At 68.8% G+C, this 56,774-nt stretch carries 52 protein-coding genes, 1 pseudogene and 2 riboswitches (2 of these 55 only partly in view); of the genes and pseudogenes, 28 read left to right on the top strand and 25 right to left on the bottom strand.

The features are described from left to right. The 3 genes from ABH926_RS30785 to ABH926_RS30775 all read right to left on the bottom strand — a co-directional run. Positions 1 to 152, bottom strand: partial view of an NEW3 domain-containing protein gene (locus ABH926_RS30785; protein WP_370369381.1) — the start only. Its footprint begins 2,941 nt before the window's first position; 152 of the gene's 3,093 nt are visible here — the first part of the coding sequence; its start codon is at positions 150 to 152; the stop codon falls past the left edge of the window. Between the two features lie 118 nt (positions 153 to 270). Continuing rightward, positions 271 to 1,311, bottom strand: a complete 1,041-nt coding sequence (locus tag ABH926_RS30780) for an enolase C-terminal domain-like protein (RefSeq protein ID WP_370369379.1) — start codon at positions 1,309 to 1,311, stop codon at positions 271 to 273. Between the two features lie 57 nt (positions 1,312 to 1,368). Continuing rightward, complete coding sequence (locus ABH926_RS30775) at positions 1,369 to 2,124, bottom strand: FadR/GntR family transcriptional regulator (protein ID WP_370369378.1); 756 nt, start codon at positions 2,122 to 2,124, stop codon at positions 1,369 to 1,371. 217 nt (positions 2,125 to 2,341) lie between these two features. On the opposite strand from ABH926_RS30775, the gene ABH926_RS30770 reads away from it, so the two are divergent. The 6 genes from ABH926_RS30770 to ABH926_RS30745 all read left to right on the top strand — a co-directional run bounded on the left by ABH926_RS30770 (position 2,342) and on the right by ABH926_RS30745 (position 9,396). Next, positions 2,342 to 3,667 (top strand): extracellular solute-binding protein, encoded by a 1,326-nt coding sequence (locus ABH926_RS30770; RefSeq protein WP_370369376.1) that lies wholly within the window; start codon positions 2,342 to 2,344, stop codon positions 3,665 to 3,667. 202 nt (positions 3,668 to 3,869) lie between these two features. Then, entirely contained in the window at positions 3,870 to 4,670 is an 801-nt protein-coding gene (locus ABH926_RS30765; protein ID WP_370369375.1) for a carbohydrate ABC transporter permease, read from the top strand. Positions 4,671 to 4,795: 125 nt separating this feature from the next. Continuing rightward, positions 4,796 to 5,608, top strand: a complete 813-nt coding sequence (locus tag ABH926_RS30760) for a carbohydrate ABC transporter permease (RefSeq protein WP_370369457.1) — start codon at positions 4,796 to 4,798, stop codon at positions 5,606 to 5,608. Between the two features lie 42 nt (positions 5,609 to 5,650). Continuing rightward, positions 5,651 to 6,868 (top strand): Gfo/Idh/MocA family protein, encoded by a 1,218-nt coding sequence (locus ABH926_RS30755; RefSeq protein WP_370369374.1) that lies wholly within the window; start codon positions 5,651 to 5,653, stop codon positions 6,866 to 6,868. Positions 6,869 to 7,422: 554 nt separating this feature from the next. Beyond that, complete coding sequence (locus tag ABH926_RS30750) at positions 7,423 to 8,460, top strand: hypothetical protein (protein WP_370369373.1); 1,038 nt, start codon at positions 7,423 to 7,425, stop codon at positions 8,458 to 8,460. Positions 8,461 to 8,658: 198 nt separating this feature from the next. Continuing rightward, positions 8,659 to 9,396, top strand: a complete 738-nt coding sequence (locus ABH926_RS30745) for a hypothetical protein (protein ID WP_370369372.1) — start codon at positions 8,659 to 8,661, stop codon at positions 9,394 to 9,396. Positions 9,397 to 9,670: 274 nt separating this feature from the next. On the opposite strand, the gene ABH926_RS30740 is transcribed toward ABH926_RS30745, so the two are convergent. Next, positions 9,671 to 11,251: an FAD-dependent oxidoreductase gene (locus ABH926_RS30740; protein ID WP_370369371.1), complete on the bottom strand. Its 1,581-nt coding sequence runs from the start codon at positions 11,249 to 11,251 to the stop codon at positions 9,671 to 9,673. A 112-nt stretch (positions 11,252 to 11,363) separates the two neighbouring features. Between ABH926_RS30740 and ABH926_RS30735 the strand changes: the two genes are divergently transcribed. Together ABH926_RS30735 and ABH926_RS30730 are read left to right on the top strand one after the other, a co-directional pair. Next, positions 11,364 to 11,861: a MarR family winged helix-turn-helix transcriptional regulator gene (locus ABH926_RS30735; RefSeq protein WP_370369370.1), complete on the top strand. Its 498-nt coding sequence runs from the start codon at positions 11,364 to 11,366 to the stop codon at positions 11,859 to 11,861. 49 nt (positions 11,862 to 11,910) lie between these two features. Next, complete coding sequence (locus ABH926_RS30730; RefSeq protein ID WP_370369369.1) at positions 11,911 to 13,296, top strand: mycothione reductase; 1,386 nt, start codon at positions 11,911 to 11,913, stop codon at positions 13,294 to 13,296. Between the two features lie 36 nt (positions 13,297 to 13,332). Here the strand turns inward: ABH926_RS30730 and ABH926_RS30725 are convergent, their stop codons facing one another. Next, on the bottom strand, positions 13,333 to 13,782 hold the full coding sequence (locus tag ABH926_RS30725) for a hypothetical protein (RefSeq protein ID WP_370369368.1): 450 nt from the start codon (positions 13,780 to 13,782) through the stop codon (positions 13,333 to 13,335). Between the two features lie 425 nt (positions 13,783 to 14,207). Between ABH926_RS30725 and ABH926_RS30720 the strand changes: the two genes are divergently transcribed. Both ABH926_RS30720 and ABH926_RS30715 read left to right on the top strand, forming a co-directional pair. Beyond that, complete coding sequence (locus ABH926_RS30720; protein WP_370369367.1) at positions 14,208 to 14,792, top strand: hemerythrin domain-containing protein; 585 nt, start codon at positions 14,208 to 14,210, stop codon at positions 14,790 to 14,792. 60 nt (positions 14,793 to 14,852) lie between these two features. Beyond that, entirely contained in the window at positions 14,853 to 15,521 is a 669-nt protein-coding gene (locus ABH926_RS30715) for a DUF1345 domain-containing protein (protein ID WP_370369366.1), read from the top strand. A gap of 23 nt (positions 15,522 to 15,544) precedes the next feature. Here the strand turns inward: ABH926_RS30715 and ABH926_RS30710 are convergent, their stop codons facing one another. The 6 genes and pseudogenes from ABH926_RS30710 to ABH926_RS30685 form a co-directional block, all read right to left on the bottom strand. Then, positions 15,545 to 15,742, bottom strand: a complete 198-nt coding sequence (locus ABH926_RS30710) for a hypothetical protein (RefSeq protein WP_370369365.1) — start codon at positions 15,740 to 15,742, stop codon at positions 15,545 to 15,547. A gap of 359 nt (positions 15,743 to 16,101) precedes the next feature. Further along, positions 16,102 to 16,827: a GAF and ANTAR domain-containing protein gene (locus ABH926_RS30705; protein WP_370369364.1), complete on the bottom strand. Its 726-nt coding sequence runs from the start codon at positions 16,825 to 16,827 to the stop codon at positions 16,102 to 16,104. Positions 16,828 to 16,897: 70 nt separating this feature from the next. Then, positions 16,898 to 17,593 (bottom strand): ANTAR domain-containing protein, encoded by a 696-nt coding sequence (locus tag ABH926_RS30700; RefSeq protein WP_370369363.1) that lies wholly within the window; start codon positions 17,591 to 17,593, stop codon positions 16,898 to 16,900. Between the two features lie 285 nt (positions 17,594 to 17,878). Next, a pseudogene (locus ABH926_RS30695) lies at positions 17,879 to 18,052 on the bottom strand (MgtC/SapB family protein); the annotation flags it as partial. 85 nt (positions 18,053 to 18,137) lie between these two features. Next, positions 18,138 to 19,775 carry an NRAMP family divalent metal transporter gene (locus tag ABH926_RS30690; RefSeq protein ID WP_370369362.1) on the bottom strand — a complete coding sequence of 546 codons (1,638 nt, stop codon included), beginning with the start codon at positions 19,773 to 19,775 and terminating at the stop codon, positions 18,138 to 18,140. Positions 19,776 to 20,052: 277 nt separating this feature from the next. Beyond that, positions 20,053 to 20,242, bottom strand: a riboswitch (M-box (ykoK) riboswitch). Positions 20,243 to 20,327: 85 nt separating this feature from the next. Continuing rightward, complete coding sequence (locus tag ABH926_RS30685) at positions 20,328 to 21,695, bottom strand: DUF3533 domain-containing protein (RefSeq protein ID WP_370369361.1); 1,368 nt, start codon at positions 21,693 to 21,695, stop codon at positions 20,328 to 20,330. Between the two features lie 573 nt (positions 21,696 to 22,268). On the opposite strand from ABH926_RS30685, the gene ABH926_RS30680 reads away from it, so the two are divergent. The 5 genes from ABH926_RS30680 to ABH926_RS30660 all read left to right on the top strand — a co-directional run bounded on the left by ABH926_RS30680 (position 22,269) and on the right by ABH926_RS30660 (position 27,439). Then, positions 22,269 to 22,832: a hypothetical protein gene (locus ABH926_RS30680; protein WP_370369360.1), complete on the top strand. Its 564-nt coding sequence runs from the start codon at positions 22,269 to 22,271 to the stop codon at positions 22,830 to 22,832. A 537-nt stretch (positions 22,833 to 23,369) separates the two neighbouring features. After that, positions 23,370 to 23,464: riboswitch (glycine riboswitch) on the top strand. Between the two features lie 147 nt (positions 23,465 to 23,611). Next, entirely contained in the window at positions 23,612 to 23,986 is a 375-nt protein-coding gene (gene gcvH / locus ABH926_RS30675) for a glycine cleavage system protein GcvH (protein WP_370369359.1), read from the top strand. Positions 23,987 to 23,989: 3 nt separating this feature from the next. After that, on the top strand, positions 23,990 to 25,285 hold the full coding sequence (gene glyA, locus ABH926_RS30670; protein WP_370369358.1) for a serine hydroxymethyltransferase: 1,296 nt from the start codon (positions 23,990 to 23,992) through the stop codon (positions 25,283 to 25,285). A gap of 270 nt (positions 25,286 to 25,555) precedes the next feature. Further along, positions 25,556 to 26,533 (top strand): RNA polymerase sigma factor, encoded by a 978-nt coding sequence (locus ABH926_RS30665; protein ID WP_370369356.1) that lies wholly within the window; start codon positions 25,556 to 25,558, stop codon positions 26,531 to 26,533. A 48-nt stretch (positions 26,534 to 26,581) separates the two neighbouring features. Beyond that, entirely contained in the window at positions 26,582 to 27,439 is an 858-nt protein-coding gene (locus ABH926_RS30660) for a GNAT family N-acetyltransferase (protein WP_370369355.1), read from the top strand. 138 nt (positions 27,440 to 27,577) lie between these two features. On the opposite strand, the gene ABH926_RS30655 is transcribed toward ABH926_RS30660, so the two are convergent. Then, on the bottom strand, positions 27,578 to 27,784 hold the full coding sequence (locus ABH926_RS30655; protein ID WP_370369354.1) for a hypothetical protein: 207 nt from the start codon (positions 27,782 to 27,784) through the stop codon (positions 27,578 to 27,580). A gap of 155 nt (positions 27,785 to 27,939) precedes the next feature. Next, positions 27,940 to 28,992 carry a LuxR C-terminal-related transcriptional regulator gene (locus tag ABH926_RS30650; protein ID WP_370369353.1) on the bottom strand — a complete coding sequence of 351 codons (1,053 nt, stop codon included), beginning with the start codon at positions 28,990 to 28,992 and terminating at the stop codon, positions 27,940 to 27,942. Between the two features lie 572 nt (positions 28,993 to 29,564). Between ABH926_RS30650 and ABH926_RS30645 the strand changes: the two genes are divergently transcribed. Beyond that, positions 29,565 to 30,224 (top strand): hypothetical protein, encoded by a 660-nt coding sequence (locus tag ABH926_RS30645; protein WP_370369352.1) that lies wholly within the window; start codon positions 29,565 to 29,567, stop codon positions 30,222 to 30,224. Here the strand turns inward: ABH926_RS30645 and ABH926_RS30640 are convergent. The 3 genes from ABH926_RS30640 to ABH926_RS30630 are packed head-to-tail and all read right to left on the bottom strand — an operon-like array spanning position 30,207 to position 34,881. Beyond that, positions 30,207 to 32,183: a glycosyltransferase gene (locus ABH926_RS30640; protein ID WP_370369351.1), complete on the bottom strand. Its 1,977-nt coding sequence runs from the start codon at positions 32,181 to 32,183 to the stop codon at positions 30,207 to 30,209. The genes ABH926_RS30645 and ABH926_RS30640 overlap by 18 nt on opposite strands. Further along, complete coding sequence (locus tag ABH926_RS30635) at positions 32,183 to 33,613, bottom strand: biotin/lipoyl-binding protein (protein ID WP_370369350.1); 1,431 nt, start codon at positions 33,611 to 33,613, stop codon at positions 32,183 to 32,185. Before ABH926_RS30635 ends, ABH926_RS30640 begins: the two co-directional genes overlap by 1 nt. A gap of 26 nt (positions 33,614 to 33,639) precedes the next feature. After that, positions 33,640 to 34,881 (bottom strand): NAD-dependent epimerase/dehydratase family protein, encoded by a 1,242-nt coding sequence (locus ABH926_RS30630; protein ID WP_370369349.1) that lies wholly within the window; start codon positions 34,879 to 34,881, stop codon positions 33,640 to 33,642. 424 nt (positions 34,882 to 35,305) lie between these two features. Here ABH926_RS30630 and ABH926_RS30625 point away from each other — a divergent pair, with 424 nt between their 5' ends. From ABH926_RS30625 to ABH926_RS30595, 7 genes are all read left to right on the top strand, one after another. Beyond that, complete coding sequence (locus ABH926_RS30625) at positions 35,306 to 35,998, top strand: phosphoadenylyl-sulfate reductase (protein ID WP_370369348.1); 693 nt, start codon at positions 35,306 to 35,308, stop codon at positions 35,996 to 35,998. A gap of 53 nt (positions 35,999 to 36,051) precedes the next feature. Continuing rightward, positions 36,052 to 36,969, top strand: a complete 918-nt coding sequence (gene cysD, locus ABH926_RS30620) for a sulfate adenylyltransferase subunit CysD (protein ID WP_370369347.1) — start codon at positions 36,052 to 36,054, stop codon at positions 36,967 to 36,969. Then, positions 36,969 to 38,306, top strand: coding sequence for a sulfate adenylyltransferase subunit 1 (locus tag ABH926_RS30615; protein ID WP_370369346.1), 1,338 nt, complete (start codon positions 36,969 to 36,971; stop codon positions 38,304 to 38,306). Before cysD ends, ABH926_RS30615 begins: the two co-directional genes overlap by 1 nt. After that, positions 38,303 to 39,391: an ABC transporter substrate-binding protein gene (locus ABH926_RS30610; RefSeq protein WP_370369345.1), complete on the top strand. Its 1,089-nt coding sequence runs from the start codon at positions 38,303 to 38,305 to the stop codon at positions 39,389 to 39,391. Before ABH926_RS30615 ends, ABH926_RS30610 begins: the two co-directional genes overlap by 4 nt. Positions 39,392 to 39,406: 15 nt before the next feature. Further along, on the top strand, positions 39,407 to 40,258 hold the full coding sequence (locus tag ABH926_RS30605) for an ABC transporter ATP-binding protein (protein WP_370369344.1): 852 nt from the start codon (positions 39,407 to 39,409) through the stop codon (positions 40,256 to 40,258). Further along, positions 40,251 to 41,129, top strand: a complete 879-nt coding sequence (locus ABH926_RS30600; protein ID WP_370369343.1) for an ABC transporter permease — start codon at positions 40,251 to 40,253, stop codon at positions 41,127 to 41,129. The genes ABH926_RS30605 and ABH926_RS30600 overlap by 8 nt, the downstream gene beginning before the upstream one ends. Positions 41,130 to 41,212: 83 nt before the next feature. Continuing rightward, entirely contained in the window at positions 41,213 to 41,854 is a 642-nt protein-coding gene (locus ABH926_RS30595) for a hypothetical protein (protein WP_370369342.1), read from the top strand. 102 nt (positions 41,855 to 41,956) lie between these two features. Here the strand turns inward: ABH926_RS30595 and ABH926_RS30590 are convergent, their stop codons facing one another. Beyond that, positions 41,957 to 42,577 carry a carbonic anhydrase gene (locus tag ABH926_RS30590; RefSeq protein WP_370369341.1) on the bottom strand — a complete coding sequence of 207 codons (621 nt, stop codon included), beginning with the start codon at positions 42,575 to 42,577 and terminating at the stop codon, positions 41,957 to 41,959. Positions 42,578 to 42,591: 14 nt separating this feature from the next. Beyond that, on the bottom strand, positions 42,592 to 43,389 hold the full coding sequence (locus ABH926_RS30585) for an alpha/beta fold hydrolase (protein ID WP_370369340.1): 798 nt from the start codon (positions 43,387 to 43,389) through the stop codon (positions 42,592 to 42,594). 38 nt (positions 43,390 to 43,427) lie between these two features. Here ABH926_RS30585 and ABH926_RS30580 point away from each other — a divergent pair, with 38 nt between their 5' ends. After that, positions 43,428 to 43,985, top strand: coding sequence for a TetR/AcrR family transcriptional regulator (locus ABH926_RS30580; protein WP_370369456.1), 558 nt, complete (start codon positions 43,428 to 43,430; stop codon positions 43,983 to 43,985). 146 nt (positions 43,986 to 44,131) lie between these two features. After that, positions 44,132 to 45,049: a phytoene/squalene synthase family protein gene (locus tag ABH926_RS30575; RefSeq protein WP_370369339.1), complete on the top strand. Its 918-nt coding sequence runs from the start codon at positions 44,132 to 44,134 to the stop codon at positions 45,047 to 45,049. A gap of 277 nt (positions 45,050 to 45,326) precedes the next feature. Here ABH926_RS30575 and ABH926_RS30570 read toward each other — a convergent pair whose 3' ends face one another. Next, complete coding sequence (locus ABH926_RS30570; RefSeq protein WP_370369338.1) at positions 45,327 to 46,601, bottom strand: S8 family serine peptidase; 1,275 nt, start codon at positions 46,599 to 46,601, stop codon at positions 45,327 to 45,329. A 16-nt stretch (positions 46,602 to 46,617) separates the two neighbouring features. After that, on the bottom strand, positions 46,618 to 48,891 hold the full coding sequence (locus ABH926_RS30565) for a hypothetical protein (protein ID WP_370369337.1): 2,274 nt from the start codon (positions 48,889 to 48,891) through the stop codon (positions 46,618 to 46,620). Between ABH926_RS30565 and ABH926_RS30560 the strand changes: the two genes are divergently transcribed. Beyond that, positions 48,885 to 49,022, top strand: a complete 138-nt coding sequence (locus ABH926_RS30560) for a hypothetical protein (protein WP_370357269.1) — start codon at positions 48,885 to 48,887, stop codon at positions 49,020 to 49,022. The genes ABH926_RS30565 and ABH926_RS30560 overlap by 7 nt on opposite strands. Positions 49,023 to 49,088: 66 nt before the next feature. Here the strand turns inward: ABH926_RS30560 and ABH926_RS30555 are convergent, their stop codons facing one another. After that, positions 49,089 to 50,924 carry a sensor histidine kinase gene (locus ABH926_RS30555; protein ID WP_370369336.1) on the bottom strand — a complete coding sequence of 612 codons (1,836 nt, stop codon included), beginning with the start codon at positions 50,922 to 50,924 and terminating at the stop codon, positions 49,089 to 49,091. Next, positions 50,924 to 51,616, bottom strand: coding sequence for a response regulator (locus ABH926_RS30550; protein WP_370369335.1), 693 nt, complete (start codon positions 51,614 to 51,616; stop codon positions 50,924 to 50,926). Before ABH926_RS30550 ends, ABH926_RS30555 begins: the two co-directional genes overlap by 1 nt. 388 nt (positions 51,617 to 52,004) lie before the next feature. Between ABH926_RS30550 and ABH926_RS30545 the strand changes: the two genes are divergently transcribed. Next, on the top strand, positions 52,005 to 52,442 hold the full coding sequence (locus ABH926_RS30545) for a hypothetical protein (protein WP_370369334.1): 438 nt from the start codon (positions 52,005 to 52,007) through the stop codon (positions 52,440 to 52,442). Between the two features lie 223 nt (positions 52,443 to 52,665). Here ABH926_RS30545 and ABH926_RS30540 read toward each other — a convergent pair whose 3' ends face one another. The 3 genes from ABH926_RS30540 to ABH926_RS30530 all read right to left on the bottom strand — a co-directional run bounded on the left by ABH926_RS30540 (position 52,666) and on the right by ABH926_RS30530 (position 56,230). Beyond that, a complete protein-coding gene (locus tag ABH926_RS30540; protein ID WP_370369333.1) occupies positions 52,666 to 53,079 on the bottom strand; it encodes a hypothetical protein in 414 nt (137 codons plus the stop codon). 500 nt (positions 53,080 to 53,579) lie between these two features. Beyond that, entirely contained in the window at positions 53,580 to 55,049 is a 1,470-nt protein-coding gene (locus ABH926_RS30535; RefSeq protein WP_370369332.1) for a cytosine permease, read from the bottom strand. Continuing rightward, entirely contained in the window at positions 55,046 to 56,230 is a 1,185-nt protein-coding gene (locus ABH926_RS30530; protein WP_370369331.1) for a serine hydrolase domain-containing protein, read from the bottom strand. Before ABH926_RS30530 ends, ABH926_RS30535 begins: the two co-directional genes overlap by 4 nt. Positions 56,231 to 56,411: 181 nt before the next feature. Here ABH926_RS30530 and ABH926_RS30525 point away from each other — a divergent pair, with 181 nt between their 5' ends. Continuing rightward, positions 56,412 to 56,774, top strand: partial view of a LysR family transcriptional regulator gene (locus ABH926_RS30525; protein WP_370369330.1) — the 5' end (the start) only. 558 nt of this gene lie beyond the right edge of the window; the window shows 363 of its 921 coding nt (coding positions 1-363); it begins with the start codon at positions 56,412 to 56,414; its stop codon lies beyond the right edge, outside the window.

The following is a 56,774-nucleotide window of genomic DNA, read 5'->3' as shown; positions in this document are numbered from 1 at the left end:
CGGCCGTTCGCGGTGTCGATCAGGTGGGTTATCGTGCCGGTCGAGTTCAGCGCGATATCCAGTGATCCGGCGTGCAGGGTGAACGAACAGGAAGCGGCGCGCGCCGACGTGATCGACGCCGTTCCACAGGCCAGGACGATCGCTGAGGCCACGGCTATGTGTCTTGGCCACCGCCATCGCCATCGTGTGGTTCTCATAGTGCTCTCCTTACTCTCGCGGCCGGTATCTCCGGCGGCGAAGACTGGATTGCGCGGTGAGCGAGCCAGATCGTCAGCCGACGGTCTCCCAGCCGATGCCGGGTGCGCTCGGAGCCCTCACTAGTCCGTCCGGGCCGACCAGCGGTTCGCGGACGACGGGGTTCGTATAGACGAGGGACTCGTAATAGGTGGTGTTCGGTATGGCCATGCACAGGTGGGCCGATGCCAGGCCCGAGCCGTGGACTTCGGCGCGGAGTTGGAAGCTGTCGGCGAGGTGGGCTATGCGCATGGCGCCGGTGAAGCCGCCCTTGAACTTGTCGCTGGTGCGGACGTGGGTGGCGGTGCCGGCGGCGATGAAGTCGGCGACGTTCCAGTGCGCGCCGTCGGAGGTCTCCGCGACCAGCAGCGGGATGTCGACGCGTTCGGCGAGTCTGCGGTAGGCGGTGATGCTGAACTCGCGCATCGGCTCCTCGTACCAGAGGTATCCGGCTTCTGACAGGGCCCGGCCGAGGTAGACGGCGTCGGCGAGGTCGAAGCCGGCCGAGCCGTCGTACATCAGCGGTACGGCTTCGCCGACGTGGGCCCGCAGCTTCTGGCACAGGTCGGCGTCGCGGCGGACGTCGCCCCAGGCGTGCAGCTTGATCGCCGGGTAGCCGAGGGCCAGGCACTGGTCGGCGACGTCCAGGAATTCCTCGACCGAGTCGAAGGTGACGGTGCTGGCGCAGGCCGGGATCGCGTCGCGGAAGGAGCCGAGCAGCTGGTGTACCGGCAGTCCGGCGTGTTTGCCGGCCAGGTCCCACAGCGCGGTGTCGACCAGCCCGAAGGCGTAGACCGGGAACTCCTCGATGCGGTCGAGCTCCCACATCCGCTGCCACAGCAGTTCCCGGGCCAGCGGGTCGCGGCCGACCAGGTCGGCGCGGATCCGGCGCTCGACCAGGTCCGCGACGATGACGCCGCGCGGCGTGCGGGATTCCCCGACCAGGCCGGCATCGGTGTGGATGCGCAGCACACCGCCGATCCCCGCCGGCTCCGATCCCGGTAGTCCGGCCCGCCATCGGAAGGGCGGCATCGCGGGGGTGTCGACGAGTTCGACGGTGACATCAGTGATCTGCATGAACGTGGCCTTTCGGAATCGCATACTGACGAGCCGGGACGGCGTCAGCGCTCGGCGTCAGCGCTCGGCGTCCTCGATGAGGCGCCGCTGGATCGCGGTCTGGATCTGGTGGGCGGTGACGTCGATGTGCTCGGCCATCAGCTGCCGCGCCAGCTCGTCCTCACCTGAGGCGATCGCCTCGGCGATCGCGATGTGCTGCTCCGCGGCGACCTCCAGCGAACCCGCGGCGGTGTCGGCCAGACCGATGGTGGAGACCTGCTGCTGCACGCGGCGGATCGTGGCGACGGCGCCGGAGAAGAACATGTTGGCCGACGCCTGCGCCACGCGTTCGTGGAAGTCGTTGTCGGCGGCGATGAAGGCCCGCAGGACACCGGTCGCCGCGGCATCCGCCGTCGACGCGGCGGCCTGCCGGATCGCCTTCACGAGCCCCGGCGTCGCACGTTGTGCTGCCAGAGTGGCCGCGCCGGTCTCCACGTGGCGCCGGAACTCCAGCAACTCGTCGACTTGCCGCAGATCGGCTGGCAGGAACTGCGCGAACGCGTCCTGGAACAGCCCGCCGCGGGGTTCGGTGACGAACATGCCGCGCCCCTTCTGGACGGAGAGCCGGCCCACCGCCGACAGGACCTTCACGGCCTCCCGGACCACGGTCCGGCTCAGCCCGAGGGTCTCGGCCAGCGCCTTCTCGGTGGGCAGCCGGGAGCCGGGGCCGAGCTGCTCGCGGACGATGTACTCCAGGATCTGCTCGGCAGCGAGCTCGTAGCCGGGGCGGTAGTTCGCGGCCGGCTCTGCGGCGTGCGGGTCGGGGCCGTTCAAGGTTCACCTCGTCGGGTCGAATGTTTCGCATCAATCTTTCCTGCTGTTGGTTGTTATAGCAGAGCTAAGGTCTTGACGCGAGACCCTCGCTGGGTCAAACTCAAGCTCACTCCGGTGAGGCCGTTATCGCCAGCCTCCCGTTGAGCTCGGATTGATGCGAAACATTCACGAGTCCATCGCCGGCCCCCGGGGCGGCGCCCCTCAAAGGATCACCATCATGTTCAGATGCTCGCGTCGAATCGCGTATCTCGCCGTGGCGGCCGCGACCGCCCTCGGACTGACCGCCGGGTGTGCCGCCGGGGGGAGCTCGTCCGGGTCCTCCGGCGGTGCCTCGTCCGGGAAGGGCGAGGTGACGCTGACGTTCCTCACGTTCGAGACGCCGAACCTGACCGCCGCGTACTGGGACGCGGCGATCGCGCGGACCAGCGCCGAGGTCCCGGGTGTGAAGATCAAGAAGCTGGTGTCGCCGACGGCCGACCGGGCCTCGTACGCCAAGCAGCTGCTGGCCTCGGGCCAGCTGCCGGACATCATGATCGGGATAGCCCCGACCGACTTCGTGAAGGCCGGGGCACTGGCCCCGTTCCCGGCCGACCAGCTCGGCGCGTTCCTGTACCCGAACGCCGGCACGATCGACGGCAAGACCTACCAGCTGCCCTGGGCCACCCAGGCCCAGCCGATGGTGTACTACAACAAAGACGACTTCACCAAGGCCGGCATCGCCGCTGCCCCGACGACGTGGTCGGACTTCCTGGCCGACTGCGCCAAGCTCAAGGCCGTCGGCATCACCCCGATCGAGATCGGCGGCGGCGGCACCGACACCTGGGCCGACGAGTACCCCCTGGTGGCCGCGGTCAGCGCCGACCTGTATCCGTCGGACCCGGCCTTCCTGGCGGATCTGGCCTCGGGCAAGGCGTCTTTCACCGATCCGCGCTTCGTCGCCGCCGCGCAGAAGGTCGCCACCCTGGCCGCTGACGGCTACCTGGACAAGGCGGGCCTGAGTCGCAGCTACGCCAACACCGAGCAGGCCTTCCGCGACAACAAGGCTGCTATGTATCCGATGGGCACCTGGTTCCCGGCATCGGCGGACACCAAGGCTCCGTCCTTCGGACTCGGGGTGTTCGCCTGGCCCACCGAAAGCGGGCAGACAGTGCTGCCGATCACCACCGGCGGCGGTGCGATCGTCAGCAGCAAGGCCCCGTCCGTCGCGCTGGCCCAGAAGTGGGCGCTGGCGTTCAACACCGACAAGGCCAACCTGGATGCCGAGGCCAAGGCCGACGGTGAGTTCATGGCGGTCAAGGGCTACACGCCGCCCTCCGACCTGGGTGCCAACTACCTGGCCAGCTACCAGCTGTTCCAGAAGGCCGCGGCGGACAACCAGACTGTCGATGCCTTCAGTACCGAGACCGGGACCGGGGCCCTGCCTTCCGGCGTCGTCTCCGACATGCAGAAGGCCATCGCCGACCTGATCAACGGCAGCAAGAGCCCCACGCAGTTCGCCCAGGCCCTGCAGGACTCCTACAAGAAGAACAGCAACGGCGGCTGACATCCGGCCGACACCCTGAGCCGGTGTGGCGCTGCGTGAGGGTGCGCCACACCACCTTGCGGAACACCGTTCGCCAAATGAGTAAGGAAGACCCGTGTTAAGAGCAGTCGGGATCACGTCGAGGGGGAAGCGGCTACGGACCGGAGCGTTCTGGTTCAGCTTCGCCGGCCCCGGAGTCCTCCTCTACCTCGTATTCGTAGCCGTGCCGGCTGTCATCGCGCTCCTGCAAAGCTTCACCAACAAGAACGTGTTCAACCCGCCGACCCGGTGGATCGGGCTGGCCAACTATCGGAGTCTGTTCGGCGACCCGGCGTTCCAGCACGCGCTGACCAACACCTTGACGCTCGCCGTGCTGACCATCGTCATCCCCAACGCGCTCGGTCTGGTCCTGGCGCTGATGATCGACCGGTCCGGCCGCTTCTACCGGGCGCTGCGCAGTGTGTTCTTCGTACCGGTCATCCTGTCCGGCGTCGTGGTCAGCGTCATCTGGCAGTCGATCCTGGCCGACGGCGGGATCCTGGACACGGTGCTGAACCACGTCGGCGTGAGCGATCCGCCCGGCTGGCTCACCGACCGCCACCTCGCGCTGTACAGCGTGGCGACGGTCAGTATCTGGCAGAGCCTCGGTTTCTGCATCGTGGTGTACCTGGCCGGGCTGCAGACCATCCCGACCGAACTCAGCGAGGCCTCCGCCCTGGACGGGGCGTCGGCCTGGCAGCGGTTCCGCACCGTCACCTGGCCGCTGCTCGCGCCGGCGACGACCATCAACACCGTCATGCTGCTGATCGGCGCGTTCAAGACCTACGACCAGGTCCAGGTGATCACCAACGGCGGTCCGGGGACCGACGCGACCACGACCCTGGCCTACAACATCGTCACGGTCGGATTCATCGACAACCGCGCCGGCTACGCCTCCACCTACGCGGTGGTCATGCTCGTGCTGACCGCCGCGGTGTCGGCCATCACCCTTCGGCTGTTCCAGCGGCGGGAGATGTACCTGTGACCGCCCGCATCTCACCCAAGGAAGCTCTCATCGGCAGCCACTCGGAATCCATCCCGCAGGGCCCTGCGCCCGCCGGCGCCGCTCCGGCCCGTCGCCGGGCCCTGCGCCGCTGGTCCGACGACCGGATCCCGTGGCTGCGCCCGGTGCTGGCGCTGCTGGTCGCGTCGATCTACGCCACACCGCTGTACCTCGTCGTCGCCAACGTTCTCAAGCCCACCTCGCAGATCACCTCCGCGCCGTGGACGGTGCCGCTGCATCCCACGCTGGCGAACCTGCGCCAAGTGCTCAGCGGCCCGGATCACCTGTTCTGGAGCGGGCTGCTCAACAGCATCCAGATCACGGTGCTGTCCATGGTCGCCATCACGGTCGTCTCGGCCATGCTCGGCTACGCGATCGCCCGGTCCCGGAGCATCGGCGCCAGGATCCTGCTGGTCTTCCTCCTGGCAGGGTTGATGGTGCCGGGGGTGGTGATCCTCAACCCGCTGGTCCAGATCCTGCGCGGCCTCGGCCTGATGAACACGCTGCCCGGGCTGATCCTGTGCAACATGGGCTACTACGTCCCGTTCGGGGTGTTCCTGTTCGCCGGCTTCGTCCGCACCATCCCGGTCGAACTCGAAGAAGCGGCCGCGATCGACGGCGCGGGCCGTATGCGGATCTTCTGGCGCGTCGTGTTCCCGCTGCTGCGTCCGGCTACCGCCAGCGTGCTGATCTTCCTGGGCGTCTACCTGTGGAGCGACTTCCTGACGCCACTGATCGTCCTCGGGCCGGCGAACGGCACCACGGTCACGGTCGGGGTCTACCGGGCAGTAGGAATGCACTCCGCGGACTACGGGCAGTTGTTCGCGTTCATGCTGCTGGCCTCACTGCCGGTCCTCCTGCTGTTCCTGGCCTTCCAGCGGCACTTCGTCAAGGGTCTGACCAGTGGGGCGGCGAAATGACCCCGGTCGCCGATTCCTCCGAACAGAGTGGGGAGCTGACGTATGACGGACAAGCCTGACCTGAGGCTGGGTGTGGTGGGCCTGGGCATGCGCTCGGACCTGGCCGAACTCGCCCACCGGCCGGGCGCCGGATCACGCGTCGTCGCGGTGTGCGATCGTGACCCGCGCCGGCTGGCCGGTGCCCGGGACCGCTTCGGTTCGGACGTCGCGACGACCGAGGATCATCGTGCCCTGACCGAACTCGACCTGGACGCCGTCTTCGTCCTGAGCCCGGATCACACGCACGAGCAGATCGGCGTCGACCTCCTCGGCGCCGGTGTCCCGATCTTCGTCGAGAAGCCGCTCGCCATCACCACCGAGGGCTGCGACCGGCTGCTGTCGGCGGCGCGCGCTTCGGGGGCCGGACTGTATGTGGGGCACAACATGCGTCACATGCCGGTGGTCACCGCCATGCGCGACGTGATCGTCTCCGGTGCGATCGGCGAGGTGAAGGCGGTCTGGTGTCGCCACTTCGTCGGCAACGGCGGCGACTTCTACTTCAAGGACTGGCATGCCGACCGTCGCAACACCACCGGGCTGCTGCTCCAGAAGGGTGCGCACGACCTGGATGTCATCCACTGGCTTGCCGGCGGCTACACGCGAAGGGTGACCGGGATGGGCGGACTGGTCGTCTACGGCCGGATCACCGATCGCCGGGAGCCGAGCGGGGATCTGATGGTCGAGTGGCTGGACCCGGAGAACAACTGGCCGCCGCTGAGTCAGAGCGGCCTGAACCCGGTTGTGGACGTCGAGGACCTGTCGATGGTGCACATGCGGCTCGACAACGGCGTCTACGCCAGCTACGAGCAGTGTCACTTCACCCCGGACTACTGGCGCAACTACACCGTCATCGGCACTGAGGGACGGCTGGAGAACTTCGGCGACGGCGGCGACGGCTCCGTCGTGAAGGTGTGGAACCGCCGCGGCGACTACCGCCCAGAGGCCGACCTGATCATCCCGATCCAGACGCCCGAGGGAACCCACGGCGGTGCCGACCCGCTGCTGGTCGACGAATTCCTGGACTTCGTCCGCGACGGCGGGAAGACCCTCACCTCACCGGTCGCGGCCCGCGAAGCCGTCGCGACCGGATACGCCGCGACGATGTCGCTGCGCGACGGCAGCCGTCCGGTGGACATCGAACCCGTCCCGGACGACCTCGCCGACTACTTCGCCGCAGGGCAGATGAGGGAGGTCGATCACCGATGCGCGGATACGGCATGACAGTGGTGGGCCTGCATGGAGCAGATCTTCTTGATGCGGTGAGCCGCGCACGAACTTTGCGCGGAGTATGGCGTGCGGGGCTGCTCGATTCCGCGGCTCCGACGCTGTGACGGTGACAGACCTTTGAGATCACTGGCTTGACCGCGGGGGCCGTGCATGCCGTCGACGGTCCGGCCCCCGACATGCGCGATCACTTCGCCACCTGGCCCGCAGGCGAGTCTGGCCGACTTCTTGTCGGCGTCTCCGACTCCGACGCGGTGACCGTCGACGTCCCTGGTTGTCCGTCACGTCCGATGGGTGGGGTGCGGTAGCCCACGCTCGGGCCCGGCTGTCCGGGCTGGCCGCCGAAGGTCGCTGGGGCGCCGCCCGTCACAGGCTTCGGACAGCACTGCGGTGTAGCGCAAGTAACTCTTGTGGCCGATGCCGACTCGCGGTGCAGATGGGAATCATATGAAATCAACCTGATCGCACCATGTATCACATGAGCCTCAAAAGCTTTGTGATAGAGCAAAAACCCCACACATGGAAGGGCGTAAGAGATGGTTCTTCGGAGGATGCTGTTCGGCGGCGTGGCCGCGATCGCGTTGGGCGGCGGCGTGGCCTGCCCCGGCGTCGCACAGGCCGCGGACGTGCCCCAGGCGCCGTCTTCGGCTTCGGACCAGGCCAGTCCCGGCGTTGCGCAGGCCGCGGATGAGCCCCAGGTGTCCCAGGTGCCCCAGGTGCCGTACGCGGCCGCGGCCCAGGTCAGCCCCGCCCAGCCGGTCGAAATCAAGTGGGCGCCGTCGCTGACGATCCACAAGGCCCACGAGGACCCGGCCGACCACGCCGTGGCGTACACCCTGTGGGTGAAGAACGACGGCAACGCCCCCACCAGCGGCCCCTACACCGTCGTGGATTCCCTGCCGGAAGGGGCGACCTACAAGTCCGTCGACGCCGGCCAGCGCTGGAACTGCGACACCGACTCCTTGCGCACCGTGGTGACATGCCGGAGTGATGCCTACCTGCCCCCCGGCGCCACCAGTGAGCCAATCACTGTGCACACCGGCATTGCTGACAAGGATCCGTGCCAGCTGATCAACATCGCCGCCGTGGACGGGGGTGACCACCGGGGCGGTTACGGCAGTGGTTACGGCAGTGGTTACGGCAGTGGTGCCGCCGCCGGCAACCGCGGCGGAGGTCACGACGGCAGCAACATCGACCTCGCCAAGGACGTGCTCAGCCTGCCTTGTCACCGCGGGGGCGACAAGGGCGGCGTCACCGTGACGGTCAACGTCACCGGCAACAACAACGGGGGCCGCGGCGGAGACTCCTCCGGCGCCACTGCGAACGGCAACGGCCACATCCACGATGTCACCGGCGGTTCCGCCAGGGCCGGAGCCAAGGCCGCCGCAGACGCCAAGGCCAAGGCCAAGGCCAAGGCGCAGGCACAAGCGCAGGCACAGGCGCAGGCGCAGGCCAGGGCTAAGGTGCAGGCCAAGGCCCGCGGCGGCCGCGGCGGCCGCGCCGTCAACATCATCAAGCACGCGCCCCACCGCATGCAGCGCGCAGTCCGTTGCCCCATGCCCCTCCGGCACTTCGGCAAGCGTCGCTGATCAGCGGTACGAACGAGCGTTCTCGGGCAGTCGAGTGCGCTCCGTCTTGCGTGAGTTAACTCCTGTGGCCGAGATGAACTAGCGGTACGGGAGCGAACCCGCTCAAATGGTGTCTATACGACAAACTTCCCGTCAGGCACGCGACGCCTCACGGGGCACAACAGGACTCCCTTGCCGGGGTCCACAAGGAAGGGCGGAATGATGGTTTTACGAAGGATGCTGCTCGGCGGCGCGGCCGCGATCACCCTGGGCAGCGCGCTGGCCTGTCCCAGCCTCGCGCAGGCCGCGACCCACTCTGGTCCCATCCATCAGCCTGACTCCTGGCGCGCGCCGTCGCTGACGATCCACAAGTCGCACCAGGATCCGGCTGACGACGCCGTGGTCTACACCCTGTGGGTGAAGAACGACGGCAACGCCGATACTCGCGGCACCTACGCTGTCACGGACACGCTGCCCGACGGGCTCACCGCGACCTCCGCCGAAGGCCGGCACTGGGACTGCGGCAGCGACGCCACGCACAAGATGGTGACCTGCAAGAGCGATGAGAACCTGGCCCCTGGGGAAACCAGCGAGCCCATCACCATCCGTACCCGCATCACCGACAAGGACTCGTGCCAGCTGATCAACGTCGCCGCCGTCATCGGCGGGGACCGCGAGCGTTGGGGCGACCGCGCCAACAACCGCCGCGGCGGCCATGATCACGCCGTCCACCTCACCAAGGACGTGCTCAACCTGCCCTGCCACCGCCACGAGCACGACCAGGACGGCGTGCATGTGACCGTCACCGGCAACAACAACGGGGGCCGCGGCGGAGACTCCTCCGGCGCCACCGCCAACGACAACGGCCACATCAGCGACGTCAGCGGCGGCAGCGCCAGCGCCGGCGCGAAGGCCGGGGCCGGCGTCCACAACGAATTCCACGGCGAGCACCGCTGACGAATTCCACAGCCAGCACGGCTGACATCGGCAGCCCCGCGATGGGATGCGGATGAACATCAGGGAGATCGACTCGGGGTGGCGTCAGGGCTGGGCTGACGCCACCCCGAGTCGATGGCCGCTGCGGGACCAGGCTGCGCACGTGCCCGAATGAGTGCGGCGGGCCATGTCGGCGCTGGGCCGCTGGGTACCGTACAACGCGAAGTAGCGCAGCGTGGTGAGCTGCGCTACTTCAAGGCTTCTTCCCCAGCGACCGGTTGACCGGCCGCCGAGATCACAGGCCGTTTGTGGTGTGCAGGGCGAGTACGGCATCGAGGTCGTGGGTGGGGCGGCGGGCGGCGAGGTAGCCGTCGGGGCGGATGAGGATGAGTTCGTCGCCGGTGATCTGGTAGGCGTGGTGGGCGTGGCCGTCGGTGTCGATCACGGTGCCGGTGCCGGTGCCGGTGCCGGTGTCGGTCACGGTGCCGGGGTTGGTGCCGGGGCCGGCGATGGGGTCGCTGGTCACCTGGAAAGCGCGCAGGCCGCGAGGCAGGCGCTGGGGCGCGGCCATGGCGCCGAAGGAGAGCAGGGTCCAGTGGGGGCCGCGCATGAGGTCGAACAGGCGGGTGGGCCGGCCGGTGGCGGCGTCGTGGCAGGGGGCGTCGGGGGCGCGGCCTCCGGCGCCGGGGCCGTGGGTCAGTGCGCTGTCGGGGTAGGTGATGCCCAGGCCGGTGGTGTGTTCGTCGGTCAGTCCTTGCTGTGCGGATGATCCGTCGCTCTCGCCGATGGCGCGCATGACTCGGCCGAGTCGGGTGGTGCTGTCGTCCAGGACGTTGCGGGCGACCGGGCGGCGCTCGGGCTCGTAGGTGTCGAGCAGGGTCGGGTCCGCGCCGGCCAGGACGGCCGCGAGTTTCCAGCCGAGGTTGTAGCCGTCCTGGATGCCGGTGTTCATGCCCTGGCCGCCGGCGGGGGAGTGGATGTGCGCCGCGTCGCCGGCGATGAAGATCCGGCCGGTGCGGTAGTGGTCGGCCAGGACCACGTTGATCTTGTAGAGGGAGAGCCATTCGACATCCTCGATCTGCACGCCGGGCACGTCGGCGCGGTCGGCGAAGATGCGGCGGAACAACTCCAGGGACGGTGCCTCCGGCTCGATCACGTCGGCCGGGATGCCCGCCTGGAACTGCCACAAGTCGGTGCCGGGCAGCGGGAACAGGGACAGCAGGCCGTCCTTGCCGGTCCACAGGTGCTGGCAGTGCCGTGACAGGCCGCTCACCCGCACATCGCCCAGGTGCCAGCGCTGGTCGGTCAGGGAGGTGCCGTGCATTTCGATGCCGGTGAGCGCGCGCACGGTGCTGCGCCCGCCGTCCGCGCCCACGGCGTACCGGGCGTGCACGGTGTGCTGACCCGCTTCGGTCTGGACGGTGGCGGTGACCCCGTGGTCGTCCTGCTCGAGCGCGGATACCTCCGCTCCGGTGTGGATCGTTCCGCCGAGTGCGGCCAGGCGCTCGCGCAGGATCTGCTCGAACTTCGGCTGGGAGAGCCAGACCGGCGGGTACGGGGCGTCCGGGGTGGACTCGCCGCCGGCGAGTTCCACCGCTTCGGAGACCACCCGGTCGCGGTCGTAGTGGCGGGTGGGGATGTTCGTCAGGCCCTGTGCGAGAACCTGCTCGATCACGCCGAGGTCGTCGGCGACCTCCAGGGTGCGCGGCTGGATGGTCTTGGCCCGGGAGGCGGTGCTCGGCTGCGCGGCCCGCTCCAGGATGTGGCAGCTCACGCCGCGTCGGGCCAGGTCGCAGGCCAGGGCGAGGCCGGTGGGGCCGGCGCCGATGATCAGGACGTCGGTGGTGGTCTCGGGCGCGGTCGGGTTCGTGGTCATGGCGCTAACTACCTACCTTAGGTATCGAATCTGACGGCAAACGACGCCGCCGTGGTGAACCGGGGATGAGACGATAGTATACCTACGCTAGGTATCTATCAAGGGAGTCGCGATGGACCCGCAGGCCGACACCACCACGCAGCTGCTGCCGCACCTGCTCCAGCTCAGAAATCTGCTCAACCGCGGCGCGCTCTACGAGCAGGCCGCCGAGGCCGCCCAGGTGACACTGGACCGCCCCGCCATGACCGTCCTCGTCATTCTCGACGCTGCGAAACGCCCCCTGCGGGTGGGGGAGATCGCGGCCCGCATGCAGGTAGTCGGTCCCCACGTCACCCGCCAGCTCAACAACCTGGAGAAGCGCAGGATGATCAAGCGCGTCCCCGACCCCGACGACCAGCGGGCCCGCCTGATCGCCCTCACCCCCGCGGCCGAAGCGCTTGTCGAGCGCTACACCACCGTCGTCAACGGCTGGTTCGCCGCCGCCCTCACCGACTGGCCCGCCGACGACCGTGTCGAACTCCTCCGGCTGATCGGCCGCCTGACCAACGACCTCACCGCCCAACTCGACGCTGTCGCCCGCGACAGCACCCCGCCCGATGACGAACTCTGACCAGGATGTGGCGTACAGCCTGCCGGCTGCGGGAGGCGATGATGGGACGATGAGGCACTTCGATCTGGTCGTGATCGGCAGCGGATCCGGCGACTCCGTCGTGGCGGGCCGTCCCCGGGGCTGGAAGGTCGCGCTCGTCGACGATGCGGCTGTCGGGTTCGGCGGCACCTGTCTGAACGTCGGCTGCATCCCGTCGAAGATGTTCGTGTACACCGCGGACCTGGCTGAGGAGGCCGGCGAGGCGAAGGCGTTCGGGCTGGACATCCCCACTCCGGCAGTGCGTTGGCAGGACATCAGGAACCGCGTCTTCGACCGCGTCGACAGGCATTCGGCCGACGGGCTGCACCACCGCCGCGCCGGTGGCCCGGATCTCGCCCTGTTCGAAGGGGAAGCCCGCTTCACCGGCCCGAAGACACTGCAGGTCGGCGGCGGTGAGACGATCAGCGCCGACCGGTTCGTCATCGCCGCCGGATCGCGGCCGATCGTGCCCGACGTGCCGGGTCTTCCCGAGGCCGGGTTCCTGACGAACCAGACCGTCATGCGGCTGGACAAGCTCCCGGAACGGATGGTCATCCTGGGAGCGGGCGCGATCGCGGCGGAGTTCGCGCACGTCTTCTCAGCCCTCGGCGTGCACATCACGGTGATCGCCCGATCCGGCGGCATGCTGACCCGGGAAGACACGGACGTCTCGCGGCTGTTCACCGACCTCGCGCGCCGGAAGTGGGATCTCCGGGAGCGAAGGGAAGCCACCAGGGTCGAGCGCGACGGCGCGACCGTTCGGGTTCACCTGCGCGGTCCGGACGGCGCCGAGATCGTCGAGGGCGAGGAACTCCTCGTCGCCGTCGGACGGCGCTCCAACGCCGACCGCCTGAACCTGCCCGCAGCCGGTGTCGCGACGCATCCCGACGGCCGGATCGCCGTGGACCGCCGGCAGCGGACGAACGTGCCCGGCATCTTCGCGCTCGGCGACGTGAGTTCGGAGTATCAGCTCAAGCACGTCGCCAACCACGAGGCCCGGGTGGTGGCGCACAACCTGGTACGTCCCGACGCTCCGATCGAGGCCGACCACCGCTTCGTCCCGCACGCCGTCTTCACCTCGCCGCAGATCGCCTCGGTCGGGCTGACCGAACAGCGGGCCCGCGCCGACGGTGTCCCATACGTGGTCGGAAGGCGCGACTACGCGGGGATCGCCTACGGCTGGGCGATGAACGACCCGGAGGGCTTCGCGAAGATCCTTGCCGATCCACGGACCGGACGGCTTCTCGGCGCGCACATCATCGGCCCGCAGGCCTCGGTGCTGATCCAGCCGCTGATCCAGGCGATGAGTCTGGGGCAGGACGCCCTCAGCGTGGCGCGCGGCCAGTACTGGATCCACCCCGCGATGTCAGAGCTCGTGGAGAACACTCTGCTCGATCTTCCGCCGCGAACCGGCTGACGACGGGGCGCTGGTCCCCGCCGCGACGCGCCGCGGTCACAGCCGGCGGGCCGTCGTGAGTCGCATGAGCGAGGACACGACATGCTGGGAAAGCCAGCCGAGAGCGAGCAGGGACCGCACCGCTCGTCTGGCTCCCGGCACGGCCGCGGATTCGTCGGGCCTGCCCGGCACGCGCTCGCGACCGGCGTATCCGTCGACGTCCAGGCCGCCGGCTCGGCCATACGCCATACCGAACTCCCGCTCCAGCGCTTCACGAGCCTGCCCGTGGGCGCGCGCCGTGATGCGGGCACCGACAAGCCTTTCTTCCAGATCGATATAGGCCACGGCGATCGCCTCGGGATCGCGTTCGAGAAGGGCGGCGGCCAGATTCCGCCGCGCGGTGTCGCAGCGGACTGAGGCGGCTCGCATCTGGGCGCCGGTGTAGTCGCACTCACCGCGTAGCGTCCGAAGCCAGGCGTCGCGCGTGATGCCTTCGGCGTGCGCCACGACGCCGTCGGCGGAACCCGGAGACGGCGCCGGGGCTCCGGTCGCCCGGATCGCCGACCCGCGCGAACCCCCGCGGCGCTGATGATGTCTGCGTGGGAACGTGCCCATGGATTCCCCCAAGCGCTGTCTTCGACTGAGCTGGGGTGTCGACTGACGCGCACGGGTACGGAGGAGGGCCCGCTGTCAGGTTCCGGACGGGTGCCTCGCACGAACGCAGTCCACACCGAGGAGCACGGCGCCGGGGGCTGGGGCGTCGCGGAAGTTGCCGCCAGTATAGCGCGGCGCCTGTCGTGGGGGAGCCCTCTGACATCATGGTTTTCCGAGCGGTGCGGTCGGTGACAAGGTTGTTTACTCTCAGGCGGGCAGGGCAGCAGGGGGTTCCGCGGGTCAATCTCGCGACCGCGCACAGCCGCATCGGAGCCGCCATGTCAACGACCGAGGACACCCCCGACATCATCGCGGTGCTCAGAGACGACCACGAACGTGTCGCGGAGCTGTTCGAGAAGGTCCAGGACCATGCCCGTTTCCGCCACCGCCGCAAGGAACTCGCCGACCAGGTCGTCATCGAGCTGGTCCGGCACATGGTGGCCGAGGAACAGCACGTCTACCCGATCGTCCGCGACGCCGTCGACGGACGATCGGTGGTCGACCATGCGCTGACCGCGGACGCCGCGGCCGAAGCGCTTATGAGGCGGCTCGAACCTCTCGAACCGACCGACGAGGTCTTCGACCAGGTGTTCATCAAGCTGATGGCCGCCACGCGTTCCCATGTGGCCGACGAGGAGGCGCGGCTGTTCCCGTGTCTGGCCGCGGCCTTTCCTCCGGCGGAGTTGTGTGAACTGGGGGAGAAGGTTCGAGCCGGCACGTCGGTCAGACCGACTCGTCCGTACCCGTCGGCCCCCACGCCGCCGCCGGGCGGACTGCTCGTCGGGCCGGTACTGGGTCTGGTCGACCGTGTCCGCGACGCCTTGGCGCCCTCCGTCGTCCGTACCGACGAAGGAAGCCACTGATGGCCGATACCGGGCCCGACATGCCCCGATCCGGTCCGGACCTCTGCGAACCTGGACCCTGTGCATTCGGATCCTGAGAACAGCCGAGGGACCCGCGGGGCCTTCAGCTCGGCCCGGACGAAGCTGCTGATCTCCGTTGCCGCGGCGGCCGCGGCGGGTGTGGCCACGGCGTTGCTGGGAGCCGGCCGCGCCGCGCCCCTGATCGGGTGGGACGTGCTGGCGGTCGTGTTCTGCGGGTGGGTGTGGTCCACGGTATGGAGCCTGGACGCCGACAGCACAGCGGGACACGCCCAGCGGGAGGACCCCAGCCGGGATCTGGCCGACCTGGCTCTGCTCGGCGCCGCGGTCGCCAGTCTGGTCGCGGTCGGGGTCGTGCTGTTCGGGGCCGGCCACGCGAACGGGAACGCCAAGTACGTGCAGGCCGCTCTGGCGCTGGTGTCGGTCTTCGTGTCCTGGACGCTCGTCCACACAGTGTTCACCTTGAAGTACGCGCGGCTGTACTACTCCGGCCGGGTCGGCGGAATCGACTTCAACGAACCCGGTGCCCCGCAGTACAGCGACTTCGCCTACTTGGCCTTCACCATCGGCATGACGTTCCAGGTCTCCGACACGAACATCGAGTCCAAGGAGATCCGGCGCACGGCGCTGCGGCACGCCTGGCTCTCGTTCCCGCTGGGCGCCGTGATCATCGCGACGTCGATCAACCTGGTGTCCGGACTGGCGAAGTGAACCGGGCGTATGCCGGCGCGTTCTCAGATTCCTTGGTCAGAGGATTGTCGAACGAGACCGGACCCCGCGACGCGGATGAGGGCTTCAGACAGCAAGGCCGCTGCGTCCTGCTTCGGCAGCTCCAGCGCGAACGCCAGTGCTCCGAGCGACAGCCGGCCGTAGTAGCTCAGGAGAATCGCGTCTCGCTGTGGTTCGGGAAGGGCGAGCAGCGCCTGGCTCACATGTGAGCAATGACATCAGGACCTCCCGCGGATACGACACTTGGCGGATGGCGCGCGACGGCTGCGATTCAACCCGGTCGATATCCTGTGCCTGACGGCGAGAACACCCGGGAGGCGTGAGACCCTGCCTGCGCAGTTCGCTGATGAACGTGCCCGCTCGGGCTCGGCGTAGCGGCGCCAGTTCGAGGCGCCGGGGTCTGGGACGCTCGGGGGACTACGTAGAAACCTACACCCATGGATACGACGCCGAGTGAGGTCGACGTCGCCGGCGGCCTTCAGCCTGGGCAGAGCGCGACCCTGGCAGGCCGAACGCGACCCACGGTGCTGCCCGTTTTTCGCCGCGGCGAAGACCTGGCAGATCAGGTCGTGCCCAGAAGTTCGGTGTCGGTCGAGGTTCCGTTCGCGACGGCCCGCGCCAGGTCCGACAGGCGCACGTTGCGGCTTCGGGCGTGCCCGCGCATCAGCGTGAACGCCTCGTCCACGCTGATGCCGCGCCGCTCGGCCAGTACGCCCTTGGCCTGTTCGATCGCGATGCGGCTGGTCAGTGCGTACTGCAGCTGCTCGGCGAGCAGGTCGGCGTGCCGGAAGCTGCGATGGGCCAGGATGGCGACGGTGGCCACGTCGGCCAGGGCCTGGCCGGTGCGTACGTCCGGTTCCGACAGGGCGTCGGGCCGTTCACAGAACAGGTTGAGCGTCCCGATGACCTGCTCGCGCAGCCGCAGTGGCAGCGCGTGCGCCGAGACGAACCCGGTGGCGCCGGCGGCCTCGGCGAACCGGGGCCAGCGTACGGCGCTGGCCTGCAGGTCGACGTTCACCACCGGGCGGCCGGTGGTGAAGGCCTCGATGCACGGCCCGACCTCGGATTGCAGCTCGAACAGCTCCAACAGCCGCGCGTTCTCCGTGGAGGACGCCGCGGCGTGCAGCACCTTGGCCGCGTCGGCCAGCATGATGCCGGCGGCGTCCACGTCCAGGATGTCCACGCAGCGTTCAGCCAGCGTGTGCAGGAAGTCGATGACGTCGAAGCCCTCCACCAGCGTGTCCGCGGTGTCGACGAACGCCTCGGCGAGTAGCCGTTCGCGCGTCATGTCCATTCCTCCAAAAATACGACCAGCGGCCTTGTCAGGGGTACAGCCCGAGCGGTGGAAGACGATGGAGCTAGGACTCGTTGAAGCGCAGTTTGCGGGCCACGACGTCGGCGGCGACATCGGCGATGGGACGGTCCTGGCCGTAGGAATAGGCACGCAGCCGGACCAGCGCCTCGGCCAGTCCGACACCGAGCTGCACGCTGATCATCCCGGTTGCCTGGTGGACCTGGGCCCGGTAGGTCTCCGGCGCCGCCCACCCCGCGGGGACCACGCCGTCCTGAACACCGTCCCGGACCGACCGGCGCTCGATCAGCACCACCGTGATCGCACTGGCCAGGCTCAAAGCATCGGTGTACGCACCGTCGGCCAACGGGCCCTGGACCGCGCGGTGCGCCAGCATCGTGCCGACGCTCATCGCCCCGATGGACAGCGGGAACGCGAACACCGCGCGCACGCCCAACGCCCCGGCGGCCGGGCTGAACGCCGGCCAGCGCGACTCGGCGGCCAGCAGGTCCGGGGCCAGCACCGGCAGGCCGGTGGCGGCGCAATCGGTGCCCGGGCCCTGCCCGAGGGTGAACTGCAAGTGGTCCACCTGCGCGCTGACGGCACCGCTGCCCCAGGCCAGGACACTGCCCGAAGGACCGGTGCCGATCCCGGCGGTGACCCCGTCGACGCCCAGCGCCTCGGCGGCGGCCGCGGCAGCGGCACGGTCGTCCCCGGGGGACTGGCCGGTGTTCCGGTCCAGCATCGCCAGAACCGTCGTCATGCGAGCGCTGACCATGCGGATGTCGCCCTTCGTCGCCCGAAACGATAGCGGCTCCGCGAGGTCCGGGCAGCGACCGACCGTCTGAACGGGCCCTGATGGTGTGGTTCACGGGCTGTCTCTGCCAGCGCCCGAACCCGGGCCCGCGTTGCTTGGGCGAGTGAATTCTCTAGTTCCACCCTACCCAAAGAAAATCGGCACATGAGGAGAGCGCTCCTACTCCGCCATGGCGCGGTAGACGCCGGGCAGTTCCTGGTCCGCGTCGTCGTCGTGCGTGGAGTGGATGCCGCGCAGGATCACGCCGCCGCCGAGGAACCCGATGCCCGAGACGACGTAGGCCACGACCTGGGTGGCGTTGGCGGAGTCGACCGTGGCCGAGTACAGCACGAACAGCGTGGCGCCGGCGGCGACCAGGGCGTTGGTGCGCAGCCCGGCCATCCGGGCGCGCCAGGGCTGCCCGAGCCGTGGGCCGGCCGGCGCTCGGCCGGTGCTCGGTCGGTGCTCGGCCGGTCATCGGTCGGTACGGGTTCAGGCGGTGGTCAGTGGTTCAGTGGCCGAGCATCATTTCGACGAGCTTCCACACCACCAGCACCATCGCTACCAACAGGTACAGCCGCAGTGCGGCCATCCCGACGCGGCGCGTCGCCGAGAACTTCAACTGGCCGAGCTCGGCCAGCGGCGGCATCCGCCAGTCGTCGCGGCCGGAGCGGTCGATGGACTCCGCGGCGAAGTCCGGCGCGCGGCGGGCCCGCAGTGCCTTGGCGCCGAGGAAGGCCGCACCGAGCAGTCCGCCGATCGCGCAGCCGATCAGGATCCCGGAGATCTGCCCGGTGGAGATGTCCGGCTTGACGACCGAGGCGGTCAGCACGATCGACAGCGCCACCAGCACGCCGATCACCGTGGCGGTGAAGGCGGTGGTCTTCTTGCCGTTGACCCAGGGGCCGAGGACTTCCTTGTCGACGCACAACAGAAGCAGGAACACCGTGGCCGAGGGCAGCAGCACGCCGGCCAGCGCCTGGACACCGGAGGTGAGGACGCCGAGCACGTGGTCGGAGGCGGTCATCACGATCGCCGCGGCCAGCGCGACGACGCCGGCGTAGACCGCGTAGAAGCCCTTGGCCTGCTTCACGCCGCGGTGCAGCGAGTGGTTGATCTTGAAGACGTCGCCGATCGCGTAGGCGGTGGACAGCGACACCGCGAACGCGCCGATGATCGAGGCGTCCAGCAGCGCGACCGCGAACAGGTCGCCCAGGACCCGGCCGCCGTAGTTCTGAAGCGCGGTCGCGATCGAGCCCGCGTCGGTGAAGCCGCCGGTGGACCCGGCGAACGCCACCGCGCCGATGCCCATGATCGCGGCGGCGCCGATGACCACGATGACGATGCCGATCCACAGGTCGGCCTTCTCGTACTTCATGAAGCGCGGGGTGATGCGCTTGTCGATGACGTAGCTCTGCTGGAAGAACAGCTGCCAGGGCGCGACGGTGGTGCCGACGATGCCGATGATCAGCAGCATCAGCGGGGCCATGCCGCCCGCGCCGCCGGGCAGGGACGGACGCACGAAGCCGTGTGCCATCGTGCCGACGGCCGGGTGCGCGGCGATCGAGATCGGGATGAGCAGCAGCGAGCCCAGGCACAGCACCACCGCGAGCCGCTCGAACCGGCGGAACGACCCGGTCATCGCCGCCGAGGCGATCACCACAGCGGCCAGCGCCACCGACGGTGCCTTCGGCAGGCCCAGGTAGCCGGTGGCCAACGTGATGCCGATGAACTCGGTCACCAAGGTGAGGGCGTTGAGCAGGAACAGGTCGATGACGGAGAACGCGCCCCAGAACTTCCCGAAGCGCTCGAAGATGAGCCGGGCGTGTCCGACGCCGGTGACGGCGCCCAGGCGCAGCACCATCTCCTGGTTCACGTACAGGACCGGGACCAGCAGGAGCAGCGTCCACAACAGCTTGGTGCCGTAGTCGTGCCCGGCCTGGCCGTAGGTGGCGAACGCGCCGGCGTCGTTGTCGCCGACCATCACGATCAGCCCCGGGCCGACGATCGCCAGCAGGGTCTTGAGCTTGGCCGACAGTCCGCGGCGGGCCCCGTGGTCGTCGAGCTTGATGGTGCCGAAGGCGCCCTTGATGTCGCCGACGTGCGCGTCGTCGAGTACCGCTGAGCGGTGCAGTGTTGCCGTGGTCATGATGGTCCCTCCCGGTCCCGGCGTGCGGGATTCTGATCTGGGAGGCGCGCAGCAGTCATCCGCCCTGCGCGAACAGCGCAGGATCGAACAGGCGATCGTGCGGTGATCGCTTCGGGGCGGGTGGGGCTACCGCGTGCCGGAAGAAGGCGTGCAGGCGCGGATGGGGGGCCTAGAGTGGCCCGGACTGGAACTATCCATTGCTGTCGCCTCCTTGCGGCCAGGGCACACGCGGGTGCCGATCGGTCGGGCAAGGGGGATTCGCGGCACGCAGCGCCGCTGAACACCCCTTCTCGTCAGAGCTTTGGCACGACACGACGTAGCGGGAAGGGGCTTGGAGGCCCGTCTTTCCGCAGCCACTTGGCCTGTCCCCTTAAGCCGGGGAGAGGTGTCCTGAACCTGGGCGTCTCTCGACGTCGTGGGGTCAGTGGCCTGTGTTCGAGTCGACGCCTCACCGAACGAGGTGTCTCATGAAGAACGATTCATATGATCCGCGCCGATTCGGTGCCTGTCAAACCGGCACCGGCCCAGCAGCCCCTCCCCGCCGGTCCAGCCTCAACTCCCGGCCTCAGCTCCCGCTGCTGTCCCGGTCCCGGTCCCCGCCTCCGGCATCGGCTGCGGCGTCAGCCGCCTCAGCCCCCTGCGGTCGTAGTACTCGGTCATCGCGAAGCCGAAGATCAACGCGAGCACGGCCGCGATGGCGATCATGGTCCACGCCCGGGACAGGCCGGCGTCGGCGCGGGCGTCGAAGTACAGGATGGAGCGCACGCCGCCGCTGAGTTGCCGTACGGGTTCGAAGGCGCCGAGGAAGCGGTAGACGGTCGGCGTCGCCTGCAACGGGACGGTCGCGCCGGAGGAGGGCAGGGCCAAGGCGATGAAGACGAACATCGACACCAGCTGGCCGATGCCGCCGAACGCGGCGTTGATGGCCTGGACGCCGAGACCGACCGCCAGACACGCGCAGTAGGAGAAGATCCAGAGCAGCGGGATGTGCGAGGCGTCCATGCCGAGGACGGCGATGCAGGCCAGCATGACCGTCGAGGTGGTGAGCACCGTGATGCCGGCGGTCATCAACATCTTGAGCAGCAGGGTCTGCGTCCGGTCGATGGGTACCGTCGGGCGGCGGGTGTGCCAGGGGCCGAGCTCACTGTCGGCGTAGCCGAGCGAGGTGTCCACGCCGGAGTTGATCAGGTTGCCGCCGACGAAGCCCGCCAGGACCAGCAGCAGGGTGTAGTAGAACGCGGTCAGTCCCAGGCCGCTGTGCTGGCCGATGGGATGGCCCACCTGCGTGGTCACCGCCACCGGGTCGGCCAGCAGCAGCCGCGTGGTGGAGTCGGAGCCGGGCGCCGCCGCGGTCAGCTGCTTGCCGATGGAGAGCGACGCCTGGTGCGCCGCGGCCTGGTTGATCTGGGACGCGAGCGAAGAGCCCAGACTGCCCAGCCCCGGGTTGGTCAGGACACTGATCGTCGGGTGCACCGTGGCCCGCGTCGTGGTGAGCGCCTCGACCGACACGGTGAAGTCCGCCGGAATCACCAGCGCACCGTAGACCTTCCCCGACGCCAGCATGTCCTGCGCCTCGGCGGCCCCGACCCGCTTCCACTGCACCGAGCTCGACCGCGTCCCGGCGACCACCGCCTGCGCCACCTGCGCGCCCAGGTTCTGCTGCTGCCCCGGCGGCGGCGCACCGGTATCAGCGTCGACCAGCGCGATCGGCAGCCGGTGCAGGTTGCCGTTCGGGTTCAGAACGCCGCCCATGTACAGCAGCGCCAGGAACAACGCGACCAGCGTGGCCAGGACTGAGGGGAACAGCCACAGCTTCGGACGGCGCACCAGCGCGGTGGCTCGGGCGAGGCCGGGCGGCTTGGTCGGGGTCACGCTCGTCACCGTAGTACGTCGCCGCAGGTGAAACGGGGTGCGACACATGCGACACGCAGGACGCGTGCGACATCCACGACGCGTGCGACATCCACGACGTGGTCCCGCCGGGAGCGGGGGCCGCTCAGCCCAGCCCGGCGTTACCCCGACCGCGGCAACGCCCCGAGTCGACCGGCACCGCCGGGGACTGAGTCAAAGCACGTTGGAATCAGGTCGCGGCTGTTGCTGAAGACATGCGACCGCGACTGTCGAAAACTTGGCGTGCTGCCAGCTGGGCGGGGTTCCGGCCCCCCGCTCAGCTGCTCAGAGGTGTGCGGATTCGTGCGGGAAACGTGACTTCACCAGGGCGTCGCAGGCAGTCTGGACCTACCGCTTCCGCCAAGCACGGCGCAAGCGGAGGCGAAGGCAGCCGCCAATTTGTGCTATCAACAGCCTGAGTTACGTACCCCGGACCGGCCCTGGAAACGGGACCTTCCCGACCGCCTCAACCAGCCCAGTCCTGTCGCTTCGCCCAAGACCGACCCAGTCGGCGACTCCACGTCGCCTACCGCACGCGGCAGACCTGTGCAGCCGTCAGAGCCGCCTTTGCCGACGCTCACGCCACCTGAGATGAGGAACATCATGCCTGCATCGATCACACCTGTTCTGCGCCGCACCCTCGCCATGGCCACCGCCACGGCCGCCCTCGCCACAGGCACCGCCCTGGGCGCCGCGAGCACCGCTGGCGCGGCCGCCCCGCGGGCCAGCGCGAGCTGCGGCGACGTCTGGATCGGCGACCACGCCCAATACATGTACCAGGGGGTCTCCGCCGGCTGGGTCGACCAGTACTGGGACTCCTGCAACGACCGCGTCGGGGCCTACTGGACCTGGGACCCGACCTTCCAGGCCCAAAACCAGAGCGCCACGGTCACCCTGTACGTCAGCACCCCGTACGGCCCGCTGCTGCAACAGGTGGCCACTGACACCGCCAGCCAAGGCAACACCGGCGCAGACAGCGAGTGGGCCCACGGTGACACCCCGATCGACCAGCCGGACGCATGGCGCGCGGGCGCGGAGATCAACCACAGCGGCTGCGTCGAGTGGGGCTGGCTCCACTGGTACAACGGCACAAACCTCGACGGTGCCCGCGGCGGCTGCAACGACCCCTACGCCCCGAACTCGCGCGGTAACCAGCCCGGCGACTGATCCTCGCCGCCAGGTAGCGCCCGCCGTTCGCACTGAACCGTCAATCGCCGACCCCGACTCCTGGTGCCCTGCCGGCGGCAGTGACAGCCTGTGTCATCGCCCCGGTATGGGTGGTCAGGTCCTGACCGAGTCGGTGTGACGGTCTGCGCGAACGGAGCGCTTCCGTACGCCGTTTTGCCTGCCAACGCGCTGGCGGAACAACCGTACGTCGAGCTACGACAGAGCTTTCAGGCTGGTGCTGTCGGCGGCGAAGGCGACGGAGCTGGTCGAGCGCTCCCGACCTCGGCAAACGAGCGGATGAATTCCGCAGCTTCGGCGCCCGCTTGCGTTTCCGCCGCGAGGCTCTCCCGCTCTGGCTCGTGCAGCCCGGTATTGAGTTGTCTGGCTGCCGGCGAGTCCAGGGAGAAGGCTCGGGCGGTGACAAGGCCCTGGTTTCAAGAAGTGAGACGTCCTGTTCCACGAGACGGCGCCGTCGGGGATGGACAACGGCTTCCGCGGCGCGTACGGTTCCACACCACAACCGAATATCGGGCCGCACGAGCCAGAGCGGGAGAGCCCCTGTCCATCGGTCAGGGCGCCGAAGGAGCAAACTCCCCGTCAATCTCTCAGGTACCAGTCACCGCTCCAGGCCAGGCCACTCTGGAAAGCAGGCGCATCCGCGCGCCTCGCCCACGGTGAAAGCCGTCGTAACCGACGGCGAAACTCTCAGGCGCCATGACAGAGGGGGAGTTCCCGCCACGCGTCCCCCGACGCGTTCGACGAAACGGAGCTCCGGCGCCATGACGCTTCCGCCTGATCTGCTGTATACCTCCGAACACGAATGGCTCCGCATCGAAGGCGAACACGCCACGATCGGCGTCACCGCCTTCGCGGCCGAAGCCCTCGGCGACATCGTGTATGTGGCGTTGCCCGCCGTGGGCCAGACCGTCGCCGCCGGCACACCCTGCGGCGAGCTGGAGTCCACCAAGTCGGTCAGCGACCTGTACTCTCCCGTCACCGGCGAGGTCATCGAGGTCAACGATGACCTCGCCGCCACACCGGAATCCATCGGCACCGATCCGTACGCACAGGGCTGGCTGTTCCGCGTGCGTGTCGAAGAGCTCGGCGAGACCCTCGACGCCGCCGCGTATGCCGACCTGACCCGGGCGGGCTGATCCATGAACAGCTTCCAGCAGCCACTGGCCGTCGTCGACCCGGACATCGCAGCGGCCGTCGCGGCCGAGCTCGACCGGCAGCGGTCCACGTTGGAGATGATCGCCTCGGAGAACTTCGCGCCGGTCGGCGTCCTCGAGGCACAGGGTTCTGTGCTGACCAACAAGTACGCCGAGGGCTATCCCGGACGCCGCTACTACGGCGGATGCGAGTTCGTCGACGTCGTCGAGCAGCTCGCGATCGACCGAGCCAAGGAGCTGTTCGGCGCCGAACACGCCAACGTCCAGCCGCACTCCGGAGCCCAGGCCAACGCCGCGGCCATGGCCGCGCTGCTCGAGCCGGGCGACACGATCCTGGGCCTGGACCTCGCCCACGGCGGCCATCTGACGCACGGTATGCGGATCAACTTCTCCGGCCGGCTGTATGCCGTCGCGGCCTACCACGTCGATGCGGCGAGCGGACTCGTCGACATGGACGAGGTGGAACGCCTGGCCCTCGCGCACCGCCCGAAGCTGATCATCGCCGGCTGGTCCGCCTACCCGCGCCACCTCGACTTCACCCGCTTCCGGCACATCGCCGACCAGGTCGGCGCAAGGCTGATGGTGGACATGGCGCACTTCGCCGGACTGGTCGCGGCCGGACTGCATCCCGATCCGATTCCCCACGCCGACGTTGTGACCACGACGACGCACAAGACACTCGGCGGGCCCCGCGGGGGAGTCATCTTGTGCCGAGGCGAACTCGCCAAGAAGATCGATTCCGCGGTGTTCCCAGGCCAACAAGGCGGCCCGCTGGAGCACGTGATCGCCGCGAAGGCCGTGGCCTTCAAGATCGCCGCGAGTACCGAATTCCGTGACCGGCAGTCGCGGGCGCTGCGGGGAGCGGCCATCCTCGCCGAGCGGCTGTCAGCCCCAGACTGTGCAGAGGCGGGAATCCGCATAGCCACCGGCGGCACCGACGTCCACCTAGTCCTGGTCGATCTGGTGAACTCGCCGCTCGACGGCCGCCGGGCGGAGGCACGCCTGCACGACGTCGGCGTCACCGTCAACCGCAACGCCGTCCCGTTCGACCCGCGACCACCGATGGTCACCTCCGGCCTGCGCATCGGCACCCCCGCGCTGGCCACCCGCGGCTTCACCGACGAAGACTTCGCTGAAGCCGCCGACATCATCGCCGAAGCTCTCGTCGCCGATGACGGAGCAGCGGAGCTGCAATCTCTGCGAGCCCGTGTACGCCGGCTCGCAGAGCGACACCCGCTCTACGCTGAGCCGATCTCCATCGGCTCAGCTGGATCCGCGTGACGAGCCCCAGCGAGATCTCTGCCTGGAAGCAGCCATCCCCGATCCGACCTGACGGCGCCACGACCGAGCAGGCTGAACGTGCACGGGCGGCCAAGGGTCACGCGCTTCGACGTGGTTGTTTCCCTCGGCGCTGGTCGTGCCTGCGATCGAGGCGGAGAGAATAGGCTCAACGCCTGCGCCGGCGGCTAAACGGCAGCGCTTCCAGCTATCCCGAGCGGTCGAGATGGCCACCGCCATCTCGACCGTAAGGCTCCATGTTAGGTTGCGGACATGGGCATGGCGGGCACGTTCGGGGACGCAGGTGGAGCCGGCGGGGCGCCGTCTGATGCGAGTCTGGTTCGCGAAGCGCAGAGCGGAGACGTCCAAAGCCTGGGGCTGCTGCTCGCCCGGCACCGGCCCCGCATGCACAAGATCGCGCTGAGCTTGTTGGGATACGTTCCGGAGGCCGAGGACGCGGTACAGGACGCGACACTGATCGCGCTGCGCCGGATCGGGGATCTCCGTGATCCCGACGCGGTGGCGTCGTGGCTTTCCACGGTGGTGCGCAACGTCTGCCGTGCCCAGCTGCGTGCGCGGTACACCACGACCGTTGACGACGCGGTCCTCCTCAACCTGCCGTCAACGGAACCCGACCCGGACGAACTGCTGGACCGTCAGGTCTCGGGTGCTTGGATCTGGCACGTGCTCGACCAGCTCTCACCGACGCTTCGGCTGGTGACGATGCTGCGCTACTTCACCGACGTGACGAGTTACGAGAGCATCGCGACCGTGTGCGGGGTTCCCGTGGGTACCGTACGCAGTCGGCTCCATGAGGCCCGCGCCAAACTCGGTGCGGCGCTGCAGGCGACGGTGGACGCCGCGTACGGTGACGTGAGCGCGCATGCCGCCGCGCACCGCCGGGTCGCCGAGGAGATGATGCGCGCTCCTTATGACGGCAGGTTCGCTGAGGCCGTGGGTGCGCGCTTCTCTTCTACGGTGGAGACCGTCTGGCCCACCGGGCGGGTCACCAGAGGCCGGCAGAGCCTGATCCGGGCGATGCACTCGGACCTGGAGGACGGTGTACGTCACCGCATCGTCAATGTCGTGGCCAGCCAGAACGTTGTCATCTGGGAAGCGGATCTGGTCAATCCGCCTTATGACCCGTTTCACTGCCCACCCGGAGTGGTGTGGGTACAGAGCCTTGAAGGAGGTCGGGTCCGGAAGGTGCAGCTGCTGCACAAGCCGCGGCCGCCACGACTTCCAGAATAATTCGCCGCGGGATCGAACTTCGGCGGTCGCCCGCGCATCCGGACTGGTATGCACACCATTTCCGCCACCCTCGCAGCCGCAGTGACCGAGGGCCTTGAGGCCGAGTTCATGTATCGCTGCGAGACGAACACGCCGGAGCCGGCCAGATCTCTGCTCGGGCTCGCGACCACCCGCATCGCCGACGGTGTCGCGCTGTCCGTGCGCAACGATCCTTCGGGATATTGGAGCAAGGCGCTCGGATTCGGCACCCGCGAGCCGGTCAGCGCCGAGCTGATCGACCGGGTCCTGGACTTCTACCGAGCTCAGGACAGCCCTCGCGCCGCCATCCAGATCGCCCCGTCGGCACGCCCCGAGAACTGGGAGTCCATTCTGGCCACCCGCAACCTGCGGCCGGGCACCACCCTCCTGAAGCTGGCGTGCCCGATCGGCGAGGCCCGACCGGTCGGGGCCACGAACCTTCGGGTCGGCCCGGTCACCGAAAGCGACGCGCAGGAGTGGGCCTCGGTCATCATCGGAACCTTCTTCGGCCAACCGTACGAGGGGCTCACCGACATGTACACGGCACTGGCCTCGCACCCGGATTTTCATCCGTTCGCGGTCTGGGACGGGTCCGACATCGTGGCCGGCGCAAGCCTGTTCATCGATGGCGAGCTCGGCCACCTGAACTCCGGTGCGACCCTGGCCGGCCACCGGGGGCAGGGCGCGCAGTCGGCGCTGATAGCCGCCCGCGCCGAGGTGGCCAGGGAAGCGGGCTGCCGATGGCTGGTCACAGAGGTTGCCAAGCCCAGTTCCGAAGGCGCCAATCCTTCTCTGAACAACATGCTGCGCGCGGGCCTTCGCGTCCTGTACGAACGCCAAAACGTCATCTGGGAAGGCGACAGCGGAGGTGACGTCGTCGCCGCTTGAGCCGAACCGCTCGCCGGCCTTCGAGCCCGGCGACCGTACCGGGCCCGGGCGGGCAGGGGCGGGTACGGTCGCCGACGTGGCGGCCGCCCACTCCGCCGCCCGGCCCACTGGTGATCGACTTTTCGAGCGTGGACCGCGTCATTCCGGAAGGCAGTACTCGACGGTGGGTGCCTTCCCCGACCGCGGGATAGGAGACTGCACGATCATGTCGTCGTCGGGGAGGTTCGGCCGCATCGGCGCCGGCAGCACCTTGGCGAAAGCGTTCCGCCGGCCTTGGCGGCGCCAGCCTTCGCTGTTGTCTATGTCGCCGCTGGCTGCGGAGGCCGGGTGGGTGTAGGCCCACACAGGCGTGCCCTCCCAGCCGACATCGGCGCGTCGGCCTACTTCAGCGACCTGCGAATCGATCGCTCGGGAGGGTACGGCTCCACCGAGCTGATCCACAGGTACTGAGCCTTGCCCCGGTTGACCTCGATGCCCGATTTCGTGGGTCCGCGCCGGTTCTAGAGCAGTCCCCGCCGAACCGCCTGCACCCCGGCTTGGAACCGGTTGCGCGCGCCCAGCTCTTCCATCAGTTCGCTGACCCGCCGTTGGACGGTGCGCGCCGACACCCGCAGCTGCCGGGCGATCGCGTCGTCCGTCATCCCGGCGGTCAGCAGCGTCAGCAGTTCCAGGGCCCCGAGGCGCTGCCCATCGGTTGACCGGCCGCCGGTCGGGGCGCTGCCGTCGCTGATGGTCCCGGTCTGGTCGCGCGGATCACCACGGCCGGCCGTCGCCGGTATGGGCATGGCCCGCGCCCATTGGGCTTCGAACGTCTGCACCAGCGCGTCCAACATCGGCGATGGCCGAACGATCAACGCGCCGTCCAACTCCGCGCCCGATGCCACGGGCAGCAGGGCCCACCGCCGGTCCACGACGGCCAGCTTGAACGGCAGCTCGGTGACCACGACCGCCTCCTCCCCGGCGGCTATCAGCATCCGGACCTGTTCCAGATGCCCGGGCAACAGCAGCGCTGAGCGTTCGTACACCGCCCGGCACAGGACCCCCCGCTCCAGAACCTCCAGTTCCGGGCCGACGGTGTCGTCCTGGACGAACGGCGCTTTGTCCAGCACCGAGACCTCCCGGCGCGCGCCGGCCAACATGGACAGCCAGACCTCTGCGATGGCGTCGCGTCCCGTGACGACCTCGGCCAGGTCGGCGCAGCCGGGATCGCGGCGCCCGCGCTCGCGGTGGTAGCCGTCGAGGAGCCGCGTGATCTCCTCGCGTAGTCGGCGTTCGGACTGCTCGCGCTTGCTGAGCATGCGCTCAATCGCCACGTCCGGTGCCGCGGCGGACCACGGGGTTCGGGCGCCGTTCTCCGACATCCGCACCAGCCGCCGGCTGTGCAGGCCGGTGAGCAGCTGCAGGACGTCGTCCTGCGCCATTGTCAGCGCCTCTGCCAGCTCGGCGGTGGTCGCCGTGCCCCGTCGGCACAGCTCCAAGTAGACGAGCTCTTCGCCCCGGGTCACGGCTATGCCGCTCCCGGATCCTCTCTGTTCTTCCGTCTGCTCGAACACGGGCTTTCACCTTCTTGTCGCTCCGGGTGGCCGACGGCGCGGGGACGGTCAGACCGGGCCGCGCCGCCGCGGGCTGAGCCTTTACATACCCTGATATCCGGACGTTGCCACCTCACTGGGGATGCGTTCGCCATGTCCGGAATCCATCGGACAAGAAGCCTTTCGTGCGTGTGCGGGATTGATCGGCATTTGGCCAAGCTTTTAACCCGCCGCCTACCGTCGAGGTCCCATAATCGGACTCATCACCAAGATGGGATGGATGGTGGAGCTCTGTGAAGGTTTTGCGCCGGTTCGGCATCGCCGCGCTGGGGCTCGCGATCGCCGCGACAGCCGGATGCACTGGCCGTGCCTCACATCCACCGACATCCGTGCCACCGACATCTGTGCCACCGACATCCCTGCCGCCGACGTCGGCACCCGCCAACTCTGCGCCAACATCCCCGTCCGGTTCCCAGAGTGGCCGAACCGGCGCTCTGTCATGGATCATCGGTGGCAGTACGCTGACTCAGCTGCGCGCCGCCGACACCACCGGGATTCTGACGAAACAGTTCTTTGACACGCCGCGAGCCTACGTGATCACCAACGCCAAGGACTGGTCCGTCCCCGACGGCTGGACCAGCACGCCCACGGCCAGCTTCACCAGCTACGCCGCCCTCCAGGCAGCCGTGAGCTCCGGCAAGCTCGACCCGCGAATCCGGGCCGTGCTCTACGACAACGAGAGCTGGTCGCAGACCCCTGTCGCCGAACAGCTCGATCCGGCGCACTACGACAAGCTGGCCGCACAACTGGTCCACCAGCACCATCTGCTGTTCATTGCCACCCCGGCGGTCGACCTGACGAAGTCCGCCGGTGCCCAGGACCGCTACAGCCGGTTCCTCGCCTCCGGCTTGGTCGGCTCGATCGCCGGCGACGCCGACGTCATCGACATCCAGGCGCAGGGCTCTGAAACAGACATGGCCAAGTACGACGCCTTCGTCGCCGCGGCGGCGGCTCAGGCTCGGCACAGCAACGCCGGTGCCAAGATCCTGGCCGGGATCAGCACGAACCCGACGGGCCACGCGGTGACCGCGCAGGCCGTCGTCAAGGTCATCGGGCCCGTGCAGGGGACGGTCGACGGTTACTGGCTCAACGATCCGGCCCAGTCCGCGTATTGTCCGACCTGCGCCGGCCCCTTTCCCCAGGTCTCGCTCGGCATCCTGTCCGCCCTCGCCGCGTCAGGGAAGGGTGGTTGAGCGGGCCCTGGCGGCGGCGGGGCGCCAGAACGCGCTCCACGTCGGATAGCGGCCCCGGACCGCCAGCGGCGGACGGACCGGGCGGACTCCGCAGGCCAGGATCGCCTCCAGCAGGAACACCCGTTTGAGCATCGCGAACACCAGCCACAGCGGCGCCCACGGCAGTACGTCGAGCCGTCGGTAGTAGACCAGGATGATCAGACGCGGCACCAGTCCCGGCAGGAACGAGATCAGCAAGAAGCCGAAGAACTTCAGGATGTTGTGCTGCGCGCCGGGCACGATCGCCGCGTACTGGAGCGCCAGGATCATGATGAAGAAGTGCGCCGGTGAGAACAGCCTGATCCCGGCGCTCTTCGGGAGCTGATACCAGAACCGCGGTCCCGGAGCCCCGTTGCCGAACGGTGTGAAGCGGCCGAAGTTCATCAGCCCTCCCATTCCCCATCGGAACCGCTGTACGCGAAGGTCCTTGACGGTCGGTGGGACGTCCTCGTAGGACACGATGCGCGGATCCAGCGCCGCCCGCCAGCCGAGCCGCCCCAGCCCGCAGGTGAACTCAGCGTCCTCGCCGAACATCCCGCTGACGAACCCGCCGAGCGCCAGACCCGCCTCGCGCCGGAACGCGGTGAAGCTGCCCAGGATGCACGGCACCGCGTCGACCTGGGACAGCATCACCTGCGAGAATCCGAAGTTGAAGATCTGCTCGATGGCCCGCATCCGGTCGATCCAGGTGCTGTAGGGCTCCTTCGGGACGGTCAGCGCGCCGACCACGCCGACCCGGGGATCGGCCAGGAAATGCGGGATGCTGTAAACGAAGGCGTCCGAGTCGATCGCGCAGTCGGCGTCCAACCGGTATACGTAGTCCGCGGTGCACCGTTGGAGGGCGAGGTTGAGCGCCTTGGCCTTCCCGCCGTGAGCACCCTGGATCACTTCCCCGGTCGCGTGGCCGTAGGCGAGCATCGTGGCCTCGGCGAGCGCGCTCGTCTCGTCGGTCGAACCGTCGTCGCACAGGATCACCCGGACGGGTCCGCCGTAGGCCGCCGCCGCGCGGTCGATGGAGCGCAGCAATCGTTCGATCCCCACCGCCTCGTTGTAGGCCGGGATGATGACGTCCAGCGCGGGTCGCTCGGGGCCGGGCCGCGGTCGGCGGCTACCGGTCCACTTGACCAGCCCGAGCAGGATGTAGACGAAGTCCGAGACCGCGGTGCGCAGGCTGACGATGATGACGAACACCGTCACCGGGTGGTCGCCGACGGCCTCGATCATCACCAGGGCCAGGGTCCCGATGATCCCGGTCGCCCCGATCAGGCAGGACAGCAGTGTCAGCGTGTCATGCCAGTCGCCGCGCCGCAGATCCGGCTGCGCAGTGACTCGCGGCAGGGCGTACGTGGTGAAGGACAGCCGGAAGATCATCATGAAGCCGAGGGTGTACTCCAGGTAGATCCCGGCGATCGGGACGAGTCCCACCGGGACGCCGGCCGCCGTCCCGGCGAGTCCGATGAGGCTGTCCGACGCGACGCAGACCGCGACGAACAGCGGCGCGTGCAGCAGGATCACGATGCGGCGGCCGGGAGTGGCCGGCAGTACGACCGCGATCGTGATCAGATATCCCACGACCGCCGCCGGAACGAGGGGCGTGATGTGCTCGGCGTAGGCGGTCGCGGCGGCCGGGTCGCGGTCGATCGTGCCGACCACATCGGACAGGAAGACCTGGTACACCCTGAGCACCTGGAAGTCGCGCATCCCGATGATGCCGGTGCTCACCGCCAGTCCCACGGCCAGGAACGCCAGCAGGCGCCGCGTCGAGGGCTTGCGGAACGGTGGCAGCTTCACCAGGCGGTCCGTGCCCTGGTCCGAATCGTCGTGGCGGCGCGACAGCGGCTGCCAGACGACCAGTACGAGGACCACGAGGTTGACCGAGAGCAGGGCCAGGCCCTTGGCGTCGTCCATCGTGGCGGGCATCAGAACAGCTCGACGTCCACGGTCATGCCGGCGAGGATCTCCGGCCGGACCGTGTCCATCGAGATCAGGACGTCGTAGTACGTCGTCGTCCCCGGGACGCGCGCCGGGTCGAGCATGACCTGGCCGATCTTGCCGGTCACCGACGTCCGCGTCGCCGAGAAGCCCAGTTTCGCCGGCTCGCCGACGTGCACGGTGGTCATGTTCTGCTCCGGTATCTGGGCGACGACGTCGAGCGTGCCCGCGTAGACGGTGATGAGCGGCTGGTAGGCGGACGCCTGCCCGGTCCCGCCGTTGGCGGCCGCCGGCGGCACGAACAACTGGAAGCCAGGCTGCTGATTCGCCTCCGTCCCCGGCTGGGCGGCCGGGCCCACGTAGCTGTGCACGCCGTCGGATCCGGTGATGTCCCCGACCGCTCCCGCGACGTCGGCCACGACGCCGTCGGCCGGGGCCGTGAGCGTCGCGTTCCGCACGGCCAGCTGGTCACTGGCGACCTGGGACTGCGCGGTCGCCAGGTCCGCCTTGGCCTGGGCGATGACCGCGGAGGTCAGCGGTTGGGCCGCGGCGGACACCTTCTGCTGCGCGGCCGTGAGGATCGCTTCGCTCTGTGTCACGTCGTCCGCATCATGCGTCTCCTCCAACTGGGTCGAGGATTGCACCTTCGCCAACTCGGCCTGAGCCGTGGACAACTCGGTCGAGTCACGGTTCACCTGCGATTGCAGGTTCTGGCAGAACTGCATCTGCGCCAGGCTCGTACTGCTGCTCTGTGTGGTGCTGAGGCTGGGGCTGGAGGAGGGCGTGTGCGTCGGGCCCGACGATGACGTCGTGGCGGAGGACGGGGCGCACTGCTGTGTGTAGTGGCCGTTGTCGGTGTTGTAAGTGTTCTGATCCCCGGTGACCACCGCCGTCTGTTCGGCGATCGTGTGCTGGTCGTTGGTCTGCGCGAGGTTCAGCGCGCTCTTGGCGGTGGCCACGGCCGCGGTCGCCTGGGTGAGGCTCAGCCGGTCCTGTGCCTGCTCGGTGGGCGAGGCCTGCGGAGCCTCGTCGGCGGCCACCACCGCGGTGTCCGCGGTGACCGCGGCCTGCGCCGCCGACAGGTCCGCCGCGGCGACGCTGCTGTCCATCGTGGCCAGCGGCTGTCCGGCCTTCACGTGCTCGCCGGGCTTGACCGTCAGCGTCAGCACCGTCCCGGTCGTCGGGAAGTTGAGGTAGTAGGTGTGCGACGGCGTCACCTGGCCGCTGAAGGTCGGCGTCTTCGTGGCCACCTTGTGGTACGTCACCAGGCCCAGGCCCGATCCGGCGATCGCCACGACGGACGCGACGGCCAGCTGCCGGGGCCGCATCGGCGAGCGGGCCGGCCTCATCTCGCCGACGCCGGCCTCGCCGCTGGCCAGGGCCGCGTTCATGCCGCGCACGCGGTCCCGCTTCACCATGACTGGTTCCCTCCGGTTCTTCCGACTCAGGGCTGGGCGACGGTCGGGACGAGCGGGTCCGTCCCGTCCGGCAGTTCGGTCATCAGGTCCTCGGCGGTCTGCATCCCGGCCCGCCACACCGACCTCGCGATGATCTTCGACAGGTCGACCCGGTGCCGGTAGCGCGCCGCGATGTCGGTGCATTCGGCGAGCAGGCCGTCGGACAGGGTGGTCGGGTTCAGGCCGAGCGCGAGGAACCGGTCGTTGCGGACCACCAGATCGTTCTCCACGGCCTCCCGGCGTGGGTTCGGCAGGTGCGCGATCTCGACCCCGGTCAGGTCGCTGACCATCTTCGCCAGGTCGTACACCCGGTGCGTCTCGGTGATCTGGTTGAAGACGGCGGGCTTCGCCCCGGCTTCCGGCGGGTTCTCCAAAGCGATCTGGACGCACCGGACGGTGTCCCGGATGTGGATGAACGCCCTGGTCTGCCCGCCGGTCCCGTGCACGGTGAGCGGGTGCCCGATGGCCGCCTGCATGAGGAAGCGGTTGAGGACGGTTCCGTAGTCGCCGTCGTAGTCGAAGCGGTTGATCAGCCGTTCGTCGCGGACCGTCTGCGGGGTCTGGGTCCCCCAGACGATGCCCTGGTGCAGGTCCGTGATCCGCAGCCGGTCGTTGGCCGTGTAGAACGCGAACATCAGCTGGTCGAGCGTCTTGGTCAGGTGGTAGACCGAGCCCGGGTTGGCCGGGTGCAGGATCTCCCGCTCCAGGTCGCCGTCGGGGGTCGGCACCTTGACGGTCAGATAGCCCTCGGGGATCGGTGCGGACCCCGACCATCCGTACCCGTACACGCCCATGGTGCCGAGGTGCACCAGCGCGGCGTCGACGCCGCTGGTGACGAGGGCGGTGAGCAGGTTGTGCGTCGCGCGGACGTTGTTGTCGACCGTATAGCGCTTGGCCGTCGCCGAGCGCATCGAGTACGGCGCGGCGCGCTGCTCGGCGAAGTGCACGACAGCGTCGGGACGCAGCTCGGCGAGCAGCGCGGTCAGCCGCTCGTACTCGGTCGCCAGGTCGAGGCGGACCAGGCCGATGTCCCGTCCGGAGACCTCCCGCCAGGCCCGGATGCGCTCGCCGGGCGGCCGGATCGGGGTGAGGGACTCGACTTCCAGGTCGAGGTCGATCCGCCGCCGGCTCTGGTTGTCGACGATGGTGACGTCGTGACCGAGGTCCGACAGGTGCAGGGACGTCGGCCAGCCGCAGAAGCCGTCGCCGCCGAGAATGAGGACACGCATAACGACCGACACCTTTCGGAAACAAAATGGAAATGCGGCGCGATTGCGCCGGACGCCTGCCGGGCACTTGTCCGGCGGATGTCGAAAAGGGCCGCCGGACGCTCCGGAAAGTACGCTCGGCGATATCAGGAGTCAAGACGGCAGTCGGGCTCGTCAATACCTGGTCTACACCTATGGTGCACGATCATCGGTGATGTATGCGCAGCTCAGGAGCGATGACGTGGAGTTCTTCGGTGCCGCACGCGGCTGTTGGCGAATTCCTGCCAAGTCGGGTTTCCGCAACTCACAGGTCTCGACGGCGTGACGCCGAGTAAAGCCTAATTAAAGAACTCGACCGTGGACATGACGGAAGCCGCTATGGGCGGTATCACCGTCCGTGGCGCGTCTTTCATCAATGGTTCGAGCCGGGAAAGCAGGGGAGCGCATGCAGAAGAGCACTCGATTGACCGGTGACCTGGAACAGCTCGCGGTCCGGGCAGGCCGCGAACTCCAGGGGGCCGACGCCCTGGAGATCCTCCGTTGGGCGGGCACGGCGTTCGGTCCCAGGCTGGTCGTCGCCTCCTCGATGGCCGACACAGTGCTGGTGTATCTGGCAGCCGAGGCAGTCCCCGGCGTCGACGTCCTGTTCCTGGACACCGGATACCACTTCCCGGAGACCATCGGCACCCGGGACGCCGTCGCGGCGGTCTGCGACATCACCCTCGTCGACGTCACCCCCGCCCAGGCCGTCGCCGAGCAGGACGCGCAGTTCGGCCCGCGGCTGCACGAGCGGGATCCGGACCTGTGCTGCCGGCTGCGCAAGGTCGTGCCGTTGAACCAGGCTCTGGGCCCCTACCTCGCCTGGGTCACCGGAGTCCGCCGGGAGGAGTCGCCGATCAGGGCCGACACACCCGTCGTCGGCTATGACGCGGCCCGCGGGATGGTGAAAATCAACCCTCTGGCCCACTGGACCGAGGCCGATCTCCAGGCGTACGCCGCGCGGCATCAGATCATCGTCAACCCACTGCTGGCCCAGGGCTACGCGTCCGTCGGGTGCGCGCCGTGCACGCGACCGAGCGAGAACCGTGACGGCCGCTGGGCCGGCTCGGCCAAGACCGAATGCGGGATCCACACATGACGACGGTTCCACACACGACGACCGTGCCCGGGACGAGGGAACCAGGGGTTGCAATGGGGCTGGCGAGACCGCGCGACTACACGCTCTCACATCTCGGCGTCCTGGAGGCCGAGGCGCTGCACATCTTCCGCGAGGTGGCCGCCGAATTCGAACGGCCGACCCTGCTGTTCTCCGGGGGCAAGGACTCGATCGTCATGCTGCACCTGGCCTGCAAGGCGTTCGCGCCGGCCGGGCTCCCGTTCCCCCTGCTGCACGTCGACACCGGCCACAACTTCGACGAGGTCCTGGAGTACCGGGACCGGATCGGGGCGCTGGCCGGAGTGCGCCTGTACGTCGCCGCCGTGCAGGACTACATCGACGACGGCCGGCTGACCGAACGCGCGGATGGCACCCGCAACCCGTTGCAGACCGTCCCTCTGCTCGCCGCGATCCGCTCGCACCGCTTCGACGCGGTCTTCGGCGGCGGTCGCCGGGACGAGGAGAAGGCCAGGGCCAAGGAGCGGGTGTTCTCGCTGCGCGACGAGTTCGGCCAGTGGGATCCGCGGCGTCAGCGTCCTGAGCTGTGGCATCTCTACAACGGACGGCACCGTGTCGGCGAGCACGTCCGGGTCTTCCCCCTGTCGAACTGGACCGAGCTCGACGTCTGGTCCTACATCGAGCAGGAGCGGATCGAGGTGCCGTCGATCTACTTCAGCCACACCCGCGAGGTGTTCCTCCGCGATGGCATGTGGCTGGCCCCCGGGGCTTGGGGCGGTCCGCGCGCCGGCGAGCGGGTCGAGAGCCGGACGGTGCGCTACCGCACCGTCGGCGACATGTCCTGCACCGCCTCGATCGACTCGCGGGCGGCGACCGTCGCCGAGGTGATCGCCGAGATCGCCTCCTCGCGCCTGACCGAGCGGGGCTCGAGCAGGGCCGACGACCGGATGTCCGAGGCCGCGATGGAAGACCGAAAGCGAGAGGGCTACTTCTGATGACACCGGCAACCGGGCTCCACCAAGAGAAGCCAGAGAAGGCCGAATGCTTCGCGCCGCACCCGCCCGAGACCGCGGATCTGCTGCGACTGGCGACCGCCGGAAGCGTCGACGACGGCAAGTCCACGCTCGTCGGCCGGCTGCTGCACGATCTCAAGGCCGTGATGCCGGACCAGCTGGCGGCCGTCGAGCGGGCCTCCCGCGACCGCGGCCTGGCCTCGGCCGACCTGGCGCTGCTGACCGACGGCCTGCGGGCCGAGCGCGAGCAGGGCATCACCATCGACGTCGCCTACCGGTACTTCGCCAGCCCCGGGCGCCGGTTCATCCTGGCCGACACCCCCGGCCACGTGCAGTACACCCGCAACATGGTCACCGGCGCCTCCACGGCCCGCCTGGCGGCCATCCTGATCGACGCGCGCCACGGCGTCGTCGAGCAGACCAGACGGCACCTGGCGATAGCCGCGCTCCTGCGCGTCCCCCACATGGTGTTCCTGGTCAACAAGATGGACCTGGTCGGATTCGACGAGGACGTGTTCGCCGGCATCGCGACCGAACTCCGGGGCCACGCCCGCCGTCTCGGCGTCGAGGCGGTGTCCGCGATCCCGATTTCCGCGCTGCGCGGCGACAACGTCGTCGAGTGCTCCGACTCGATGGACTGGTATCAGGGCCCCACCCTGCTGGAGCACCTGGAGCGGATCCCCGTCGCCGACGACCCTTCGAACGAGCCGGCCCGCTTCCCGGTGCAGTACGTGATCCGGTCCGCCGAGCACGACTATCGCGGCTACGCCGGACAGCTGGTGTCCGGGGTCCTGCGCACCGGCGACAAGGTCGTGGTGCTGCCCTCGGATCAGCGCTCGACGATAGCCGGGATCGACGTGGGCGGGACGGCCGCCGACACGGCCTTCGCGCCGCAGTCCGTCGTGGTCCGGCTCAAGGACGACATCGATGTGGGGCGCGGCGACCTCATCGCGTCCACCGCCTCGGCGCCCGCTACGACCCGCGACGTGAGCGCCACGGTCTGCCATCTCGCGGACCGTCCGCTGCGGGTCGGCGACCGGGTGTTGCTGCGGCACACGACGCGCACGGTCAAGGCGATCGTCACCGAGATCGTCCACCGGCTGGACATCACGACGCTGCAGACCTGCCCGCACCCGCGGGAGCTGCGCGCCAACGACATCGCGCGGCTGCTGCTGCGGACCTCCGCGCCGATCGTCGCCGACGACTACGCCGTGAACCGGCACAGCGGCGCCTTCCTGTTGGTCGACGAGCCAACGGGCGACACGCTGACAGCCGGCATGATCGGCCGGTCCCTCGGCGAGATCGGCAGTGCCCTGTGACACGCCGGATCGGGATGGTCGCCGCAGCCGCGATGTCCGTCCTGCTGAGCGCGTGCGTGCACGCCGAGACGACCGCGTCGGTGGGCGCTGTCCAGGGCGGTGCGGCGGGCGGGACCGCGGGTGCTCCGGCCGCGTCGCTGCGTCTGGGGTATTTCGCCAACGTCACCCACACCACAGCGATCGTGGGAGTGGCCGGGGGGTACTTCGCGGCGAAGCTGGGTCCGACGAAGCTCTCGACTCAGATCTTCTCCTCCGGTCCCGACGAGATGACCGCGTTGTTGTCGGGGCAACTCGACGCCGCCTATGTGGGCCCTTCCTCGGCGCTGAACGCGTTCGTCGAGTCGCACGGCCGGGGTCTGGCCATCGTCGCCGGGGCGGAGGACGGCGGCGCCGAGCTCGTGGTGAGCCCGAGGATCACGTCCGTCGCGGAACTGCGGGGCCGGACGATCGCCGATCCGCAAGTGGGCAATACCCAGGACGTGGCGCTGCGTTACTGGCTGGGGCAGCATGGGTACGCCACGACAGTGCAGGGGTCCGGGGACGTCAAGGTGCAGCCGACTGACAACGCGGCGACTCTCACGCTCTTCGAGAACGGCAGGATCGACGGGGCGTGGGTGCCCGAGCCGTGGGCCTCGCGGCTGGTGCTGGAAGGCGGCGGGCACGTGCTCGTGGATGAACGCACGCTGTGGCCGGGCGGCGATTTCGCCACGACGGATCTTGTGGTCGCCACCGGCTACCTCGCCGGGCATCCCCAGACCGTCAGAGCCTTGATCAGCGCGGAGATCGCGGCGAACGCCTGGGTCCAGGCCAACCCGGCCGCCGCGCAGACATTGGTGAACACCCAGGTCGCGGCGCTATCGGGAACACCGCTGAAACCCGCGGTGATCGCGCGCGCGTGGGGGCGGGAGTCGGTGACCGAGGATCCCGTCGCGGGCAGTCTCCAGACCAACCTGGACCACGCCGTCGCCGACGGCCTGATCAAGGCCTCGGCGCTGTCCGGCATCTTCGACCTGACCCTGCTCAACCAAGCCCTGGCCGCCGCCGGGCAGCCGGCTGTGAGCGCCGACGGGCTCGGTGCCCAGTGACGAAGGACAAGATCCATGACCCATGTGACCAGCCCCGGCACAGCGCCCTGGGCAGCAGACCTGGAACCTACTGGCGAATCCGCTACAGCCTCCGTTGAGGCGCACGGGACCGCCGCGCCTGTCGCCGTACGTTTGTCAGGGGTCTTCAAGGCCTTCGGGCGGGATGCCGTGCCGGTTCTGGAGGACATCGACCTCGAAGTGGCCGCCGGAGAGCTCGTGTGCGTCCTGGGCGCGTCGGGCTGCGGGAAGTCCACGCTGCTCAACCTGATCGCCGGCCTGGAGACCCCGACCGCCGGAAGCATCGACCTGCCCGGCGGGCACGCGGCACTGATGTTCCAGGAGTCGGCGCTCTTCCCCTGGCTCACCGCGGCCGGGAACATCGACCTGGCTCTCCGACTGCGCAAGGTGCCCAAGGCCGTTCGCCGCGAGGAGACAGTTCGCCTGCTGAGCCTGGTGCGGCTGGAAGGAGCCGCGCACAAGCGGGTCCACGAACTGTCAGGCGGCATGCGTCAGCGAGTGGCTCTGGCGCGGGCCCTGGCCCAGCAGTCCGGAGTCCTGCTCATGGACGAGCCCTTCGCCGCACTGGACGCGATCACCCGCGACGTCCTGCACGAGGAGCTGATCACCCTGTGGCAGCGCGCCGCCGCGGCCGAGGCGCCCCTGGCGATCGTGTTCGTCACCCACAATGTCCGCGAGGCCGCACGCCTGGGCCAGCGCGTCGTCCTGCTCTCGTCCCGCCCCGGACGCCTGGCACGCCAGTGGCGGGTCGACATCGACCATCCGCGCCGCATCGAGGACGCCGAAGTCGCGAGTCTGGCCGTCGAGATCACCGACGAGCTGCGCAAGGAGATAGCCCGCCATGCCTGACTCGACCGCCGCCGCTCCGCCACCCAGGGAACTGGCCGCTCTCGAAGCCGGTCTCGACGCACTGGAGACCGGACTCGCCCCGCGCAGATCGCCCTGGCGAACATTGGTTAGAACTCTGTTTCCCCCGGCCTTGGCGATCGCCGCCCTGTTCGGGGTCTGGGACGCACTGGTCCTCGCCCGGATCAAGCCCGCCTGGGTCCTGCCCGGTCCCGGCGACGTCTACGACGCCCTCACCGGCGGCTGGGCCCACTACCGGATCGGCTCCGCACTCTGGGGCTCGATGTCGCGCGCACTGATCGGCTTCGCCGCGTCCCTGGTGATCGGCACCCTGCTGGGACTCGCGGTCTCCAGTAACCGGTCTCTGCGCGCCGCACTGGCACCCCTGCTGTCCGGACTCCAGAACCTCCCGTCGGTGGCGTGGGTCCCGATCGGCATCATGTGGTTCGGCATCACCCCCGCCACCATCTACACCGTCGTCCTCCTGGGCGCCGTCCCATCGATCACCATCGGCCTGATCGGCGGCATCGACCAGATCCCGCCGCTCTATCGCCGGGTCGGGGACAATCTCGGTGCCCGCGGACCCGCACTCGTGCGCCATGTCCTGCTGCCGGCGGCCCTGCCGGCCTACGTGTCAGGACTCAAACAAGGCTGGGCCTTCGCCTGGCGCTCGCTGATGGCCGCCGAGCTGATCGCGGTCTCCCCGAGCCTGGGTCCGGGTATCGGGCAGGTCCTGGACCTGGCTCGCAACAACCAGAACATGCCGCTCGCCTTCGCCACCGTCCTGCTCATCCTCGGCCTGGGCGTGGCCGCCAACCAGGCCGTCTTCGCCCCGCTGGAACGCAGGCTCCTGCGAACCCGCGGACTCATCTGACTCCCCAGGCACGCGGGTCAGGCATCTTGCCTGGTGTGGTCAGTAGTAGAGTACTGATGATCAGCTCTGGCATGATCGACAGTATGAACATACGCAAGCGGCTCGGCGGCCTTGTCCTCGCCGGCGTTTTCGCACTCACCGCCACCGTCGTCGCGGTGGGCCCCGCGCACGCCGGCTCGAACGGCCAGCAGCTGCTCCTGATCAACAACTCCGGCACGAACGACTCGTTCCTGCTGAAGGGCACCGACTACAACGGCAACCCTGTCCAGACGTGCGTGAACACCGACGGGCGCTGGGAGACCTGGTTCTCGAACTGGTGGTTCAAGGGCAGTCTGACCTATTTCACATACACCGCCTATAACTGCTACGGGACTCCCTCGAACTGGGGTGCCGTCGTGAACATCCCGACGTCGTCCAGCAACGACTGGCAAGCCATCACCGACAACAGTTCCTCGTACGGCGGCAACCAGCAGATCGACTTCTTCGACAATCTGCACAAGGCCAACTCGATCCGGATCTCCGGCTACAACCAGTACGACCAGAACGTCAGCGGTTGCTGGGCGACCCCCGGTTGGGAGACCCCGGTCAACGGCTGGTGGTGGCAGACGCCGGTGACTCTCACGACCTATACGAGCAGCAACTGCTCTGGTTCCAGCAACGGCGTGTACACCCCGGAAAGGGTCGGTAATCCAAACAACGCGTGGTTCGGTTTCGCGGACTCGTGAGCCCTGGGTGCTGCCAGCCGTGCTCATCGGTTGATGCGGTGCGGCTGGCAGCCATTAGGCCGGCTCCGAGTCAATCAGCTCCCGAGCCTGGCTGACCGTGTTCTACCCACCCACAACGAGCCCCGAGCTCAGCCCGGTCGGGGGCGTATGGGCGGCAATGAAGCCTCCCGAACTCTTGGCCGCCGGGACGACGGTGGTGACCAGGCCGGTCCGCAGGTCGTAGACATAGCCGCCGACCTTGAAGCGGTCGATGCTGCCGGCTAGTTCCGGAGCGTTGCGCAGGCGCTTGACGTCCTCCTGGACAGTGGCGTGCGGGTCGAGTACCGCCATGTCCGCTGCGGTCTGCTCGTCGTAGCCGCCGCGTGCCGCGTAGCCGCGGCGAAGCTCAGGATCGGCGAACAGGCCAGATCCACAATCGGTGTGGTGGATGATCGCCACTTCGAACCAGTCGGCGTCCGGGGTCTTGTTCTCGTGAAGGTGGCAGATCCAGGCCATGTCGCGGATCACGGAGGGAGTGACGCGACCCCCGACGTGGCGGGCGATGATCGCCTCACCCAGCTGCGCGCCGACGATCGCCGCCGGCTCGACCCGCGGATCGATACAGGTGATCAGATACAGCTGTTTGAACGGAATGAACGGGATCTCGGGAACCCTGCCCTTGGCGTCGGTATCCGCGAACAGTTGGTTGCGGTGCAGGTAGGCGCCGAAGTTCGAATCGGACATAGTGGTGATTCCTTTCAGGACGAGAGGGCGGCATCGCTGGTGACAGCGGCGCGCGCGGCCTCCTGGATCAGGTCGGCGACCGCCCCGGGCTGGGCGAGTGGTACGGCGTGCGAGGACGCGACCTCGACGATGTGCGAGCCCGCTCGTTCGGCCATGTGAAGCAAGACAGCCGGCGGCAGCGAGCGATCGTTGGTGGACACCACTGCGAAAGAGGGGATTGAGCGCCATGTCGGCAGCCCTGTGAACGTTTGGGCCAGGGCCGCCGGATCGATCGGACGCTGGCTGAAGGCCAGAACCATCGCATCCGCGGGGTCCAGGTCCGCGGCATAGACCTCGGCGAAGCGCTCGGGCAGCAGGGTCAGATCGTTACCCGCGAGGGCGTTCGGTACGACCGCGAGGTTTTCCGGAGTGAGCCCGCTACCGGGGAACAGATTGTTCAGCTCCCCGGCGCTTTCCGCGGTGTCCGGTTGGAAGGCGGCGACGTACACCAGGGCGGCGACGTTTCCCACCTCTGCGATGTCCGGGTGGGAGATGACCGAGCCGGCCCAGGAGTGACCTGCGAGCACCACCGGGCCACTCAAGTGGCTGAGGAACCCGGCGAGGTAGGCGGCGTCCTGATCCAGGCTGCGCATCGGCAGGGCCGGGGCGTGGACGGGGTGGCCGGCAGCTTGCAGGCGCCGCGCCACGTCATGCCACACCGAAGCATCCGTGAGCGCACCGTGCACCAGGACCACTGTTGCGGCGAGGCTGGTAGAAGTAACGTTCGTTCTGCTCATGGCGCCGACTCTAGGGCGCCGGTCGGGAGTGGTCAACAGAACGTTCCTTCTTGTAGGCTGTGGCGGTGTCGAGCATGGCTTCAAGCCCGAAGGACCGGCTGTTGGCGACGGCCCGTCGGCTGTTCTATACCGAGGGCATTCACACGGTGCCCGTGGATCGTCTGGTCACCGAGGCGAACGTGACCAGGGCGACTTTCTACCGCCACTATCCGGCCAAGGAAGACCTCGTCGAGGCCTACTTGCGTGCCACCGACGCCGATTTGCGTGCTGCCGTCGACGGTCTGCTCGAACAAGAACCCGGTCCGAAGGAAAGCGCCGCCGCGCTACTGGACTTTATCGGCGACGTCGTCTGTGGTTACGGCTTCCGCGGCTGCCACTTCATCAACGCCTCAGCCGAGTACCCCGACCCCGACGACCCGGTCCGCAGTGCCGTCGCCGACCACCGTGCCTGGTTCCAGGACACCGTTGTCAAACTCGCCGAACGCACCGGCCACCCAGACCCCCAATACGCGGGCCGCGCCATGGTTCTGCTGCACGACGGAGCCCTGTCCGCAGCCGAACTCGACGACCCCGAACAGGTGCGCGCGACACTGGTCCGCATGGGGCGCGAGCTGCTCGGTTTGGACGGCTGAAGCGTACCTCCACCGCCTTACCGACAAAGTCCTCGCCGCCATCGCCACCCCCTGATTCTGAAGCCGTGATGTTGTGCGCTGAGGCGTTCTGTTGGCATGCGGAGTACGTGGCAGGCTTTCCTCGGACGCTAGTGAAGGGTGGTCGGATGGCTGGGTGGAATCGTGCGCTGGACGCGGCCGGAATCGACGAGGTCGGACTGCGCGAGGACTACGGCCGCCAGCGGGAGCAGGCCCGAGCATTCAAACGGGAGATCGTCATCGCCGCCGACTTGCTGCTTCCGGCCAGGCTCATTCCGCATACGTTGGCTGCCATCGCCTTCATGCATCGTACCGACGACCTGATCGACAGCGGTCCCGTCGAGGGACGCCAGGACGCGTACAAGCGCTGGGAGAACGAGGTGGTCGACGCCCTGGCCGGCGGGGAGAGCACCAACCCGCAGCTGCGTCCGCTGCTGCACACCGTCGCTGCGTATCCCGTCGTGGGGGACCGGGTTCGGAGCTACCTCGCCTCGGCGGACAAAGACCTCGACTTCACCGGCTTCGCCACCGACGCCGACTATCAGGAATACGTCGACGGATATTCACTCCCGGCCTTCATGCTCATCGCGACCTTGCTCGGGCCCGACCAGGACCGGGAGGCCTATCGTGCCGCCTGCCGCAGGTACATCGAGGCCGCCCAACGGCTCGACTTCGTCAACGACCTCGCCCAGGACCTGGCAGATGGCCGCCTGACCATCCCGCAGGAGACCCTCGACCAGCACGGCGTCACCCGCGCCGATCTCGAACAAGCTCGCGGCCTCCCGACCGTATACGCCCTGATCTCGGGCCAGCTTGACCGGGTCGAGCAGGGACTCGGCGGTTCCGGGGTCATGGTGGACCTCGTTCCGCCCGCCCACCGCGCCATGTTCCGCTGCATGATTCGCCTGGACGAACTCACCGTGGCCGCTGCCCGCCGCGACATCCCCGCACTACTGCGCCGCTCGGCCTCCCCGGGAAAACCCGCCGCGCTGCGCGTGCTCTTGACCGAATATCTCCGCGCCCGGCGTGCGCGCGGGAGACGTTAGGCGCGCTATCTCTCACCTCTGGCATCCGGCTGCTTCCAGTCGTCGCCGTGTTGGCCTTCGCCAATCCACACCGCATCGGGTGCGGACGTCGCCGCGAAGGTGGCAGCATCAGCAGACGCCGGCCTGGTCGGCACACGATATACGGCGTGTCAGCATCAGATGGATCCAGAGGTGCGGCCAGTGTGCAGAGCCAGCCCCAACGATCACGGCCCCGCCCTACAATCAGGACGAGGCCGATGACCAGCACAAACACCGAAACGCTGCTGGAGTACTGGTACTAGAAGGCCGCGAGTCCGTTCGGAGTACCGAGGCCCGTGGGCCCGTTGTACCCCGGTAGGGCGTTGCACTGGTAGTCGCCGCCGCAGTCCTGGTCGCCGAGGACGTTATTGCCGCCGACCACGTTGTGCAGCCCGTCGGTGTGCGTGTACAGGTATGCCGCGTTCGGGAAGCGGGCGGGGTGGCCACTCAGCGCGATGACGCCGGCGATGATCGGTGATGCCGCGCTGGTGCCCCCGATGACGTTCCAGCCGGGCACCAGGGGCCCTCCCAGGCTGGTCTTGTCGGTGACGTACACGGCCACACCGTTCTGGGGGTCGGCGACGGCGGAGACGTCGGCGACCATGCGGCCGGGGCAGTCGGGGTCGGTCTGCCAGGCGGGCTTGTCGAACCAGGCCGAGCAGCCGCTGCCGGCCCCGCTCCAGGCGGTCTCGCTCCAGCCCCGGGCGTTCGCGGCCTTGACCAGCGAGGTCCCGCCGACCGCGATCACGCTCTGGTACACCGCCGGGGAGCTCGGTATCTGGTATCCGCTGTCGCCGGTGGAGGCGAGGATCGCGACGCCGGGATGGCTGTAGTGCGAGGCGTAGGCGGCTGATTCGGTGTTCTCGGTGGTGCCGTAGCTGTTGGAGACTTCGGTGGCGCCGGCCGCCACCGCGGTGTCGACCGAGGCGGCCAGGTCGGCCACATCGGGGGAGTCGCCTTCGACCAGCACGATCTTGCAGTCCGGGCAGGCCGCCGAGACCATGTCCAGGTCGAGCGCTTCCTCCACACCCCAGCCGGCATCCGCCGGTAGCGGGGTGGCCGCGCCCTTCTGGTCGAGCTTGCGGAAGCAGCCGTTGGCGGTGGTGCAGGGCGGCAGGTTGTAGGTAGCCCGGTAGACGGCGAGGTCGGCCTCGGCGGTGGGGTCGTCGCCGGCATCGACGATGCCCACGGTCTGGTCGGTTCCGCCGGTGGTCGGCAGGTTGTAGGCGGAGTGCAGGTCCGCCGGCCCGAGCCCGGACGGCAACGTCGCGGCCGCCGCGCTGACAGCGGTGCGGGCGCCGCCGTGGACGCCGCGAACTCCGGCGGGGCCGCCTGCCACGTCGGTACGGACCTGCGCGTAGCACCGCATCTGTCCCGGTGCCGGGCGGCCGCAGGCGTCCATCACGTTCGTGGTGTGCCGCGCCGCGGTTTGAGCAGGCGTCGCGGCTGTGGCCGTCGTCGTCATCGCCACAGTCAGCGCCGCTGTCAATGCCGTGGCTCCGGCCACGGCGACAAGGCTGCGTATCTTCATCATTCCTCTTACTCCCGCGTCAGCCGACGGTGTAGGGGTTGGTGACGGTCTGGGTGATGGTGCCGCCGACCGCGTCCTTCGCGGTGACCCGCAGCGTGATCGACGTCCCGGCGGCGGGGTTGTGCCAGAAGGCCACGTAGTGCCCGTCGGCGCCGACAGTCGGTGCGTCGTACCAGGTGGTGCCGCCGTCGGTGGAGACGGAGACCTGCGCGCAGGTCACCGCCGCCCGCGGCCCGAACTTGCCGAAGTGCTCGTGGCCGATGTCCAGGGCCAGCGTCTGCACCGGCTTCGTCGTGGTGTTCATCGTCGACAGGCCCGCCAGCCGGTAGGTGACCGTCAGCACCGGCAGGATCTGACAGGCCGCGGTCGGATGTCCGGCGATCTCGGCCGCCAGGCACTCGTCGGACGCCGGCAACGTGGCACCGGGATCGGTCTGGCCGGTGTACGGGAACGACACATCGGTGTGGGACTGCGTGGACTGCGTCGCCCCCTGGGGCGCCCGATTCACGTCGATGACGGCCCGCACCGTCGCCGGACCCGTCGGCACAGTCGCCAGCACAAGGCCCAGTTGGCTCGGGAAGCCTGCGGGCGAGGTGACCGGCCGGCCGTTCCAGTAGTAGGCAGACTGCACGTTTCCGGTTTGCTGCCCCGAGGTGTCCTCGTTGCTGTCGCCGATGTCGCTCAGGCTCAGATTCAGCCCGCCGCCACCCACGCAGGCGCCGCAGTACGTGACGGCGTCTTCGGAGTCGTGCCGTCGCACCCCGGGCGTCGAAGGGCCCTGAGTCCACACGTGCTTCTCGTGATCTCCGTGGGAAAGCTGGACCGGATCGACCTGCGCAAAGGACCGGTCGATGGGGTGCCCCTCGGCGTCCTCGGGCGGCCCGACCACCCCGCGGGCCCACCGGCCGGGCGTGTAATAGCCGGTCCCCGTGGTCCCGTTCGCGAAAGTGCTGCCGATCAGGATGCCGAACGCGTCCTGCCCCGGTATCTGCGGGGCGCTTTCCACGCGCCTGGGCTCAGACCCGTAAGCCGGCTCACCCGCCAAAGTGTCGGAGACCTTTGCCATATCAGCGGCGTGGGCCGTGTGGGACTGGTCGGCGTCCACGTGATCGGAGGTGAAATACGCGTTGTACTGGTACTGCGGGCCGGTGGCCGGACCGGCTGAATTCCAGCGGGTCTGGAAGCTGAACTGCCCGACGGCCGCCTTCGCCGCCGGCGTCACCGCCATCACGGTCGGGGGCGCCTCAAACTGGTAGATGGTGAAACTTCTCCCGACGGCCGGGGTGCGGACCGCGAAATCGACGAACGCCGTCGGCGTCGACGGCAGGTCGGTGGTGACGTTCACCTGCGAGGTCGCGGTGCGGGCGTCCAGCGTCCGCACCGGGACGTCACCGGTCGCGGGGACCTGGAAGTCCTGAAGCGTGACCAGGCTGTCCTTGGTCGGGAAGCCGTTCGCGTCGACCTGGTAGAACTCCCCGAAGGCGGCGTAGTTCCCGGCCGGGACGGCGATTCGCGCGACGCCGTCCACCACCGGGGCCACCACGCTGGAGATCTGCGAGTTGTCGGTGTTCTCCAGCAGGATCGGCAGGTTCGCCGGCAGACCGGACCCGTCGATCGCGTTGATCTGCAGGACCCGCATCCGAGAGTCCGGCGCCATCGAGGACGCCGGCGTCGTGGTGCCGGCCAGCGCCATCGACGACAAGCCGGACGGCAGACCGGAAGCCCCCGGCGAGCGGCCCGCGGCCACGTCCGCCGCGAGTCGCTGACGCAGCGCCGCCGCCAGGGCCTTGCCGGACTCCGGCGTGAAATAGCCGGTGGCCGAGGCACCGCTGGTCGAGGTGAGGGTGATCCCGGCCGGTGCGGTCGGGGTGACACCGGACTGGTAGGACAACCGCACCGGGATCCGACCCGGGCCGGAGCCCTGAGCCGCCTGCGCGGTGGCGAGTTTGGTCAGATCGAACAACGACAGGTCCAACTGGTGGCCGGCATAGGGCATCGCCTCGGACGGGATCAGATAGTGATCCCCTCTGGGGTCGTCGAAGCCGGTCAGGTCCGCGTGCGGGTCGGGGTTCAGCGGCGTGATCGTCCCGTGCGCGTTGAGGTCGAACTGCTCGCCGGTCGGCAGCGTGACGGGCGACGCCAGGCCGGCCAAGGACGCCGGAAGTGCGTAGGCGGTCGCACCCGCCGCGGTCGCGGGAGTTTCCATGGCCGCCGCCACGGACGTAGCGGTCAGCACCGCCGCCGCCGCGAGCCTGGCCGCGGTGGCGATCCTGCGGGAAGGTCGTGATGTCAACTTCTATCCTTTCGGAGTACGGCAATGCCGATCGCCGCGAACGCGCGAGGGATCTCGGCACGCTCGCCGAAAGCGACGGCATTTTCAGCGTGACGGGTGCTTGTTCGGAACTTGTCAGCATCGCCGACTGAATCAGCCGGCTGATGAGGTGGCCCGGCTCATCGCGCCCGTCGGGGCGGCGGAGCTGGGTGCCGAGGTCACACGCGCCGATACTCCGGGGTCTGCGACGGTAGTCGCACCGTCATATTCGTTCCGACCCCTATAGCGCTTTCCGCCCGGATCGTGCCGCCGTGGGCCTGCACCAGATGCCGTGCGATGGCCAGGCCCAGCCCGCTGCCTCCGGTGCTGCGGTTCCGTGACTTCTCCGCCCGCCAGAACCGGTCGAAGATGTACGGCAGGTCGGCTTCGGAGATCCCGGTTCCGGTGTCCACCACGCTGATCTCGACGGCGCCCGGATCTGCGATCGCGGTCAGCGTGACGTGACCGCCGCGCGGCGTGTGCCGCAGCGCGTTGGACACGAGGTTCCCCAGTACCTGCCGGATACGTTCGGGGTCCGCGTGGATCTCCAGTCCGGGCTCGGCCTGTACCACCACCTCGACCCCGAGGTCCGAGGCCTGCGCACGGTACGCGACCACGATGCGTCGCAGCAGCGCCAGGACCGGCATCGGCTGCGGATGCATCCGCAGTGTCCCGGCATCGGCGCTGGCCAGGTCCTGCAGATCGTCGATGATGTGTTGCAGTAGCACCGCCTCGTCGTGGAGCGACGTGATCAGGTCCGGCGTCGGCTCCACCAGCCCGTCGCGGGTGACCTCCAGCCAGCCGCGGATGTTGGTCAGCGGCGAGCGCAGTTCGTGTGCGATGTCCGCGACCATCGCCTTGCGCTGGGCGTCCATCTGCTGGCGGCGCTCGGTCTGCTGGTTGAACGCCATGGCCAGGTAGCCGGTCTCGTCCCGGGTGGTGACCGGGGCCCGGGCGAAGTCGGCCGGATCCTGCCGGGCGGTGTGGATCAACGCTCTCAGCGGCCGGACCAACCGCAGCCCGACCAGGGTGGTCACGGCCAGGGTGATCGCCAACACGAGCGCGGCCGTCCAAATGATCTTGCTTCGGTTCTGCCCGGTCAGGTCGAAATGCTCACGGGCGGTTGTGCCGATGCCGAGGTAGAGCTGGGCTGGGGGAGCCACATAGGGGCGCAGTTGATCGATACGAGCGGCCTGCAGACACTGTCCCCCCTGTTCGAGCACCTCGGTCTGTGCGGAGCGCAGCTGGAAGCCGGTGGTGACGGTCAGGTCGAACTTCACCGTCACCCCTCGGCGGGTCAGGCAGGCGCCTGTGGCCGCCGCCAGATCGGCCAACGGCTTCGCCTCGGTCGCCGTCGGCTCGAAGGCGACCGAGGCCGGCGCCGGCCCCGCCTCGGTCGCCGTCGGCGCGGTCATGCGTGTGTCGAGTCCCCCGCAGCCGGCCACTGCCTGATCCGACGCGTTGCTCTGGACCGTGTATCTCCCGGTGGGCAACTCGATCGCCTGAGCCTGCACCCCCTTGGATGTCAGACAGCTCACCTCATAGTCGGCGAGCTGCCGCAGCGCCGAGGATTCCTGTGCGGTGAGCAGGTACGGGCCGACCACCCGCGGATCGATGCCCGGCCGCTGCGCCCCCGGCGTGGTGGAGGTGTCGAAGCTCAGCGGGTCGATCGTGGCGGTGGCCGTCGGCGGCAGCGACGCCGACGGCTTCGTGGAATCGCTGATCACCGAACCGCCGGCCCCGACCAACGCGATCCGCATGTGGTACTGCGCGGACAGCTGGTCCAGCAAGGACGCGACGCCGGTCCAGCTGTCGTGGTCCGCGGCGTATCCGCTGAGCCGCTCGACGATCTCACCGTCGGCCTGCAGGCTCTGCCCCTGCTGATATGCCAGCGCGGAGGTGGCGGTCGAGGTGGCCAGCCATGCGGTGGCCGCGATGGCGCAGCCGGCGATCAGACAGGATGCGGCCAGCAGACGGACCAGCAGACTGCGATACAGCGGGACCGGTGCGGCCATCAGCGGTTCTCAACCAGTTTGTAGCCCACGCCGTAGACGGTCATCAGCCGGACCGGTTTGGCCGGATCCGGCTCGATCTTCCGGCGCAGGTTCATGACGTGGACGTCCACCGCGCGCTCGGTGGAGGCCCGGTTGAAGCCGCGGGTGTGCCGCAGCAGCTGAGCCCTGGTGAAGACCTGACCCGGGGCCGCGGCCATCACCGCCAGCACGGCGAACTCATCGGGCGTGCAGGCCACCGGCCGCCGGTCGCAGATCACCAGGTGTTTGGCCCGGTCGACCAGCAGGCCGCCGACCCGGAGCGCCGCGGCGTTCGGATCGGCGGCACCGCCCCGGACCCGGCGAAGGACGGTGCGGATCCGCGCGACCAGCTCGCGGGGGCTGTACGGCTTGGTCATGTAGTCGTCGGCGCCGACGTCGAGGCCGGCCAGCACGTCGTCCTCGCTGAACCGCGCGGTCAGCATCAGCACCGGCGTGTCGCCCCGGCCGCGCAGCCATCGGCAGATGCCGAGTCCGTCAGTGCCGGGCAGCATCACGTCCAGCACCACCAGATCCGGCGGCGATTCCTCGATACACCGGAACGCGGCGGGCGCATCGTGGACGACGGTCACGCTGTACCCTTCGCTCACCAACGAGACGCGGATCAGCTCCGCCTGCTTGGGGTCGTCCTCGACGATCAGGATGTGGCCACTCACCGCACCGACTTTAGGAAGGTCAAGGGTGGCGGGACAGCGAGATCAGCATTCCTGACAGCTTCCTAAAGATTCATCGGTGGGCCGGCGCTACCTGGGACCACCGGCGGCCACAAGGTGCGGACCAGCGTGAACCCACCGCTCCGAGCCCTGCCTGTATGGCTGGAGGAACCACGACCTCATCGATCACGGCCTGAAGGAATACGCAGATGCGCGCTCGCGGTCCCCACCGAAGCCCTGGGTGCGAGACCGGCTACGCCGCTTCGACTAGGCCGGCCGCATCAAGGTAGCACCCTGGTTTACCTGTAGTTCGCACCCTTGGAGGACGTCACCCGCCACGGCCTTTGACAGGGTGATCTGGACCACCTTCCCGAACATATTGTGAGGAATCATGCGACGCGCCATTCGACGCACGATCCAGCTCGGCATCGCCATCCCGCTCCTGGCCGGCGTGACCACCTTCGGCTCGACCGCGACCGCCTTCGCGGGTGAGGACGCGGTCCACGTCGCCATCGGCGGCCACGGCAGCCCCGACGACTACGACTGCTACGCGCAGCTGGACACCACGAAGCACTCCGACGGCACCTACTACGTCAAGGGCGAATTCGACTCCGACTACGGCACCCCGTGCGCGGGCTGGCTGGAGCGCTCGAGCGACGGCGGCCACACCTACGCGCGCGTGTCGAACGTCTACTACACCGACGCCGGCACGCCCTTCGCGGAAACCGGCGAGCACTGGGACGGCAGCTCGAACTCGGTGCTGTCGCGCGTGTGTATCCGCTACAACTACAACCCGAGTTCCGCGGTGGTGTGCAGCCGGGGCTGGTGAGCCCGGGCCACAGCACTGCGACCGCCCTCGCCGATGCGAGGGCGGTCGATGCTCGGAGCCTCGGGGCGCCGCCACTCCGGACAGCCCCCGGAGCGACCCTTTTGCCGGCTACTGCTCGCCCGGGGCGTGCGACTTCGCGCCGACGACATGCGAACAGGCACCCGGCGGCGGGCCGAGGAGCGCCAGGCTCAACCTGATCGGCTGCACCGCGAGGCGAGCTGAGTCAATCGGCAAGCACCAGTGCCCCGATGACGAAGAAGTCGAGTGTCAGCTGAGCCACAGCCCACACCGGGTAATAGGGCACTATCAGCAGGCCCATGAACATGGCGATAGAGGCCATAAGGATTGCCGCTGGTCGGCCCCAGCTCGCCTTGGCCAGGACGGCGATGCCGGTTGCGGCCAGCAGGATGCCGATGACAAGTTCGATCCAGCCCCATGCGGTAAGGCTGAAGCGGAAGTAATAGTTCGGCACGTGGTGATAGACGCTGTTGTGGGCCAGCCCCATCATGCCCAGCAAGATGGAGAAGACGCCGTTGATCACCAGGATGAGACCGGCGAACAGCATGCCTCCCGAGGCCCAAGGGCTGCCGGGCGCCTGCGGTCGCGGGTCGTGATTCGCGGAGACTTGCGCCGCCATGCCACGCTCCCGTCGGTTCGGGTCGGCCCCTCATCCAAGCCTGGGCCCGGCGGCTCGTCCGAGCCAGCGGTCGTTACGCTGCTCGGTGGATCATCTCGCCGCGGAGCAGCTCGGCACGGCCGTCGGCGGGCTGGTGGCGTGCTCGGCACTCGATCCAGCGGCTTGACCCACCGAACGACTTACGGTGCATCCGTGGCTCGCTCGTGAATCACCGGCCAGCCGAGCGATGCCGATATCGAAGTCGGGTCGCCGCTGTTCGGTTCGGGCGCGGCGCCGATCATGGAGGATCGGAGATGGCCAGGCACCTCGTCCTTTGCGTGGGCCGGCTCGGCCGGGTCGGCGGTCGTGGATCTTGGATTGGGGAGAATCAGTACTTTGATAGGTAGTCCCAGCGGGTCGCGTTGGCGCCGGTGTCGTTGCTGACAGCCGATCAACACGGATTCGCGCGGCCTGCTGAGATGGTCGTACTCCGGGCTCGACCTGTCGGGCCGCCGCCGTGCTCACCGGCTCGAGGCCTCGGCCGGCCCGGTGTGCCGTGCCGGCAGCCCGGGTGCGGTTTCGGTTGCTGTCTGGACGCCGGTCCCGGCAGTGCAGAGGTGAGTCTGCCGCGCGAGTGCGTAGTAGCCGAATCCGCCCACCGCGAGGCCGATGAGCCAGGCGATGTCGGCGCCTCCGAGGAGGTTCGCCAAGGGGCCCACGTAGAGGCTGCTGTTGATGAACGGCACTTCGGCCGCGAAGGAAACCACGTAGAGGAGCATGGCGCCCCAGTTCCATCGCCCGTAGCGACCGTTGGGGTCGAAGAGGGCCGAGACGTCGTAGTGGCCCCGTCGGACGACGTAGTAGTCGGTGAGGTTGATGGCTGTCCACGGGACGAGCAGGTACAGCAGGAACAGCGTGATGTTCGTGAAGGTGTTCAGCATGCTCCCGCTGGACAGGATCGCCAGGACCGCCCCGACCACGGTGAAGCCGATGACGAACAGAGCGCGGCCGAGGACCGGGGAGCGTGGTTCGGTCCTGCGGGAGAAGATGCTGAGGGTGCTCAGGAAGGCGCCGTAGGGGCCCTCGGCGCCCGACGGGATCGATATCACGAGCAAGGCGAAGACCAGCAGCCCGCTGATCGCCGGGAAGCGGTGGGCGAGGAAACCTATCGCATCGGTGTTCAACGCATTGGAGTTGACGTCCGCGGCCATCGCCCCGATGGCCATCGCGATCGAGCCGCCGACCGCCGAGCCGAGGTAGGTGTACCAGAAGGTGGCCTTGCGAGGGGTGTCTTCCGGCAGGTAACGCGAGTAGTCGGAGACGTAGGGCGCCCAGGTGACCTGCCAGGAGATGGAGATCGAGATGGCGAGCATCACGGTGCCCGCCGTCGCCGGGGAACCCGAGTTCGGCAAGTGCTGGGGCAGGTGGGTGGCGAGTTGCACGAACAGCGCCAGAAAGACGATCGCGGACACCACCGTGATGTACCGCGCCATGGAGTGGATCAGCTTGTAGCCGACCAGGGCGACCAGCCCGTGCGCGGCGCCGAAGATCACGATCCCCAGGGCCTTGGAGACGCCGAGCCATCCGGCCAGTGCCTCTCCGCCCACCAGGCTGCCCTCGACGGTGAAGCCGAGATACATCAAGACGACGATGAAGGACGGAAGCGCCCCTCCGAAGAACCCGAACTGGGCCCGGCTCTGAACCATCTGCGGAACGCCGAGCTCGGGACCTTGCACGCTGTGGTAGGCCATGAAGACGCCGCCGACCAGGTTGCCGATGGCGATCGTCGCGATGGCCCACTTGAGGTCCAGACCGAGCGCGACCGCGACCGCCCCGGTGACCACCGCGGTCATCGTCACATTGCTGGAGAACCAGAGAGTGAGCTGGTGCCACGGCTTGCCGTGGCGTTCGGCGGCGGGGATGTGTTCGATGCCGTGGTGTTCGAGCGTCGGTGTGCCGTTCACGCGCGGCTTCGCGTCTCCCCTGGTCATCGTGCCTCCTGGGTGGGGGAGTGGGGCCGGCGTGCGGCGACCGCGGCGGCGATCCCGGTGAGCGCCGAGGCGTGCTCGGCGCGCTGCGCCCGGGGGCCGAGCAGGCTGGACTGCTTGGCGATCACCACGTCCCGTACGGGATCAAGCCAAATGTACTGGCCGTAGATGCCGATGCCGAGGAAGCTCCCCACGGCATCGCCGGTGATCCACCACTGGTTGCGGTACGAGCCGTGCGGGTGGACCCTCCGGAAGTCGGCGTCCGGGGCCGCTTCGGGTTGCCCGTCGCGGGTGGAGCGCACCCAGGCCTCCGGGATGACCTGGGTACCGCGCACCGAGCCGCCGTCCAGCACGCAGCGCCCGAACCGGGCGAGGTCGCGTGCGGTCGCGTTGACGCCGGCACAGGCATAGGGCGTGCCCTTCGGGTCCACGGTGACCACGGCGTCGTGTTCGGCGCCGATGCGGGACCAGATCCGGTCCGAGATCACCTCCGCGTACGGCTGTCCCGCGGCCCGTTCGAGGACCCAGGCGAGGACGTCGGTCGTCGCGGAGGTGTACTGGGTACGGAGCCCATGCGGCCCGTCCGGCTTGAGAGCGGCCAGAAGGTCGCGGACGGAACCGTCCTCCGAGGTGCGCGGCCGCCAGCCCGCGGCGCGGTCCAGGGCCTGTACCTCGGAGGCCGGGTCGCGATATTCCTGGCTGAACCGCAGAGCGGCCGTCATGTCCAGGACCTGGCCGACGGTGGCGCTGCCGAAGGCCGAGGCGGCGAGTTCGGGGACGTAGTCCTGGACCGGTGCAGACACGTCGAGGCTCCCCTCGCCGACCAGACAACCCGCTGCCATGCCCGCGATCGACTTCGAGATCGACATCAGGGCGTGGCGCCGGTCCGGGCGTCCTTCACCGAAGTACCGCTCGAACACGATGTGCCCACCATGGAGAACCACGATCCCGTCGGTCTGGGTCAGCTCCAGGAACTCGGCGACCGTGGCACGGTCGTCGGCCATGTCGATCTCGACGTCCTCCAGTGGCACAGACGCCTCGGTGAAGGGGCGGGGCGTGCCCTGCCCGCGCGGAATCGCCGCGGTGGGGAGGAAGCTCTCGACGTGGTTGTAGGCCCATCGGTTGGCCGGGGGTTCGAGCCAGTCCTGGAGCGAGTGGGCAGAGGCGGCTTCCGTGTAGAACATGGGCAAGTGTGCTCCTCGTCTCGGTCCGCGGACCGCCGACCGGGATGTTCCTTCCGGCTGGGCGGAGACGGGCCGGAAGGGGGCGACGGTGTGACTGGTGTCTCATGCTCCTGACCGCGAAGCATGCTGTCCAATACCAGTTCAGCGAGGCTTTCCATGCCGATGTGGCATGATGCCTGGCATGGAGGTCAAGCGCCTGCGGTATTTCCTGGCCGTCGCCCGTGCGGGTACGGTCACCGCGGCGGCCGAGCAGCTCCACATCGCTCAACCCGCGCTGTCACGGCAGCTTCGCTCTCTCGAAGCCGAACTGGGCGTCGCGCTGTTCGACCGTGCCGGCCCCCGACTGCGTCTGACCAGTGCCGGCCGACAGCTCATCGAGAGCGCCACCGACCTGGTCGGCCGCGCGGACCAGATCGACTCGATGGCCCACCACATGGCTCACGGCGGGCTGCGCCGGGTGGTCGTCGCCGCCTCGGACACGACGATCTCCGAGGTCCTCGCCCCCTTCGTGGCCCAGCTGGCGCCCGCCGACCCGTTCGTCTCG

Origin of the sequence: Catenulispora sp. GP43 (assembly GCF_041260665.1) — a bacterium.
GTDB lineage: Bacteria > Actinomycetota > Actinomycetes > Streptomycetales > Catenulisporaceae > Catenulispora.
Note: the sequence above shows the minus strand (reverse complement) of the source record. Positions and strands in the feature narration are given on the sequence as shown.

What these genes read in the sequence shown, in the direction of transcription:
- ABH926_RS30780 (WP_370369379.1), bottom strand. Translation starts at nt 1,311, where the DNA reads ATGCAGATCACTGATGTCACCGTCGAACTCGTCGACACCCCCGCGATG.
- ABH926_RS30770 (WP_370369376.1), top strand. Translation starts at nt 2,342, where the DNA reads ATGTTCAGATGCTCGCGTCGAATCGCGTATCTCGCCGTGGCGGCCGCG.
- ABH926_RS30755 (WP_370369374.1), top strand. Translation starts at nt 5,651, where the DNA reads ATGACGGACAAGCCTGACCTGAGGCTGGGTGTGGTGGGCCTGGGCATG.
- ABH926_RS30750 (WP_370369373.1), top strand. Translation starts at nt 7,423, where the DNA reads ATGCTGTTCGGCGGCGTGGCCGCGATCGCGTTGGGCGGCGGCGTGGCC.
- ABH926_RS30745 (WP_370369372.1), top strand. Translation starts at nt 8,659, where the DNA reads ATGATGGTTTTACGAAGGATGCTGCTCGGCGGCGCGGCCGCGATCACC.
- ABH926_RS30740 (WP_370369371.1), bottom strand. Translation starts at nt 11,251, where the DNA reads ATGACCACGAACCCGACCGCGCCCGAGACCACCACCGACGTCCTGATC.
- ABH926_RS30735 (WP_370369370.1), top strand. Translation starts at nt 11,364, where the DNA reads ATGGACCCGCAGGCCGACACCACCACGCAGCTGCTGCCGCACCTGCTC.
- ABH926_RS30730 (WP_370369369.1), top strand. Translation starts at nt 11,911, where the DNA reads ATGAGGCACTTCGATCTGGTCGTGATCGGCAGCGGATCCGGCGACTCC.
- ABH926_RS30720 (WP_370369367.1), top strand. Translation starts at nt 14,208, where the DNA reads ATGTCAACGACCGAGGACACCCCCGACATCATCGCGGTGCTCAGAGAC.
- ABH926_RS30705 (WP_370369364.1), bottom strand. Translation starts at nt 16,827, where the DNA reads ATGACGCGCGAACGGCTACTCGCCGAGGCGTTCGTCGACACCGCGGAC.
- ABH926_RS30700 (WP_370369363.1), bottom strand. Translation starts at nt 17,593, where the DNA reads ATGACGACGGTTCTGGCGATGCTGGACCGGAACACCGGCCAGTCCCCC.
- ABH926_RS30690 (WP_370369362.1), bottom strand. Translation starts at nt 19,775, where the DNA reads ATGACCACGGCAACACTGCACCGCTCAGCGGTACTCGACGACGCGCAC.
- ABH926_RS30685 (WP_370369361.1), bottom strand. Translation starts at nt 21,695, where the DNA reads ATGTGTCGCACCCCGTTTCACCTGCGGCGACGTACTACGGTGACGAGC.
- ABH926_RS30680 (WP_370369360.1), top strand. Translation starts at nt 22,269, where the DNA reads ATGCCTGCATCGATCACACCTGTTCTGCGCCGCACCCTCGCCATGGCC.
- gcvH (WP_370369359.1), top strand. Translation starts at nt 23,612, where the DNA reads ATGACGCTTCCGCCTGATCTGCTGTATACCTCCGAACACGAATGGCTC.
- glyA (WP_370369358.1), top strand. Translation starts at nt 23,990, where the DNA reads ATGAACAGCTTCCAGCAGCCACTGGCCGTCGTCGACCCGGACATCGCA.
- ABH926_RS30665 (WP_370369356.1), top strand. Translation starts at nt 25,556, where the DNA reads ATGGGCATGGCGGGCACGTTCGGGGACGCAGGTGGAGCCGGCGGGGCG.
- ABH926_RS30660 (WP_370369355.1), top strand. Translation starts at nt 26,582, where the DNA reads ATGCACACCATTTCCGCCACCCTCGCAGCCGCAGTGACCGAGGGCCTT.
- ABH926_RS30640 (WP_370369351.1), bottom strand. Translation starts at nt 32,183, where the DNA reads ATGCCCGCCACGATGGACGACGCCAAGGGCCTGGCCCTGCTCTCGGTC.
- ABH926_RS30635 (WP_370369350.1), bottom strand. Translation starts at nt 33,613, where the DNA reads ATGGTGAAGCGGGACCGCGTGCGCGGCATGAACGCGGCCCTGGCCAGC.
- ABH926_RS30630 (WP_370369349.1), bottom strand. Translation starts at nt 34,881, where the DNA reads ATGCGTGTCCTCATTCTCGGCGGCGACGGCTTCTGCGGCTGGCCGACG.
- ABH926_RS30625 (WP_370369348.1), top strand. Translation starts at nt 35,306, where the DNA reads ATGCAGAAGAGCACTCGATTGACCGGTGACCTGGAACAGCTCGCGGTC.
- cysD (WP_370369347.1), top strand. Translation starts at nt 36,052, where the DNA reads ATGGGGCTGGCGAGACCGCGCGACTACACGCTCTCACATCTCGGCGTC.
- ABH926_RS30615 (WP_370369346.1), top strand. Translation starts at nt 36,969, where the DNA reads ATGACACCGGCAACCGGGCTCCACCAAGAGAAGCCAGAGAAGGCCGAA.
- ABH926_RS30605 (WP_370369344.1), top strand. Translation starts at nt 39,407, where the DNA reads ATGACCCATGTGACCAGCCCCGGCACAGCGCCCTGGGCAGCAGACCTG.
- ABH926_RS30600 (WP_370369343.1), top strand. Translation starts at nt 40,251, where the DNA reads ATGCCTGACTCGACCGCCGCCGCTCCGCCACCCAGGGAACTGGCCGCT.
- ABH926_RS30595 (WP_370369342.1), top strand. Translation starts at nt 41,213, where the DNA reads ATGAACATACGCAAGCGGCTCGGCGGCCTTGTCCTCGCCGGCGTTTTC.
- ABH926_RS30590 (WP_370369341.1), bottom strand. Translation starts at nt 42,577, where the DNA reads ATGTCCGATTCGAACTTCGGCGCCTACCTGCACCGCAACCAACTGTTC.
- ABH926_RS30580 (WP_370369456.1), top strand. Translation starts at nt 43,428, where the DNA reads ATGGCTTCAAGCCCGAAGGACCGGCTGTTGGCGACGGCCCGTCGGCTG.
- ABH926_RS30575 (WP_370369339.1), top strand. Translation starts at nt 44,132, where the DNA reads ATGGCTGGGTGGAATCGTGCGCTGGACGCGGCCGGAATCGACGAGGTC.
- ABH926_RS30570 (WP_370369338.1), bottom strand. Translation starts at nt 46,601, where the DNA reads ATGATGAAGATACGCAGCCTTGTCGCCGTGGCCGGAGCCACGGCATTG.
- ABH926_RS30560 (WP_370357269.1), top strand. Translation starts at nt 48,885, where the DNA reads ATGTCAACTTCTATCCTTTCGGAGTACGGCAATGCCGATCGCCGCGAA.
- ABH926_RS30555 (WP_370369336.1), bottom strand. Translation starts at nt 50,924, where the DNA reads ATGGCCGCACCGGTCCCGCTGTATCGCAGTCTGCTGGTCCGTCTGCTG.
- ABH926_RS30545 (WP_370369334.1), top strand. Translation starts at nt 52,005, where the DNA reads ATGCGACGCGCCATTCGACGCACGATCCAGCTCGGCATCGCCATCCCG.
- ABH926_RS30540 (WP_370369333.1), bottom strand. Translation starts at nt 53,079, where the DNA reads ATGGCGGCGCAAGTCTCCGCGAATCACGACCCGCGACCGCAGGCGCCC.
- ABH926_RS30535 (WP_370369332.1), bottom strand. Translation starts at nt 55,049, where the DNA reads ATGACCAGGGGAGACGCGAAGCCGCGCGTGAACGGCACACCGACGCTC.
- ABH926_RS30530 (WP_370369331.1), bottom strand. Translation starts at nt 56,230, where the DNA reads ATGTTCTACACGGAAGCCGCCTCTGCCCACTCGCTCCAGGACTGGCTC.